This is a genomic window from Paracoccus sp. UBA5162 (assembly GCF_002413585.1).
In the GTDB taxonomy this organism is placed as follows: domain Bacteria; phylum Pseudomonadota; class Alphaproteobacteria; order Rhodobacterales; family Rhodobacteraceae; genus Paracoccus.
The window spans coordinates 39,496-83,177 of sequence record NZ_DHXG01000034.1 but is presented as its reverse complement, the minus strand read 5'-3'; the positions used below and the strand labels follow the sequence as shown (position 1 = coordinate 83,177).

Sequence of the window (43,682 nt, the reverse complement as noted above, 5' to 3'; positions counted from 1 at the left end):
CGACACCACGCCGCAATTCGACTGCGATCAGCTGATGACTGGCCTGCTGTCTTCCGAGGACGACGCATGAGCGGGCGGCAACGGGGCCATTGCCTGTGTGGCGCGGTCACGATCGAGGCCGTCCTGTCCGATGAGATCAGCGGCTGCCATTGCGACAATTGCACCCGCTGGTCGGGCGGCATCCAGTTCGGGATCGAGGCGACGGATCTGACCGTGACGGGACCGGTCAAGACGCATCGCTCGTCTCGGTTGGCAGAGCGGGCCTGGTGCGATATCTGCGGCTCGGCGCTGTGGTTCCGCTATGTCGAGGGGCACGATGCCGGCTATCACGAAGTCATGCCCGGATTGTTCCCCAATGCCGGCGGCGCGCGGCTGACGCGCATTGTCTATGCCGATCGCGCGCCCGACGGATATGCGCTGGCGGGCGATCATGCGCGGATCACGCGCGCCGAATACGAATCCGAAAATCCTCATCTGGAGGCTCCGCAATGACCGAGTTTTCGCCCGAGTGGCAAGCCGAGGAACAGGCCCGCCGCGACCGGATGGCCGCAAGCGGCCTCTATCGCGCCGAGGACGAACATTCGTCCTGCGGGGTGGGCTTCGTCGTCGATCTGGACGGCAAGCCCAGCCGCAAGGTCGTGCAGCACGGCATCGATGCGCTGAAGGCGATCTGGCATCGCGGCGCGGTCGATGCGGATGGCAAGACAGGCGATGGCGCCGGCATCCATGTCCAGATTCCGGTGCCCTTCTTCTATGACCAGGTTCGCCGCACCGGGCACGAGCCCGACAACGACAAGCTGATCGCGGTCGGTCAGGTGTTCCTGCCGCGGATCAATTTCGCCCAGCAGGAAACCTGCCGCACCATCGTGGAATCCGAGGTTCTGCGCATGGGCCATTATATCTATGGCTGGCGCCACGTGCCGGTGAACACCGCCGTTCTGGGCGAAAAGGCCAATGCCACCCGCCCCGAGATCGAACAGATCCTGATCCGCTGCGAGAAGGACATCGACCATGTCCAGTTCGAACGCGAATTGTATATCATCCGCCGCCGGATCGAGAAGGCCGCGATCGCGGCCCAGGTGACGCAGCTTTACTTCTGTTCGCTGTCCTGCCGGTCGATCATCTACAAGGGCATGATGCTGGCCGAACAGGTGGCGGAGTTCTATCCCGACCTGAAGGACGAACGCTTTGAATCGGCCTTCGCGATCTATCACCAGCGCTATTCCACCAATACGTTCCCCCAATGGTGGCTGGCCCAGCCCTTCCGGATGCTGGCCCATAACGGCGAAATCAACACCCTGAAAGGCAACCTCAACTGGTTGCGCAGCCACGAGATCCGCATGGCCAGCAACGCCTTCGGCGAGATGGCCGAGGATATCAAGCCGATCGTGCCGGGCGGGTCGTCGGATTCGGCGGCTCTGGATTCGGTGTTCGAGGTGATGGTCCGTTCGGGCCGTTCGGCGCCGATGACCAAGACCATGCTGGTGCCCGAAAGCTGGTCCAAGGCCACCACCGACATGCCGAAACCCTGGGCCGACATGTACGCCTATTGCAACGCCGTGATGGAGCCGTGGGACGGGCCCGCGGCGCTGGCCATGACCGATGGTCGCTGGGTCTGCGGCGGGCTGGATCGCAACGGCTTGCGGCCGATGCGCTATGTCGTCAATGGCGACAACCTGCTGATCGCCGGCTCCGAGGTCGGGATGGTCCCGGTCGACGAGGCCAAGGTCCGCGAAAAGGGCGCGCTTGGGCCGGGCCAGATGATCGCCGTCGACATGTGGGAGGGCAAGCTTTACCACGATGCCGAGATCAAGGACCGCCTGGCCGGAAGCCAGCCCTTTGGCGAATGGATCGAGAAGGTCGTCGATCTGAACGACATGATGCGCGAATTGCCCGAACGGGCGCGGTTCGGCGGCGAGGATCTGCGCCGCCGCCAGAAGGCCGCCGGTTATACGCTGGAAGAATTGGAACATGTCCTGGCGCCGATGGCCGAGGACGGCAAGGAATCGATCGCCTCGATGGGCGACGACACCCCGCCGGCGGTGCTGTCGAACCAGTACCGGCCGATGAGCCACTTCTTTCGCCAGAACTTTTCCCAGGTGACGAACCCGCCCATCGACAGCCTGCGCGAAACGCGGGTGATGAGCCTGAAGACCCGGTTCGGCAACCTCAAGAACGTGCTGGACGAAAGCAGCGCGCAGACCGAGATCCTGATCCTGGAAAGCCCGTTCATCGCCAATGGCGAGTTTTCCGAGATGGTGAAGATGTTCGGCGAGAACGTCACCCATATCGACTGCACCTTTCCCGATGACGCGGGGCAGGACGCGCTTGGCGAAGGGCTGGCCCGGATCCGGGCCGAGGCCGAGGATGCGGTGCGTTCGGGCGCGGGCCACCTGGTGCTGACGGATGAACATCAGGGCTCGGACCGGGTCGCGATGCCGATGATCCTGGCGACCAGCGCGGTCCATTCCTGGCTGACGCGCAAGGGGCTGCGGACCTTCTGTTCGGTCAATGTGCGCAGCGCCGAATGCATCGATCCGCATTATTTCGCGGTATTGATCGGATCGGGCGCGACCACGGTGAACCCCTATCTTGCACAGGATTCGATTCAGGACCGGATCGAACGCGGCCTGCTGGAGGGCAGCCTGATCGACAACATGCGCCGCTATCGCGACGCGGTGGACGCGGGTCTTCTGAAGATCATGGCCAAGATGGGCATCTCGGTCCTGTCTTCCTATCGCGGCGGCCTGAACTTCGAGGCCGTGGGCCTGTCGCGCGCGATGGTCGCGGAATATTTTCCCGGAATGCACTCTCGCATCAGCGGCATCGGCCTGCACGGGCTGCAAGCCAAGATCGAGGCGCTGCACCAGAAGGCGTTTCACGCCGAGAATGTCGAATTGCTGCCGGTGGGCGGCTTCTACAAGCTGCGGCGGTCGGGCGAAAAGCACGCCTGGGAAGCCAATACGATGAAGATGCTGCAACTGGCCTGCGAAAAGGCCAGCTATGACATCTGGAAGCAGTTCAGCGCCACGATGCGGGCCAATCCGCCGATCCATATCCGCGACCTGCTGGACATCAAGCCGCTGGGCAAGGCGGTGCCGCTGGAAGAGGTGGAAAGCATCACCTCGATCCGCAAGCGCTTCGTGACGCCGGGCATGTCGCTGGGGGCGCTGTCGCCCGAGGCGCACATGACATTGAACATCGCCATGAACCGGATCGGCGCAAAGTCGGATTCGGGCGAGGGCGGCGAGGATCCGGCCCACAGTCAGCCCCTGTCCAACGGCGACAATCCCTGCGCCAAGATCAAGCAGGTCGCCAGCGGCCGCTTCGGCGTGACGGCGGAATATCTGAACGCCTGCGAGGAACTGGAAATCAAGGTGGCCCAGGGCGCCAAGCCCGGCGAGGGCGGGCAGCTTCCGGGGATGAAGGTCACCAAGCTGATCGCGCGGCTGCGTCATTCGACGCCGGGCGTGACACTGATCTCGCCGCCACCGCATCACGATATCTACAGCATCGAGGATCTGGCGCAGCTGATCTATGACCTGAAGCAGATCAATCCGCGCGCCAAGATCACCGTGAAGCTGGTCGCCTCTTCCGGTGTCGGCACCATCGCGGCCGGCGTGGCCAAGGCCAAGGCGGACGTGATCCTGATCTCCGGCCATAATGGCGGCACCGGGGCCAGCCCTGCGACCTCGATCAAGTTCGCCGGCCTGCCCTGGGAAATGGGGCTGACCGAGGCGCATCAGGTTCTGGCCATGAACCGGCTGCGCGAACGGGTGACGCTGCGCACCGATGGCGGCCTGCGCACCGGTCGCGACATCGTCATGGCGGCGATGATGGGGGCCGAGGAATACGGCATCGGCACCGCGGCCCTGATCGCGATGGGCTGCATCATGGTCCGCCAGTGCCAATCCAACACCTGCCCCGTGGGTGTCTGCACGCAGGACGAGAAATTGCGCGCCATGTTCACCGGCAGCGCCGACAAGGTGGTCAACCTGATCACCTTCTACGCGCAGGAGGTGCGGGAAATCCTGGCCAGCATCGGCGCACGTTCGCTGGATGAGGTGATCGGCCGGGCCGATCTGCTGACCCAGGTCAGTCGGGGCGCAGCGAATCTTGACGATCTGGATCTGAACCCGCTTCTGATCACCGTCGATGGCGCGGACAAGATCGTCTATGACCGCACCAAGCCGCGCAACGCGGTTCTGGACACGCTGGATTCCGATATCGTCAAGGACGCCGCCCGCTTCTTCGAGGATGGCGAGAAGATGCAGTTGTCCTACGCGGTTCGCAACACGCTGCGCACCATCGGCACGCGCACGTCCAGCATGATCGTGCAGAAATTCGGGATGCGCAACAACCTGCAGCCCGACCACCTGACGGTGCGGCTGACCGGCAGCGCCGGGCAATCGCTGGGCGCGTTTGCCGCGCCGGGGCTGAAGCTGGAAGTGTCCGGCGATGCCAACGACTACGTCGGCAAGGGCCTGTCCGGGGGCATTATCACCGTGCGCCCGCCGATGGCCTCGCCGCTGATCGCGGCCGAGAACACGATCATCGGCAACACCGTGCTTTATGGCGCGACGGCAGGCTATCTGTTCGCGGCCGGCCGCGCGGGCGAGCGTTTCGCGGTGCGCAATTCCGGAGCCCATGTCGTGATCGAGGGCTGCGGCAGCAATGGCTGCGAATACATGACCGGTGGCGTCGCGGTGATCCTCGGCAGCATCGGCGCCAATTTCGGCGCCGGCATGACCGGCGGCATGGCCTATCTGTATGATCCGCAGGGCGTTGCGCGCGACTACATCAACACCGAGACGCTGGTTCTGTGCCCGCTGACGCAGGACCATTGGGAGACTGAACTGAGGGGCCTGATCGAGCGGCATCTGAAAGAGACCGGTTCGCGCCGCGCCGCCGACATCCTTCAGGACTGGGATCGCGAGAAGGCGCGTTTCCTGCAGGTCTGCCCCAGGGAAATGCTGGCCCATCTTCCGCATCCGATCGAGGCGGACGATGCCCCGCGCGCGGTGCCGGCGGAATAGCCGGCCCGCCGCCCGCCCGCGCCGCGCGACCGGTCGTGGCCGCCTTTCCGACCCTGGCGGGAACCCGCGCCAGGGCGGCGGGTTGCTGTTGCAGGCGGGCTTGCCAAAGCGGAGGATCTTTCGATGTCAGAACTGATCGCCATCGCGTTCGACGACGAGACAACCGGTTTCGAATTGCGGACCGAACTGGTCAAGATGCAGAAGGAATACCTGATCGAGCTTGAGGACGCGGTGGTCGTGACCCGCCCGTCCGAGGATGATATCCAGTTGCATCAGGCCGTGAACCTGACCGCCGCCGGCGCGGTCGGCGGCGGCTTCTGGGGCGCGCTGGTCGGACTTGTGTTCCTGAATCCGCTGCTGGGGGCGGCCGTGGGCGCGGGGGCGGGCGCTCTGGCCGGACGTTTCAGCGACATCGGCATCAACGACGATTTCATGCGCGATGTCGGTCATTCGCTGCAACCGGGCGGATCGGCGGTTTTCATCCTTCTGCGCAAGATGACCGCCGACAAGGTGCTGGCCCGTCTCGAGGGCTTTCACCATCGCGGCCGGATCCTGCAAACCTCGTTGTCCCAGGAGGATGAACAGAAGCTGCGGGATGCGCTGTCGGGCGGCGGCGTGCCGCCCGTCCCGCCGGCGTCGCCCGCCGGTTGATCCGCGCAACCCGCGCTTGACGGCCCGAGGCGCGGCGTGACAAAGCCGCCCTCATGATCCTGCGCGCCCTCATCAGACCGCCTGCCGCGGATCCGGCGGATCCCCGGCCGGGCGGGCGCCGCCGCTGGCGCCCGCTGCGGCGGCTGGCGGTGTGGATGCGGTGGTTCGCGCTGCGCGTGTTCGTGCTGATGGCGATGCTGGTGGGGATCTATGCCTTCATCAACCCGCCGACGACCCTGACCATCGTCGGCGAGGCGCGCAAGCGGCCGATCACGCCGCGTGTCTGGGTCGATCTGGGCGACGTATCGCCCCAGATGCGGCGGGCCGTGGTCGCCGCCGAGGATGCGAATTTCTGTCGCCACTGGGGTTTCGACATGGACGAGATCCGGCGCGTCGTGGCCTCGGGATCCAGCCGGGGGGCCTCGACGATCAGCCAGCAGACCGCGAAGAACGTCTTTCTGTGGCAGGGCCGAAGCTGGCCGCGCAAGGCCCTGGAGACAGTCTTCACACCGCTGATCGAAGCCTTCTGGTCCAAGCGGCGGATCCTCGAGGTCTATCTGAACCTGGCCGAATTCGGACCGGGCGTCTTTGGTATCGGGGCGGCGGCGCGCGAATTCTATGGCACCACGCCCGATCGACTGGACGCGGTTCAGGCGGCGCGGTTGGCGGCGGTCCTGCCCTCGCCCAAAACGCGCGATCCGCGGCAAGCCTCGGCCCGGTCGCGGTCCATCGCCGATGGTGCGGCCACGATTCGCCGCGATGGGCGGGCGGATTGCTTCTAGCCGGGACCGCCGTGGTTGAAACACCGGGTATCGGGGCGTATCAAGACGGCCGATCGTCACGAGGAATGCCGAGCAGCCGATGAACACCAACACGCAGACCACGCGGCTTTATCATTCGACCCTGTCGCCCTTTTGCCGGAAGGTCCGCCTGGTTCTGGCCGAAAAGAAGATCGAGGTCGAACTGGTCGAGGAGAAATACTGGGAGAATCCGCCCGATCTGAAGCGCCGCAATCCGGCCGGCAAGCTGCCGGTCCTTCGTTTCCGCGGTACCATGCTGGCCGAAAGTCAGGCCATCGTCGAATATATCGACGAGGTCGTGTCCGAATCGCCGCTGATGCCCAGGGGTGCGCTGGACCGGCACGAGGTGCGCCGGCTTTGCGCCTGGTTCGACGACAAGTTCAACAGCGAAGTCACCCAGCCCATCCTGAACGAGCGGGTCTGGAAGAAGATCCTGCGTTCGGGCTATCCGGACAGCCGGGCGGTCAAGGATGGCCTGCGCGCGATCAAGGAGCACATGGATTATCTGGCCGGACTGCTGGAAGACCGCCGCTGGCTGGCAGGGGGCGCGATGTCTCTGGCCGACTTCACAGCCGCGGCGCATTTTTCCTGCCTGGACTACATCTCGGACGTCGATTGGGATCGGTCCGAGGTCTTGCGGGACTGGTATGCAACGATCAAGTCGCGCCCGGCCTTCCGGGGCGTCCTGGCCGATCAGGTGCCCGGCATCCAGCCGGCCCCGCATTATGCCGAACTCGATTTCGGATAGGCAAGCCGATGCGGGATTGCGTCCCGCGACGGCCGGGGGGCCGGCCCCCCGGACCCCCCGGGGTATTTCGGCAACGCAGATGAAAGAGGCGCTGGCGGCCGAGGCGCTGGCCGCCGGGTTTGCCAAGATGCGGGTGGCGCGACCCGATGCCATTCCCGAGGCGGCGGGCCGTTTGCGTGCGTTCCTGCAGGCCGGGCGGCACGGCCAGATGGGCTGGATGGCCGAGCGCAGCCATTGGCGAGGCGATCCGGCCGCCCTGTGGCCCGAGGCGCGGTCGGTGGTCATGCTGGCCGATCTCTACACGCCGGATCACGATCCGCTGGCCGTGCTGGAGGCGCGCGACCGGGCGGCGATCAGCGTCTATGCGCAGGGGCGGGATTATCACGATCTGGTCAAGAAGCGTCTGAAGCGGCTGGGTCGCTGGATGCTGACGCGCCATCAGGACGAGGCGATCAAGGTTTTCGTCGATACCGCGCCGGTGATGGAAAAGCCGCTGGCGCAGGCTGCGGGGCTGGGCTGGCAGGGCAAACACACCAATCTTCTGGCCCGTGATCTGGGTAGCTGGTTTTTCCTGGGCGCGATCTTCACCACGCTGGATCTGCCGCCCGATCCGCCGGAGGACGAGCATTGCGGGTCCTGCCGGGCCTGTCTGGACATCTGTCCGACCGGGGCCTTCCCGGCGCCGTTCCAGCTGGATGCGCGGCGCTGCATCTCTTACCTGACCATCGAGCACAAGGGGCCGGTCGATCCCGAATTGCGGCCCCTGATGGGCAACCGCATCTATGGTTGCGACGATTGCCTGGCGGTCTGCCCGTGGAACAAGTTCGCGCGCGAGGGATCGGAGATGCGCTATCGCGGGATCGCGGGGGCACCGACGCTGGCGGAGCTGGCGGAGCTGGACGATGCCGGGTTCCGGGCGCGGTTCGCGGGCTCGGCGATCAAGCGGATCGGGCGCAACAGGTTCATCCGCAACGTCTTGTACGCCATCGGTAATTCCGCCGATCGCCGGCTTGCGCCCGTGGCACGGAATCTGCGCGGCGATGCCGATCCGGTGGTCGCGGATGCCGCCACATGGGCCGAGGCGCGGCTGACTGAGCGTTAGAGCAGGAAATCGTCGCTGTCGAGGCCAAGCTGGCCGTCCAGCCGGATATGCAGGTCGGCCCGCCCGTCACCGTCGAGATCTGCAAAGACATGGGTGTCGCCACCCGATTGCGTCCATCGAAGCTGGTTGTCACCGGAAAAGCCGCGCCTGCCGACAAATTGCAGTCGCAGGGCCGACAGATCCAGGAGGTCGATGCCGGGCCGGAAATCCTGGATGAAATCGGGCGATCCGATGCGGCTGTCGCTGACGGAATCAAAGCGGAAACGGTCGCGACCCGAGCCGCCTTCCAGTCGGTCCGCCCCTGCGCCCCCGATCAGCCAGTCGTCGCCCGCGCCGCCGATCAATCTGTCATTGCCAGCCCCGCCCCAGAGGCTGTCATCGCCGGTCTGCGCCGACAGAACATCGTTGCCGTCCGAACCGCCGATCCGGTCGTTGCCGCCCCCGCCCAGGATCGTGTCATCGCCCTGCTGCCCGGCCAGGTAATCGTTGCCATCATCGCCGTAGAGCCTGTCGTTCTGCGTGCCGCCATACAATCTGTCCGCCCCCGCGCCGCCGATCATCACATCGTCGCCGGATTCGCCGTAAAGCCGGTCATTGCCGCCGCGTCCCTCCAATCGGTCCCGGCCGCTGCCGCCACGGATGAAATCGTTGCCGGAATAGCCGTAGAGCCGGTCATCGCCGGCCTGCCCGTAAAGCCGGTTGTTGCCCCTGCCGCCACTGAGCCAGTCATCGCCGTCCCCGCCGACCAGGGTGTCGTCGCCATCCTCGCCGCGCAGTTGGTCATTGCCGCTGCCGCCCTCGAGCCAGTCGTTGCCGTTGCCGCCGAAGATCGTGTCCCGGCCCTCTTCTCCGAAAAGAAGATCGCGTCCCGAACCGCCGTCAAGCCGGTCTCTGTCCTCGCCGCCGCGCAGGAAATCGTTGCCGGAATATCCGAACAGCCGGTCGTTGCCCGATTGCCCGTAGAGCCGGTCGTTGCCGCCGCCACCGCTGATCCAGTCATTGCCATAGCCGCCGATGACGGTGTCGTTGCCGTCATCTCCGCGCAGTTCGTCGTTACCGTTTCCGCCTTCCAACCGGTCGTCATCCGCGCCGCCTTGCATCAGGTCGTCGCCATTGCCGCCGTTGAGATAGTCGTCGCCGTCCTCACCCTCCAGCACATCGTTCCCGGTGCCGCCGTACAGCCGGTCATTGCCCGCCCCGCCGCGCAGCGTATCCTGGTTGGCACCGCCATCCAGCCGATCGTCACCGTCATGGCCGCCCAGCAGGTCGTCGCCGCCGAAACCGTAAAGCTTGTCGTTGCCGGTTCCGCCCGATAACCGGTCGCGCCCGGACTGGCCGATCAGCGTGTCGCGGCCGGCGCCTCCGATCAGGTAGTCATTGCCCGATACCGCCTCCAACCGGTCATTCCCATCGCCGCCGATCACGGTATCGTCGTCACCGCCCCCATAAAGCAGATCATCGCCATTCCCCCCTGCCAGCCAATCTCGACCATCGCCGCCCTGCACGATGTCGTTGCCGTCATTCCCGCCCAGCCGGTCGTTGCCGTCTTCGCCCGCCAGCAGGTCATTGCCCTGCCCGCCATAGATCATGTCGTTGCCGGGGCCGCCATAAAGCCGGTCATCGCCCGCATCGCCATAAAGCCGGTCGTTCTGGTCCTCGCCCAGCAACGTGTCCTGTCCCGATCCGCCACGCAGCAGGTCCTGGTCGGCGCCGCCGCGCAGCATGTCGCGCCCGGCCCCGCCGATCAGGGTGTCCCGGCCGCCGCCGCCGCCAAGCAGGTTGTCGCCCGCCGTCGCCTCCAGCAAATCGTCGCCGTCATTGCCCCAAAGGGTGTCGTTGCCGTTCCCGCCTGTGATCACGTCATCGCCGGAATTGCCATAGACGCGGTCGTTTCCGTCGCCGCCTTCGATGCGGTCATTGCCGCTGCCGCCGTAGATGTAATCGCCGCCGGCTTCGCCATAAATCTGATCGTCCTGGTTGTCGCCGAAGATCGTGTCCCGGCCGGCACCGCCATAAAGCAGGTCAGCGCCGTCATGTCCGCGCAGAAGGTCTTCGCCGTCTCCGCCGAAGACCGTGTCCGCACCGCCGCCGGCCGCGACCGTATCATTGCCCGCCTTTGCCTCGATCCGGTCCGGGCCGGCCTGTCCCAACAGGCGGTCCGGAGCCTCGGAGCCAAAGATCCAGCGGCCGACGGTCGAGGGCACCTCGGACGGGTCGATGGTGGAGGGGTCCAGTTCGGGCACCCAGTAATGGGCGATCGGGAACATCTCGTTGCCGAAATCTGATGCAGCCAGCGTGGTGCCATCGGCGGAAAAGATGTCAATGACCGAATTGCCGTAGAAAATCTTGATGCCATAGCTTTGCGGCGCGAAGGTCAGTTGCCATGTGCTGCGGATCATGCCCAGCATCGACAGATCCAGCCGGTCGACGCCCTTTTCGTAGTCGAGGATCGCAATCCGGCCGTCAAAGCGTGTGGCGACGAAGATGTCGGCGCCGGCGCCGCCGGTCATCGACACGCTCTGGCTTTTCGAGACAAGGATATCGTCGCCGTCCCCGCCGAACAGGCGCGTCGTGCCGTCGCGGGCGACGATCAGGTCATCGCGGGCGGTGCCGCCGGCATTGCCGGTCGTGCCGCTGCCGGTCATGCCCAGCCGGCCCGGATCGAATTCAAGCTGTGTGATTCCGGTCTCGGTGCCGCTGGCGACGAACAGCGCGATCTTGCCGCCCATCACCTGCGCCTCGATATCGCTGACATCGGCAAGGGTCAGCGCGTCCGTATCCTCGATCGTGGCCAGATGCAGAAGCCGTCCATCCGGCAGGACCGTGAAGACGCTGATCCCGTCATCGGCGCCGCCGGCAAAGACATAGGCGCGCCCATCCACCACGGCCGTCGCCATCGCGGTCGCGGACTGAAAGCGCGTCGTCCTTTCATCGATGACGTGATCGACCGCCGTCACCTCGCCGGTCGAGGAAAGCTGGAAGACCGACAGCGAGGACGAGGTTCCGCCCGCGACGATCAGAAAGGATTTGCCGCCGAACTGGACCGCCTCGATGTCGGTCGGGATGTAATAGCCGGTTCCCTGCGCCGAGGCATGAACCTTGCCACCATCCAGAACGCCGTCCTCGCCCACCAGGTGGGTCGAGATGAAATTGCCCAGGCCCGAGATCGCGACCAGCATCCGCTGGCCCTGGACCGTCAGGCCGATGATCTTGTCCAGCGCCGCGTCCGGCGGGGCGCTGCTGATCGGGATGCTGGCCGATGACGTATCCAGAAGACTTCCGTCATCGCCGATGCGACGCGTTTCCAGCGTCAATGTCCGCGCATTGGCCGAATAGAGAAATCGCCCCGCCTCGGTCTCGAACGTGCCGATCGCGCCGATCGCGGCGCCCGGTCCGGACCCGCCCAGGATCGTGCGGAAACTGCCCAGATCGCCGTTCGCGGCGACGGCGATTCCCAGATCCGCGGCCCCGCCCAACTGCCCCAGATGCAGTTGTGGCCCCTGGGCCAGGGCGAGAACGCTGATTTCGGGATTGCCCTGATAGCTGAATTTGTCGCCGAACGCGATGCTGTCGATGCGTGTCAGCGGCGTGCCCGATCCGTCGGTCGCAAAACTGGCGATCCCGCCCTGGAACGTGTTGCTGCTGACAAGCACCAGCCGTCCGCCGAACCAGACAATCGCCAGATCGGTGAGGTTGGACAGAAAGGCGTTGTCCGCGGTCCCCGTCGTGACCACGTGGCTATAGGTGAGCATGGTTCAACCGGCTGAGTTGGGCCGTCGGAGAAGGCTAGGTCAGGCGATTTAACAGGGCCTTAAACCGCGCCGCCGCGCCATCCGGATCTGATTTGCATTTTATGCAACCCGATGCCGCGGGGTGAGCGGGTCAGGTTCGGGGTGACGGCGCATTCGCAGCAGGCCGACCGAACGCCAGCGGACCATAAAGGATCAGACCCGGCTGCGTCACCCGCGTCCGGGCCATGATCCGGGCCAGGCTGTCAATGTCGGTGCGCAGCAGCCGCTGTTCGGGATGGCCGACCGCCTCGGCGAACAGCGCCGGGGTGGTGCCGGGCAGGCCGTGCACGCGCAGACCTTTCGCCAGTTCCGGGAAACTGCGCTGACCCATGAAGACGACGGTGGTGACCTGCGGATCGGCCAGGGCTGCCCAGTTGATGTCCTGCGGCAGATGGCCGGTCACGTCGGCACCGGTCACGAATTGCAGGCGCCGGGCGGTCAGGCGGCGGGTCAGCGGAATCGACGCGGCGGCTGCGGCGGCCGCGGCCGAGGTCACGCCGGGCACGATCTCGAACGGGATACCGGCCTCGGTCAGGGCCACGATCTCTTCCTCGAGCCGCCCGAAAATTCCCGCATCCCCCGATTTCAACCGAACCACGCGGCGGTTCCGGCGCGCATGTTCGACCAGCAGCGCGTTCACGTGTTCCTGCCGCGCCGAAGGCCGCCCTGCCCGCTTGCCGACCGAGATCATCTGCGCCGCCGGATCGGCGTGGTCCAGCACCGGCCCCGAGGCGAGATCGTCGAACAGGACCACATCGGCCTCGGACAGTCGCCGCGCGGCCTTCAGCGTCAGCAGTTCGGGATCGCCCGGCCCGGCCGAGACGAGCGAGACGAAGCCGGGGCGAAGGGCGGATCGGATCACGGGCAGGACTTTCGGGGTGGCGGGTCTGATCCAGCTATATCACCGACGGCGGGGCTGACAATGGCGCGCCCGGCCGGCTCCTTGCGCTTTGCTTGAAACTTTCGGCCGTTTCATGCGTGTCTTTGCAGGCAACTAACAGGGTTGGACGATGACGGTAATCTGCTGGTTTCGACGTGTGCTGCGGCTGGACGATCATCCCGCCCTGGTCGCGGCAGCCGGTTCGGGACCGGTCATCCCGCTTGTGATCCTGGATCCGGCAGAGGCGCGCGATCATCCGGCCAGCGCCCAGCGTCAGGCGCTGTCGCTGCCCCGGCTTCAGGCCGCGCTGCATGGCCGCAACAGTCGCCTGATCCTGCGCCGGGGCGATCCGGCCGAGGTTCTGGAACGGATCGCGCGCGAGACCGGCGCCACGGCAATCCACACGACCGAGGGCTTCCCCTTTGCCAGCGATCACGGGTTGAAGGCGGCCGCCCTGCGCGGCGGGGCCGCGTTGCACCTGCATCCGCTGGCCGATCTGGTGCCGCGCGGCTCGGTCACGACGCAGCAGGGCGGCATCTACAAGGTCTTCACGCCATTCTGGCGGGCGCTGCGCACGACCCGGATCGAGGCGCCGCTGAACCCGCCCTCGCTGACCCTGCCCGAGACATGGCCCGACAGCGACGGCACCGACTGGCCCGAGGCGAGGGCGGTAATGGATCGCGGCTGGCCGGTCGTGGCCGATCATGTCCAGCCCGGCGAGGATGCCGCGCGCGACCGGCTGGACGATTTCCTGCACGGGCCGGTGCGCGACTACGCCGATCACCGCGACCAGCCCTGGCGGGACGGCACCTCGAACCTGTCCGACGCGCTTGCCGTGGGCGAGATCAGCGCCCGGCGTATCTGGCATGTCGGGCAGGCGGCGCGCGAGGCGGGGCGGCAGGGGGTCGAGGGTTTTCTTCGCGAGGTGGCCTGGCGGGAATTCGCGCGGGAACTGTTCCACGAGATGCCGCAGATGGACCAGACCTGCTGGCGCGAGGAATGGAATGATTTTCCGTGGAAGCGCGACAACAACGACGCCGAGAACTGGCGACGCGGCCTGACCGGCGTCGCGATGGTCGATGCCGGGATGCGCGAGCTGTTCGTGACCGGACGGATGCATAATCGCGTCCGCATGATCGCCGGCAGCTATCTGACCAAGCATCTGCTGACCGATTGGCGCGTGGGCCTGGACTGGTTCGCCCGCACGCTGATCGACTGGGACGCGGCCTCGAACGCGATGAACTGGCAATGGGTGGCGGGATGCGGGCCGGATTCCGCCCCCTATTTCCGTGTTTTCAACCCCGACACCCAGGCCGGAAAATTCGATGCCGCCGCGCGCTATCGCGACCACTGGCTGAAGCCTGATGCCAGGGGCGCGCAGGCTTTCGCCAGGGCGGCCCCGCGGTCGTGGCAGATCGATCTGGACCGGACGCCGATGCCTGCGATCTCTCTGTCGCAGGGCCGATCACGGGCGTTGACGGCTTACGAGGATTTCAAGGATTAGCATGATGAAGATGATCATCCTCTATTTCTCGACACTGATCGTGTTTCTTGCCGTGGATGTGGTGGGGATCAGATTTCTGATCCGGCCGATCTTCGAGCGTTCCATCGGCGATCTGCTGGCCGATCCGTTCCGGCTGGGCCCGGCTGCGGCCTTCTATGCCTTCTATGTGGTGGGGCTTTTGTATTTCGTTTCGGTCCCGGCCTTGCGGGACGGAGCGCCGGTGCAGGCTTTGCTGGCCGGCGCGCTGCTGGGGCTGATGTGCTATGGCACTTATGAATTCACCAGCCTTGCCATCATGCGCGACTGGTCATGGGCGCAGGTTGTCGCGGACACCGCCTGGGGCGGTTTTCTGACCGGGCTCTCGGCCTGGGCTGGTGTGACGATCGTCCGCATGGTCGGCTGATGCGGGCGCTGGTTCTGGGCGCTTCGGGCGGGATCGGCGCGGCGGTCTGCGATCGCCTGGCCCGGGACGGCGCCAGGGTGACGCGCCTGTCGCGCCGCGATGACGGGTTGGATCTGACAGACCCGACGACACCGGGCCCGCTGGCGGCCCGGCTGGAGCGGCCGTTCGATCTGATCTTCAACGCAACGGGCGCGCTGGTGATCGGCGGCCATGAACCGGAAAAAAGCTTCGCGGCAATCGACGCGCAGGCGATGGCGCGGCAATTCGCCCTGAACGCGACCGGCGTGGCGCTGGCGATCCGCCATTTTGCGCCGCTTCTGCGCGACAAGGGGCGGGCCGTCTTTGCCTCTCTGTCGGCGCGGGTCGGCTCGATCGGCGATAACGGGTTGGGCGGCTGGGTGTCCTATCGCGCAGCAAAGGCCGCGCAGAACCAGATCATCCGCACCGCCGCGATCGAATGGCAGCGGCGCAATCCCGACAGCATCTTCGTCGCGCTGCATCCGGGCACGGTCGAGACACCCCTGACCGCAAAATATGCCGCCCGCTATCGGACCATCACGCCCGACCGCAGCGCCCGCGCGCTGCTGGACGTGATCGCCGGGCTGACGGCGCGGGACAGCGGCGGGTTTCGCGACTGGAAGGGCGAGGTGGTGCCGTGGTGATCGGCCTGGCCGTCGCAAGGGACGTGACAGCCTGACGGGCGCCCGCCGCCCGCGCCGGCGCTGCGAACGGCCTAGTCGCCGTCGCGGCTGAGCCTTCGGGTCAGGCGCAGCGAGGCGGCATAGGGCAGGGCGCGGATCAGCTTCAACGTCCGGGTCAGGCGATGCGGAAAATGGATCTCGAACTGCTTGCCGGCGAGCCCTTTCATGATCGCGGCGGCGGCCTTGTCGGCCGGCATGATGGCCGGCATCCGGAACCGGTTCCTGCGCGTCATCCGGGTGTCGACGAAGCCGGGGCAGATCAGCCGGACATCCACATCCGGTCGTTCGGCGCGCAGGCTTTCGGCCAGATTGATCACCCCGGCCTTGGTCGCGGAATAGATCTGGCCCTGCGGCAGCCCGACATAGCCTGCGACCGATCCGCACAATGCCAGCTGACCGTGCTTGCGCAGCAGCCTCGGTCCGACCTGTGCGATGTGAAAGCTGCCGGTCAGGTTCACGGTGACAAGCTGCGCGGCCTTCTCCGGATCCAGATCGGCGATCCGTCCGGGATCGTAAAGCGCCGCCAGATGCACGATCCGGTCCAGCTTGCCGCCCGCGGCGATCGCCGCCGCCGCGGCCTCGATCGAGGCGCGGTCGGCCACGTCGAGCGGCAGGATTTCGGCCTCGCCGGCTTCGGCCGCGACCTCTGCCAGCTTGTCCCTGCCGCGTGCCGACAGGATCAGATCCGCCCCTTCGCGGGCATAGGCCAGCGCCAGTTCGCGGCCGATCCCGTCGCTGGCGCCGATGATCCAGATCCGTTCAGCCATGGGACATGCGATATTGAATGACATCGGTGCGCCCGACGCTGAACGACGCGGCGCAGGCGGCAAGATAGAAACGCCAGACGCGGATGAATCCCTCGTCAAATCCCATCTCGCGGATCCGGGGCAGGCTTTCGTCGAAGCGGGCCAGCCAGTCGCGCAGGGTACGCGCATAATCCAGCCCGAAGTTGAACGTCTCCTCGATACGCAGCCCGACCGCCCGCGCCTCGGCCTCGAACCGGGTGGGCGAGGGCAGCATTCCACCGGGAAAGATGAAGCTGCGGATCATGTCGGGTCCGGCGCGATAACGGTCGAAATAGCGGTCGGCCACGGTGATCGTCTGCACCATCGCCCGGCCCTTCTGCGACAGGACCTGCGCCAGCTTGCCGAAATAATCGCGCCAGTAGCGTTCGCCGACCGCCTCGAACATCTCGATCGAGACGACATGATCGAAACGGCCGCTTTCGTCGCGGTAATCCTGCAACGCGATCTCGGCATTGCCGTCCAGCCTGCGCCGCGCGTATTCGGCCTGCTCGACCGACAGGGTCAGGCCCTTGGGCGCGAAATCGCCCCGCGACAGGGCGCGCTCGGCAAAGCCGCCCCAGCCGCAGCCGATTTCCAGCAGCCGCCCCGATTCGCCGGCCAGATTGTCGATGATGCGATCGTATTTTCGCTGCTGCGCGGCGCCCAGATCATCGCCATCGCTGAACAGCGCCGAGGAATAGGTCATGCTGGGATCCAGCCACAGCGAATAGAAATCGTTGCCCAGATCGTAATGCGCCGAGATATTGCGCCGCGCCCCGGTTCGGGTGTTGCGGTTCAGCACATATAATGCCCGCAGCGCCAGCATCCGCAGGCGGTTGCCATAGATATACCGCTCCAGCGCGTCCTCGTTCAGCAATGCCAGCGTCAGCAATGCCTCGAGGTCGGGGGTGTCGCACCAGCCGTCGCGATAGGCCTCGGTCATGCCGATGTCGCCCTTGGCGGCCAGCGCCGGAATGGTGCGCCAATCATGCACGATCAGCGCGGCCTCCGGCCCCGGAGCGGTGCCGCCGAAATGATGGACCTCGCCCTCGGGCGTGACGACGCGCAAGGTGCCGAGCCGCACCTTGCGGGCGGTGTCAAGAAATTCTCGTGTCAACCGGCGCTGAAACAACATGAACGACCCCCCAGTTCTTTCATTCTTCCCCGTCGCGATCCAGACCGGTCGCCTCTGACCTGCGGCCGGGACGCTGCGGCGGTTTTGGCAGATAACGAAGTCCACGGGCACGAAGTTTCACGGCCTGCCAGTGGATCAGGCCTATCACCTTCTGCGCCTGGAAAGGATGGCTCAGGGCGGCCCGGCGCAGTGCCGCCCGGTCCAGGGATTGCGCCGGCCCGACCATCGAGGTTCCCAATTGCCGGCTGCCCTCCGCGCTGGTCCAATCCACCCAGGCGCCGAAGCGGCCCGGCCCGCTGTCGAAGCGAAACAGATAGCGACCTTCGCGCGGCAGGAACGGCGAGACGTGGAAAATCTTTTCGCCCCCAAGCCGGTCCTCGCGGCGGATCGGCCCCCGGTCGGGCCGGTGGCACAGATAGAAATGCCGCTCGCCGAAGGTATTGGATACCTCGGCCAGCACCGCGCGCAGGTCCTGCCGGTCATCGCGGCACAGCCAGAAGCTGACCGGGTTGAAGCCATAGCCCGACGTGCGCGGTGCGGTGATCAGTGTCACCTCGCGCGCCTCGGCCAGTCCCGCATCCGACAGCACCCCCAGGATGAAATCGCGCAGGGATGTGCCGTCGCGATCACCGTAATCCCGGCGCCGCAGCGACCACAATCCGGGCCGGTCGATGGCCAGCGGCAGATCGCCTGCATCGATCCGGTCCACGGGCAGCGCCAGAAACGTGGTGCGATAGCGGAATTCGCGCGCCACGTCGCCGCGCCTGCCGTGCCAGATCCGGGCGGGTATCAGCGCGCCGTCCCACAGATCCGTCATGCGGCCTGCGCCTCGTCGGCCCAGGGGTCCTGTCCCAGAGGCCAGGCGATTCCCATCGCCTGCGCCACCCGCAGCGCCGACAGCAGTCCGTCCTCGTGAAAGCCGTATCGCGTCCATGCCCCGGCATAATAGACCCCGCCGCGCCCCTGAATCGAGGGCAAACGAACCTGCGCCGCCATCGTGGCCGTATCGAATTGCGGATGCGCCATGAGCGCCTCGTCATGGATGCCGCGCGGCTCGGTTTCCGGATTCAGGGTCACGATCAGAGGGCTTTCCGTTTTCAGGTTCTGAAGCCGGTTCATCCAGTAGGACAGGCTGACCGGCTGGTGCGGGTCAGGCCGTCGCCGCGCCGTGATATAGTTCCAGGCGGCCCAGGCGGCGCGGCGTCGCGGCATGAAGGCCGGATCGCTGTGCAGCACCATCCGGTTGGGCTGCGTGCGAAACACCGACAGGACGGCCCGCTCCTCGGCGTCGGGATGATCCAGCATCTCCAGCGCCTGCGGGGCGTGGCAGGCAAAGACCGCGCGGTCGAAACGCTGGGGCCCGTGGGGGCTGACGACGGTGACGCCCTCCTTGTCCCGGATCACGCGGAAAACCGGCGCGGCCAGCGCGACGCGCGCCTTCAGCCGTGTCAGGATCGCATCGACATAGGCCCGCGCGCCGCCGGTCACGGTCAGCCAGTTCGGCTGCCCCGATGGCGACAGCAGACCGTGATTGTCGAAGAACCGCACGAAGCTGGCGGCCGGGAAATCCAGCATGGCGCGCGAGGGGGTGGACCAGATCGCCCCCGAGATTGGCAGCAGGAACATGTCGCGGAAATCCGCGCCCAGCCGCAATTCATCCAGCATCGCGCCCAGCGAATGACCGCTGGCGCCAAAGCGCGTCGCGTGGCGGAAGAAACGCAGGATGTCGCGCAGCATCAGCAGGTGGCGCGGATCGACGGCCCGCCGCCTCTGCGCGAACAGGGCCGCGGTGTTGCCGGTGCCGTATTCGTAGCGGCCATTCCCGAAACTGGCCGAGAAGGTCATGTCCGACGGCTCCAGCGCCACCCCCAGATGTTCCAGCAAAGGCACGAACAGCGGATAGGTGCGGCGGTTGCAGACGATGAAGCCGGTATCGACGCGGGCGCCCATCGCCTCGACCGTGCGGGTATGGCCGCCGGCACGAGGCTCGGCCTCGAAAAGGGTCACGTCATGATGCGAATCCAGAAGCCACGCGGTGCCAAGCCCGGATATGCCGCTGCCGATCACGGCGATACGGCGGCGGGGGCCCGGCAGGGCCGGCCGGGCTTCGCGGGGATGGGCAAGTCTGGTCACGAGGCTTCTCCTGCTGTCGGAACCAGACACGGCTGCCGGTGCGAAAATGGTGCAAGGCGCGCAGATTTTGCGATCCGTCGCAAAGCGGCCCTGCGCGCGACGATCCGGATTTTCCGCCCTCAGTCCAGCGGCTTCAGGCCGGCCTCGATCTGTGACCGGCGATCTTCCAGGAACGGCGGCAGCGACAGCGTCGTGCCCATCGTGTCGCGCGGCTCGTCGGCATCGAAGCCCGGTCCGTCGGTGGCAAGTTCGAACAGGTTGCCCGCCGGCTCGCGGAAATAGAGCGAACGGAAATAGAAGCGGTCGATCTCGCCCGACGTGGCGACGCGGGCGGCGCCGAGACGTTCGGCCCAGCCGCTTAGCGCAGCCTTGTCGGGCACGCGGAAGGCCACGTGATGCACGCCGCCCGCGCCAAGCCGTGCCCGGGGCAGGCCGGGCTGGACGGCGACATGCAGTTCCGCCGCCGCCCCGCCCGCCCCCATCTCGAAGACATGGACCTGCCCCGCGCCGTCGGGGGCGGGATAGTCGCGGACGCGGCGCATCTTCATCACTGTTCTCAGCAGGGCTTCGGTCGGGGCCAGTTCGGCCACCGAGATCGTGACCGGCCCCAGGCCGTGGATGCGGTGCTCGGCCGGAACCGGGCTGTCGGGCCAGGGCGTGCCCTCGGGGTCGGGCGCGGCGATCAGTCGCAGGCGCTGGCCTTCGTGATCTTCCAGATCCATCCCTGCGCGGCCGTCGATCAGGGTGACGCCACCATGCGGGACACCGCTGTCGCGCAGCCGCGAGGCCCAGTAATCCAGACCCGATTCGGCCACGCGCAGGCCGGTCAGGCTGATCGAATTGGTGCCGCGCCGGTCTTTTGCGGCCGGTAGATCGAAAAAGGTGATGTCGGTTCCCGGATTGCCCGCGCCGTCGGCGTAAAACAGATGATAGGCCGAGACATTGTCCTGATTGACCGTCTTCTTGACCCGGCGCAGGCCCAGGATCCGGGTGTAGAAGCGGTTGTTGCCGGGCGCGTCGGCGGTGATTGCCGTCAGATGGTGAAGTCCGGTCAGTTGCATGGGCTATTCCTCGGGTTTTCTCTCTGGCGCCCTGTCTGGCGGCCGGGGGCTTGTCCGCGCCGGGCGAAGGGCACAGGATGGTCCGGCCGCGATGAAACAGCGTCGGGCAAGGGGGTGATCATGCTGGTGGATCCGAATGCGCCGTTCTTCCGGCCGCTCTGGGTGCGTGTCCTCTGTGTCATTCTGCCGCTGATCTGGGCGGTGGTCGAGCTGCGGTCGGGCGCAGTGTTCTGGGCGATCCTGTTCGGCGCGGCGGGGTTGTATCTTGGGTTCGAATTGTTCCTGCGCCGCAAGGGCGATTAGCGGGATAACCCCGGGGCGCCCTCGATCCAGGCAAAACCGTTGGCGGGCAGCGACAGGATCCCCTCGCCCAGCATGGCCGAGGATGGACCGGTCAGGGCCGTGGCGTCGGTTTTCAGCCGAACCGGCCTTGCCGACAGGTTGAAGACACATGTCACGGCCTGTCCCTCGTGATCGCGGCGGAAGGCAAGGATCGGCTCGGCCAGCTCCAGAAACTCGGTCCTGCCCCATCGCAGCGCCGGCGTGGCCTTGCGAAACGCGATGATCGCGCGATAGGCGGCCAGCACGCTGTCATTGTCGGCCTGCTGGCCCGCGACTGCGCGCGCGGCCTGCGGTTCCTTGACCGGCAGCCAGGGGATCCCGGTCGAGAAGCCCGCATTGGCCTGCGTCCTGTCCCAGACCATCGGCGTGCGGCAGCCGTCGCGTCCCCTGACCTCGGGCCAGAAACGCAGCGCCGGGGGGTCGGTCAGTTCGGCATAGACCAGATCGGTTTCGGTCTGGCCCAGTTCCTCGCCCTGATAAAGGCTGATCGCGCCGGGAAACGACAGCAGCATCGCCGCCGATTGCCGGGCCAGCGCGTCGGGGTCGGTGGCATGGCCGGCCCAGCGGGTGACGTGGCGAACCACGTCATGGTTCGAGAAGGACCAGCAGGAATGACCGTCGGGGGCGCCTTTGCGGACGCCCTCGATCGTCTTGCGGAAATGCGCCGCGGTGAAGTCGGGGCTGAGCATCTCGAAGCTGTAGCACATGTGCAGCCGGTCGTTTCCGGCGGTGTATTCGGCCATGATGTCGATGGCGGTCTGGCCGCCATCGCCGACCTCGCCCACCATCATGCGGCCGTCATATTCGTCGGTCAGCGCCCGCATCCGTTTCAGGAAGGCGATGTTGTCGGGCCGGTTCTTGGAATAGATGTGGCGTTGATAGCCATAGGTTTCGGGCCCGTCATGGTCGGGATTGGGCGGGTTGTCGCGCAACCTGTCGTCGTGGAAATAATAGTTCACCGTATCCAGCCGAAATCCGTCCACGCCTCGTTCCAGCCAGAAACGCATCGTGTCCAGCAGCGCGTCCTGCACCGGCCTGTGGTGGAAATTCAGATCCGGCTGCTGGATCAGGAAATTGTGCAGGTAATACTGGCGCCGTCGCGGCTCCCATTCCCAGGCCGGGCCGCCGAAGACCGAGGGCCAGTTGCTGGGCGGCGTGCCGTCCGGGTTTGGTTCCGCCCAGACATACCAGTCGGCCCTGGGGTTCCCGCGGTCCTGGCGCGACTGCTCGAACCAGGGATGCTTGTCGCTGGTATGGCTGAGAACCTGGTCGATGATCACCTTCAGCCCCAGGTCATGAGCGCGGGCAACCAGCGCGTCGAAATCCGCGATCGTGCCGAACAGCGGGTCGATGCCGGTATAGTCGGACACGTCATAGCCCATGTCCTTCATCGGCGAGGTGAAGATCGGCGACAGCCAGATCGCGTCGGCGCCCAGATCGGCCACATGGCCCAGCCGCCGCGCGATCCCCTTCAGATCGCCGATCCCGTCGCCGTCGTCGTCCTGAAAGCTGCGCGGATAGATCTGGTAGATCACGGCGTCGCGCCACCATTCTTTCATTGGAAACCCCGGCCATGACCTGTGTGTTGGGGTCAAGTCATGCATGAGAGTAGCCGGAAGGCCAACCGGAGTTTAGCGTCAAGCCAGACATTGCCCGAATCTTCGCGGCGGTTAGAGTGGGGACCATGGGAAAGACCGACCAGCCTTGCCCGCTGAACAGGCACGATCTGGATCTGCTGAGCGCGGGTCGTCACGATCGACCCTTCGACATCCTCGGCCCGCACGCCCAGGGGCGGCAGAATCGGATCGTGGCGTTCATGCCCGATGTCTCCGCGCTAGGCGTCGTCACGCAGGCCGGCGGCGAGATCGCAATGGAACGTGTCGAGGGCGACGTGTTCGCGGCGGTGGTTCCCGCCGGCCCATACCGGCTGAAGGCCAGATCGGGCGGCGGCGTGGAATGGGAATTCGACGATCCGTATCGCTTCGGCCCGGTTCTGGGCGATGTGGACCGCTATCTGATCGGCGAGGGAACGCATCGTCAATTGTGGCAGGCCCTCGGCGCGCATGTGATGGCGCATGAGGGCGCGCAGGGCACGCATTTCGCGGTCTGGGCGCCCAATGCCCGGCGCGTCTCGGTCATCGGGCAGTTCAATCACTGGGACGGTCGCCGCCATCCGATGCGGCGGGTGGGCGACAGCGGCGTCTGGGAAATCTTTCTTCCGGGCATCGCCGAAGGCGCGCTTTACAAATACGAACTGGTCGGCGCCGATGGCGGCGTCCTGCAGAAGGCCGATCCGGTCGGCTTCGGCAGCCAGCATCCGCCCGAAAAGGCCAGCGTCGTGCGCGACATTTCCGGATATGGCTGGGGCGACGCGGCCTGGATGGCTGGCCGCGCCGAGGCCCAGGACCGGACCGCCCCGATCAGCGTCTACGAGGTGCATCTGGGATCCTGGCGGCGGCGGTGGGACGATCATGGCCGGCCCCTGTCCTACAAGGAGCTTGCCCGCGATCTGATTGCCTATGTCAGCGATATGGGTTTCACCCATCTGGAACTGCTGCCGATCAGCGAATTCCCCTTCGACGGCTCATGGGGCTATCAGCCGGTGGGGCTTTATGCGCCGACGATCCGGTTCGGGCCGCCGCATGAATTCCGCGATCTGGTCGAGGCCGCGCACGAGGCCGGGATCGGCGTGTTGCTGGACTGGGTGCCGGGCCATTTCCCCACCGACGGGCACGGGCTGGCCCGCTTCGACGGCACGCCGCTTTACGAACATGCCGACCCGCGCGAAGGGTTCCATCAGGACTGGAACACGCTGATCTTCAATTACGGCCGAACCGAGGTCCGGAACTACCTGATCGCCAACGCCCTGTATTGGCTGAAGGAATATCATCTCGACGGGCTGCGCGTGGATGCGGTGGCCTCGATGCTGTATCGCGATTATTCACGCAAGGCCGGCGAATGGGTGCCCAACAGGCATGGCGGGCGGGAAAACCTGGAGGCCATCGCCTTCATCCAGGCCATGAACGTCGTCACCTATGGCGAGGTGCCCGGCATCATGAACGTGGCCGAGGAAAGCACGTCTTTCCCCAAGGTCTCGGCCCCGGTCGATGCGGGGGGGCTGGGCTTCGGCTTCAAGTGGAACATGGGCTGGATGAACGACACGCTGCGCTACATGCAGCAGGATCCGGTCCATCGCAAATATCACCACGATCAGATGACCTTCGGCCTGATGTATGCGTTTTCCGAGAATTTCGTCCTGCCGATCAGCCATGACGAGGTGGTCCATGGCAAGGGCAGCATGTTGCGCAAGATGCCCGGCGACGAATGGCAGCAATTCGCCAACCTGCGCGCCTATTACGGCTTCATGTGGGGTCATCCGGGCAAGAAGCTGTTGTTCATGGGCTGCGAATGGGGTCAGCCCGAGGAATGGAACCACAATGGCGAACTGAACTGGCACGCCGCCGGGCAGCCGCTGCACAAGGGTGTGCAATCGCTGGTCCGCGATCTGAACCGGCTTTATCGCGAAACGCCTGCGCTGCATGTCAAGGATTGCGATGCCGAGGGGTTTCAGTGGATCGCCACCGACCCGGCGCAATCGACCTATGCCTGGGTCCGGCGCGGCGGGGATGGCGACAGGCCGGTCGTGGTCCTGTGCAACTTTACCCCGGTCCCGCGCGATGGGTTCAGGATCGGCGTCCCGCAGAAGGGCCGCTGGCGCGAGGCGATCAACACCGACGCCGAAATCTACGGCGGCAGCGGCACCGGCAATCTGGGCGGGATCCAGGCGGACGGTCCGCCGCAGGACGGCCAGCCGGCTTCGGCCGAGGTCGTCCTGCCGCCGCTGTCGGTGGTCATTCTCGTGGCCGAGTGAGTTTTCAGGAGGGGAGTTTCGAAGATGGCAGAGACGAAAAGACTGAACCGCCGCGCGATGGCCTTCGTGCTGGCCGGGGGGCGTGGAAGCCGGCTTAAGGAACTGACCGACCGGCGCGTGAAGCCCGCCGTCTATTTCGGCGGCAAGACCCGGATCATCGATTTCGCGCTGTCGAACGCGATGAATTCCGGCATTCGCAAGATCGCCGTGGCCACGCAATACAAGGCCCACAGCCTGATCCGCCACGTCCAGCGCGGCTGGAACTTCTTTCGCGCCGAACGCAACGAATTCATGGACATCCTGCCCGCCAGCCAGCGCCTGTCCGAGGAACATTGGTATCGCGGCACCGCCGATGCGGTCACGCAGAACATCGACATCGTGGACAGTTATGATGTCGACTACATCGTCATCCTGGCCGGCGATCACATCTACAAGATGGATTACGAGGTCATGCTGCGCGAACATGTCGAAAGCGGTGCGGACGTCACCATCGGCTGCCTGACCGTTCCGCGGATGGAGGCCACGGCCTTCGGCGTGATGGCGGTGGACACGGCCGGGCGCATCACCTCGTTTCTCGAAAAGCCCGCCGACCCGCCGGGCACGCCCGACGATCCCGACAAGGCGCTGGCCTCGATGGGGATTTACGTCTTCAGATGGGATTTCCTGCGCGACCTGCTGACAAAGGATGCCGAGGATCCGGATTCCAGCCATGATTTCGGCAATGATCTGATCCCCGACATCGTGAAGAACGGCAAGGCGATGGCGCATCGGTTCGACGATTCCTGTGTGCGCGCGCCGGGCGCGCCGGCCTACTGGAAGGATGTGGGCACCGTCGACGCCTTCTGGCAGGCCAATATCGACCTGACGAATTTCACCCCCGAGCTGAACCTCTGGGACACCGAATGGCCGATCTGGACCTATTCCGAAAGCGTGCCGCCCGCCAAGTTCATCCATGACGAAAAGGATCGGCGCGGGATCGCGGTGTCGTCGATGGTATCGGGCGGATGCGTCATCTCGGGCACCGAGATCCGCAATTCGCTGCTGTTCACCCAGGTCCATACCAATTCCTATGCCTCGCTGGATCACGTCGTGGCGCTGCCCTATGTGACCGTCCATCGCCGCGCGCGGCTGACCAAGGCGGTGGTGGATGCCGGCGTGGTCATCCCCGAGGGCCTTGTCGTGGGCGAGGATTCGCGCGAGGACGCGAAATGGTTTCGCGTCAGCGAGGGCGGCGTCACGCTGATCACGCAGGACATGCTGGACAGGCGGGCGGCCTCTCTTTGATGCGGGTGCTGTCGGTCGCCTCGGAATGCGCGCCGCTGGTCAAGACCGGCGGGCTGGCGGATGTGGCGGGCGCGCTGCCCGCCGCGCTGGCCGCCCGGGACGTGCGGATGCGGACGCTGCTGCCGGGTTATCCGGCGGTGATCGGGGCGCTGAAGGATGGCGCGGCCGTCCAGACCTTCGACGACCTTTTCGGCGGCCCCGCCACGCTGCTGGCCGGTCGCGCTGCGGGGCTGGATCTGCTGGTCATCGACGCGCCCCATCTTTATGCGCGGCCGGGCAATCCCTATCTGGGCCCGGACGGGCGCGACTGGCCCGACAATCCCGAACGCTTTGCCGCGCTGTCGTGGGTTGGCGCGCGGATCGCGGCCGATGGCGCGGCGGAATGGCGGCCGCAGATCGTCCATGGCCACGACTGGCAGGCCGGGTTCGTGACCGAATATCTGCGGCAGATGCCGGCTTCGGACGTGCGCAGCGTGCTGACCATCCACAACATCGCCTTCACCGGCAATGCCGATCCCGGCCGGCTTCACGCGCTGCGGCTGGATCCGGCGCGGTTTCACAGCGATGGCTATGAATATTGGGGGATGATTTCGGCGCTGAAGGCCGGGCTGGTCGGGGCGGATGCGCTGACGACCGTATCACCCACCTATGCCCAGGAATTGATGACCCCGGAATTCGGCATGGGACTGGACGGCGTGATGCGCCACCGGCGCGCGGCACTGACCGGTATCCTGAACGGCATCGACGAATCGGCCTGGGATCCGGCCACCGATCCCGCGATCACCAATTACAGGCGTCCGCGTGGCAAGGCCGCCAACAAGGCCGCCCTGCGGGCCGAGTTCGGCCTGCCCGATGCCGATGGCCCGCTTTGCGTCATCATCTCGCGCATGACCCAGCAGAAGGGGCTGGATCTGCTGCTGGAGGCGCTGCCTGCGCTGATAGACGAGGGCGGGCAACTGGCGGTGCTGGGTTCGGGCGATCCGCAGCTTGAAAACGCCTTCCGCGCGGCCGCCCTGGCCGATCACATCGCCGTCCGCATCGGCTATGACGAGGCACTGTCCCACCGGATGATCGCGGGGGGCGATGCGATCCTGGTCCCGTCGCGCTTCGAGCCTTGCGGCCTGACCCAGCTTTACGGGCTGCGCTACGGCACCGTGCCACTGGTCGCGCTGACCGGCGGGCTGGCCGATACCGTCATCAACGCCTCGCCCGCCGCACTGGCACGTGGTGTGGCAACAGGCATCCAGTTCAGCCCGGTCGATGCCGCAACGCTGCGGAACGCGCTGTCGCGCCTGTGCACCCTTTACAAGACCCCGCAAACATGGTCCCGAATCCAGGCGAATGCGATGGCGCAACCTGTCGGCTGGGATCAATCCGCGCAGGCCTATGCCGACCTCTATGCCGGGCTGACGACGACCAGATGAAAAATCCGATTGCGATGAAGGCCGGCCGCCCGACGCCGCTGGGGGCCACGTTCGACGGCGCGGGCGTGAATTTCGCCCTGTTCTCGCAGCATGGCGCGCGCGTGACATTGTGCCTGTTCGACGAGCGCAACCGCGAGACCGGGCGGATCGACCTGCCCGAACGCGATGGCCATGTCTGGCACGGCTATGTGGCCGGGCTGCGGCCGGGGCAACGCTATGGCTTTCGTGTCCATGGCCCCTATGACCCGCATCAGGGCCACCGGTTCAATCCCAACAAGCTGCTGATCGACCCCTATGCCAAGCGCCTGACCGGCAGCCCGCGCAATCATGACGCGCTGTTCGGCTATCGCGCCGGCCACGCCGACGAGGATCTCAGCTTCGATCGCCGCGACAGCGCCCAGTACATGCCCAAATGCGTCGTCGTCGATCCCAGCTTTTCGTGGGGCAAGGACCGTCCGCTGCGGACGCCCTGGACCGAGACCGTGATCTACGAGGCGCATGTGAAGGGTCTGACCGCCGGACGCAAGGACATTCCGGCCCGCGGGACGTTCCTGGCCATGGCCTCGGATCCGATTCTCGATCACCTGAACGCGCTTGGCGTCACCGCGATCGAATTGCTGCCGGTCCACGCCTTTGCCGATGACCGTTTCCTGACCGACAAGGGGCTGACGAATTACTGGGGCTACATGTCCTATGGCTTCTTCGCGCCCGAGCCGCGCTACATGTCGGGCGGCGACATCGCCGAATTTCAGCAGATGGTCGCGCGGTTCCACAAGGCCGGCATCGAGGTGATCCTGGACGTGGTCTACAACCACACCGCCGAGGGCAACCGGATGGGGCCGACCTTGTCCTTTCGCGGGCTCGACAACGCCTCTTACTACCGGCTGGGCGAGGATCGGCGCTATTACGTCAACGATGCTGGCACCGGAAACGTGCTGGATCTGGACAATCCCTTCGTGCTGCGACTGGTGATGGATTCGCTGCGCTACTGGGTCGAGACGATGCATGTCGACGGATTCCGTTTCGATCTGTGTTCGGTTCTGGGGCGCACGCAGGGCGTCTTCGACCGCGACGGACCATTCTTTCGCGCGGTGCGTCAGGATCCGGTGCTGAATCGCGTCAAGCTGATCGCCGAGCCCTGGGATATCGGGCCCGGCGGCTATCAACTGGGCGCCTATCCCGAGCCCTTCGCGGAATGGAACGACCGGTTTCGCGACCAGGTGCGCGGCTTCTGGCGCGGCGATGCGGGTCTGGTGGGAAAGCTGGCCAAGCGCGTGGCCGGATCAGCCGCGCGGTTCGACCATGACGGCCGGCCCGCAACCTCGACCGTCAACTTCGTCGCCGCCCATGACGGCTTCACGCTGATGGATACGGTCAGCTACGAGCACAAGCACAACGAAGCCAATGGCGAGGAAAACCGCGACGGCCACGACCACAACCTGTCGGGCAATTGCGGGGTCGAGGGGCCCTCGGATGATCCCGCCGTGGCCGAATGCCGCGCAAGGCGGCGGCGCAACCTGATGGCGACGCTGCTTTTGTCGCAGGGCACACCGATGATCCTGGCGGGCGACGAGCTGGGAAATTCGCAGGGCGGAAACAACAACGCCTATTGCCAGGACAACGAGATCGGCTGGGTGGACTGGTCCCGATCGGACCCGGATTTTCTGGATTTCTGCCGCCGCGCCATCGCCTTCCGCAAGGCCCAGCCGATCCTGCGGCAGCGGCGCTTCCTGCACAGCCAGCCGCGCGAACAGGACGGCCTGCCCGACCTGTTCTGGCACCGCGCCGACGGCCAGCCGATGACCAGTGAAGACTGGGCCGACCCTGAATTGCGCCTGCTGGCGGCCGAGATGCGGATGGCCTCGGGGACACCGGATTACGCGGCCTTGCCGGGGGCGGTCTTCGTGGTCTTCAATGCCGGTCCCCAGACAAGTGTGCGCCTGCCCGACACCAATGGCGACGGGCCCTGGCGGCGGCGGCTGGACAGCGCCCGCGACGACGAGCCGGACGAACAGGCCGGCGGCGTGGAAACCATCGCCGAAAACAGTGTCGCGGCCTTCGTTCTGGCGCCGCCCCGGACCGCGGCGGGCTGATCATGGCTGGCCTGCGGCGGGTCGCGCGCTCTTTTCAAGGCCATCGAAAGCTGGCAACACGTTCTCGCGGTCCGGTTGCGGGAATCGCCGCCTGACCCGATCGCCCGCCGCTGCCGCAACCGCGCGGCACGCGGACCCGTGATCCGCGCCTACCCAGGATGAGGCCCGACGTGACCCAGCTTCCCTCTGCGCAAGACCTTCGTGACCGGATCCTGCATCACCTGACCCATACCCAGGGCCGGGGCGAGGAGTTCGCCTCGACCTTCGACTGGCGCCTTGCCGTCAGCTATACCATCCGCGACCTGATCGTGACGCCGTGGATGGCGGCGCTGCGCGGGGCGCGCGACCAGGGCGCCAAGCGGGTCTATTACCTGTCGATGGAATTCCTGATCGGCCGGATCCTGGGCGATGCGATCGTCAATCTGGGTCTCGACCAGCGGATGGACGAGGCACTGACGATGCTGAACCTCGACAAGCAGGAAATCCTTGACGACGAACCCGACGCGGCCCTTGGCAATGGCGGTCTGGGACGGCTTGCGGCCTGTTTCATGGAATCGCTGTCCTCGCTGTCGGTGCCGGCTTTCGGCTATGGCATCCGCTACGAACACGGCCTGTTCCGCCAGCGGTTCGAGGCGGGGCAACAGGTCGAGACGCCCGAGGATTGGCTGAACCAGCCCCATCCGTGGGAATTCGTGCGCCTCGATTACAGCTTCACGATCGGCTTCAAGGGCCATGTCGAGGATCTGGATGGCCGCGCGGTCTGGCATCCGGGCGAAAGCGTGATCGCGCGGGCCTATGACATGCCGGTGGTCGGCTGGCAGGGCGGCTGGGCCAACACGCTGCGGCTGTGGGGGGCGCATCCGACCACGCTGCTGGACCTGCGCCGCTTCAACGCCGGCGATCACACCGCGGCGGCCGAACCCGAGGCCCTGGCCCGCACGATCAGCCGCGTGCTCTATCCCGATGACGGCACGGAATCGGGCAAGGAATTGAGGCTGAAACAGGAATATTTCCTGACCTCGGCCGCGCTTCAGGACATCCTGCGCCGCTTTCTGGCCGAACATGACGATCTGTCGCAACTGCCCGACAAGGTGGCGATCCAGCTGAACGATACCCATCCCGCCATTGCCGGACCGGAACTGATGCGGCTGCTGATGGACGATCACGGGATGGATTTCACCACCGCCCGCGATCTGGCGCGCGGGGTGCTGAACTATACCAACCACACCCTGCTGCCCGAGGCGCTGGAACGCTGGTCCACCTGGCTGATGGGCCGGGTCCTGCCGCGTCACATGCAGATCATCCAGATGATCGACGACGATCACCGCACATCCAGCGGCCGGCCCGACCGGGTGGCCATCGTCGATCACGACGAGGTGCGGATGGGCGAACTGGCCTTCATCATGGCCGGCAAGGTGAACGGCGTCTCGGCCCTGCATACCGACCTGGTCAAGGACACTGTCTTCGCCGATCTGAACAAGCTGCATCCGGGGCGGATCGTGAACCAGACGAACGGCGTCACCCCCCGCCGCTGGCTGCGCATGGCCAACCCGGCCCTGGCGCGGCTGCTGGACGACACGATCGGCGAGGGCTGGACCGGCGATCTGGACCAGCTGGCCGGGCTGGAACCCCATGCCGGCGATCCGGCTGTCCTGGAACGCCTGCGCAAGGCCAAGCGCGCCAACAAGGTCTGGCTGGCCCAAGGGCTGCTGGCCGATCTGGGCGTGAAGGCCGACGCGGACGCGATCTTCGACGTGCAGATCAAGCGGATGCACGAATACAAGCGGCAATTGCTGAACATCCTGGAAGCGATCGCGCTGTGGCGGCGCATCCATGACAACCCCAACGGCGACTGGACGCCGCGCGTCAAGATCTTCGGCGGCAAGGCCGCTCCGGGCTATTGGCTGGCCAAGACGATCATTCACCTGATCAACGACGTGGCCTCCACGATCAATGACGACCCGGTCACGCGCGATCTGTTGCAGATCGCCTATCCGCCGAATTACAACGTCTCGATGGCCGAGGACCTGATCCCAGCCGCCGACCTGTCCGAACAGATCTCGACCGCGGGCAAGGAGGCCTCGGGGACCGGCAACATGAAATTCACCATGAACGGGGCGCTGACCATCGGCACGCTGGACGGTGCGAATGTCGAGATCCGCGAAAAGGTCGGGGCCGAGAATTTCTTCCTGTTCGGCCTGACCGCCGAGGAAGCGGCGGCCGAGGTCGCTCGCCCCGGCCATGCCCGCCGCGCCATCGAGGCCAGCGAGGATCTGAAAGCTGCCCTGCAGTTGGTGGCCGAGGGCCGGTTCTCGGGCGGGCGGGCGGATTCCTATTTCGCGCTGCTGGACCGGACCTGGAACGACGATCCCTTCCTCGTGGCATCCGATTTCGAGGAATATTTCGCGGCGCAGCGCCGGGTGGACGCGGCCTATCGCGACCAGGCGGAATGGGATCGCATGGCCTGTCTGAACATCGCCCGGTCGGGCTTTTTCTCGTCAGACCGGACCATCCGTGGCTACATGGCCGATATCTGGAACGTGAAACCGGTCACGATGTGAACCGGCGCAACGGGGGCGGCGCCCTGCCGTTCCGACAGTGTGCCGGCGCCGGCGCCGGGGCGCTGCCGGACGCGGATTGGGCGCAGGCGCACGCCTGGCTGAACCGCAAGGCTTGCCGTTCGCAAGGATCATGGCTCTGGTCACAGAGGCGCGGGGTCTGGTAAGCGGGGCCGGTGGATCGGCGGGGGTGGCATGGCGGATCAGGATACGGGTTCGGTCGCGATCGTGCGGCGCAAGGCGGCGACCGCGCCGCGCCACCTGCGGCAGGTTCTGTCGCTGCATGATTTCGAACCGCTGGCAAGGCGTCGCCTGCCGCGCTCGGTCTTCGGCTATGTCAGCGGCGGGGTCGAGGCCGAGGTGACGCTGCGCGCGAACCGCGCCGCCTTCGACCGGATCGCCCTGCAGCCGCGCATCCTGCGCGACGTGTCGGTCCGGTCGCAGCGGCTGGCCCTGTTCGGTCAGGATCATGCCGTGCCCTTTGCCGTCGCGCCGATGGGATTCAGTTCGCTGGCCGCCTATGATGGCGACGTGGCCCTGGCCAGGGCGGCGCGGCAGGCGGGCAGCTTCGCGATCTGTTCGGCCGCCACGCTGACGCCGCTGGAACGGGTCGCGACCGAGGGCGGCAGCGGCTGGTTTCAGTGCTACATTCCCGGCGACCGGGCCCGGATCGAGGGATTGCTGGCCCGCGTCGCGCAGGCCGGCTTTCACACCCTGGTCGTGACCGGCGACGTTCCCGTCGCGGCAAACCGCGAAAACAATGCCCGAAACGGATTCGACGCGCCGTTTCGCATCACGCCGCAACTGATCTGGCAGGGCCTGACCCATCCGCGCTGGACCATCGGCACGCTGGGCCGCGAGATGACCGCGCGCGGAATGCCGCATTTCGAGAACATGGAGGCGGTGCAGGGTCCGCCGCTGTTCTCGCGCGATCTGGTCCGTTCGACCATCGCGCGGGACCGGCTGAATTGGGACGACCTGCGCTTTATCCGCGACCGCTGGCAGGGGCGCCTGCTGGTCAAGGGCGTGCTGCATCCGGCCGATGCGCAGACGGCCGCCGAGGCCGGGTGCGACGGCATCATCGTGTCGAACCATGGCGGACGTCAGCTTGACGGCTCTGTCGCGACGCTGGAGGTGTTGCCCGCGATCCGCGCGGCGGTGCCCGACATGGCGGTGATCTTCGACAGTGGCATAAGGCGCGGCACCGACGTGCTGAAGGCGTTGATGCTGGGCGCCGATTTCACGCTGGTCGGGCGGCCGTTCCTGTATGCGGCGGCGAGCCACGGGGTCGAGGGCGTGCACCACGCGATGCGGCTGCTGGCCGATGAGGTCGATCGCGACATGGCGCTGCTGGGCGTGTGCAGCATCGCCGAGTTGCGCGATCAGATGCCGCTGCTGCTGCCGGCGGACTGGCGCGGCTGAGAACCGGCCCCGGCTTAGTACATGGCGATGCCGGGGAACAGGATCAGCATCGCCACGGCCAGCACCTGCAACAGGATGAAGGGCATCAGGCTGCGAAAGATCTCGCCCAGCGATATGTCGGGCGGGACGACCGATTTCAGGTAGAAGGCGGCCGGCCCGAAGGGCGGCGACAGGAAGCTGACCTGCATGTTCATCGCGAACAGCACCCCGAACCAGACCGGATCGAAGCCCAGCGTCTTGATGATCGGCACGAAGATCGGCATCGTCAGCAGCGCGATCCCCACCCAGTCCAGGAACATGCCCAGCACGAACAGGATCGCCATCATGAACAGGATGATGATCGTCGGGTTCTCGCTGATGCCGGTGATCAGTTCGGACACGAACTTGATCCCGCCCATCAGGTTGAAGACGCCAACCAGGGCCGAGGCGCCGATACCGATCCAGACGATCATGCCCACGGTCTGCAACGTCTGCATGGCGGCGCCACGCAGCAGCGACCAGGTGAATTCGCCGCGCAGCATCGTGGACAGCATGACCCCGGCGACGCCGACCGCGCTGGCCTCGGTGACCGAGGCGATGCCGCCATAGATCGAGCCCAGCACCATGATCACCACCACGATGGGCAGGAACAGCCCCTTCAGAAGCCGCAGCTTTTCGGCCAGCGGGACAGGTTCGCGGACCGGATCGGGAACGGCGCCCGGCGTCAGGTAGGCGCGGGCCAGCACATAGGACACATAGAACAGCGCCAGCATGAAGCCGGGGATGAAAGCCGCGGTGAACAATTCCCCGATCGAAACATTCGCGGTCAGCCCGTAGATGATCAGCACGATCGAGGGCGGAACCATGGTGCCCAGGCTGCCGCCGGCGCAGACCACGCCGATGGCCAGGCGGCGGTCATAGCCCTGTCGCAGCATCTGGGGCAGGGCGATCAGGCCCAGAAGCACGATCTCGCCGCCGATGATGCCGGACATGGCGGCCAGGATGACGGCCACGAAGATCGTCTGCACCGCGACGCCGCCCCGGATACGGCCCCCGATCAGGCGCATCGCGTCGAACAGATCGCGCGCGATGCCGCTGCGGTCCAGGATCGCGGCCATCAGCACGAACATCGGCACCGACACGAAGACGAAGCTGGAGACGAAGGAATAGACCCGGCTGGTGATCAGCGGCACGACGTTCGGGCCGAACCAGCCAAGCGCGAAGATCAGCGTGACCAGCAGCGTCACGAAGGCCAGCGGAATACCCGTCACCAGAAGCGCCAGCAGCATCACGAACAGCAGGCCCGTCCCGGCCTCGATGCCCATCGATTGCAGCGAACCGAAAATCTCCATCAGCGGCGCGCCCTTGCGTAATTCACGGCGAGGATCACGAATTGCACGGCCATCACGGCCAGCGCGATCATCAGCAGGATCTTCAGGATGCCCGGATAGGGCGGGTTCCACGCGCTGCCCGAGGTTTCCAGGCGAAAGCTGCCATCTGGCCGCCATGCCGCGCGCTTGACCATCTGCCAGGCCGCCCATGCAAAGGCACCCGCCGACAGCGCGCAGACGGTCGAGATGACGATGTCGAACAGCCGCCGGATGCGCGGCGGCAGGATGTCGTAGATTAGAACGACGCGGATATGGCGGTCGCGAGAGGCGCAGAGGATGCCGCCGAAGACGAAGGCCGTGGCGCAGAGGAACACCGTCGTCTCATGTGCCCAGATGGTCGGCGAATTGAAGACATAGCGCAGGATCACCTCCTGGATCAGGATCAGCATCGAGGCGACCAGACCAAGCGCGGGCAGGATCGCCACGCGGTCGATCCAGCGGCCGAAGGCGCCTGCTTCGGGAATCGCGTGATGGTCCTCTCGGACGATCTCTTCCGGCTCGGTCATCTTCGCCCTCCGCTGCTGCGGGACCGGGCGACGCATGGCCGCCCGCTCCCTGGCGCTTATTGCTGAACCAGACCCTTCTCGTTCAGATAGGCGGTCAGCGTGTCATAGACCTTCTGCGCGGCGGGCGATTGCGAGGCCACCTTTTCCCACTCGCCCATCGCGATCTTGCGGAACTTGGCGCGTTCTTCGTCGGACCAGTCGTGAATCATGATCTTCCCGCCTTCCTTGGCGGCGGCGACGGCCTTTTCGTCCGCCTCGGCCAGCGCCTTGATCTGGCGCTGCGCAAAATCCGCGACAGATTGCGTCATCACCTGCTGAAGATCCTCGGGCAGTTCGTCCCACTTGGCCTTGTTCATCGAAATTTCGACCAGGGGCAGCGAATGGAAGCCCGGATAGACCGGATGCGGCGCCACGTCGTTCAGCCCCTGCGCCTGATTGGTCGAAAAGACCGAATAATCGGCGGCGTCGATCACATTCTTGTCCAGCGAGGTAAAGACCTCGGAGCCCGGCAGGTTCACCGGGGCCGCCCCGGCCGCGGCAAAGACCTCTTGCACCAGCCCTTCGGGCGCGCGCATCTTCAGGCCCTTCAGGTCGTCCACGCCGTCCAGCGGCTTGGCGCTGACAAAGGCTTCAAGGCCGGGCGTGGTGGCGCCGATGAATTGCAGGCCATAGGGGTTTTCGATCTCGTTCAGCAACTCCTTGCCGCCGCCATTGGCGACGAAATCCAGCATCTGCTGCGGATCGGACCATGCGCCGACCGGGTTGCCCATCAGCCCGAAGGCCGGGTCCTTGCCGGCGAAATAGCTGAGGTCGGTGACGTGGCCGTCGATGATCCCGGTCGCGATGGCGTCCTGGGTTTCGTTATAGGCGACGATCGAATCGACCGGCAGCAGGTCGATCGCGATCCTGCCATCCGATTTCTGGGCCACATCCTCGACCCAGGTCTTCTGCAACTCGAAATTCGGGTTGCCGGCCGGGTCCGAGGACTGGAACTTGAATTCGTATTCGGCGGCAAGGGCGGGCGCGGCCAGGGCCATGACGGCGGTGGCGGCCAGAAGCGTCCGGCGGGTCAGGTTGGTCATTCTTTCTCTCCTCCTGTGGCAGTCGTCACGGCCGCCAGCGCGGCGACCGCGATTTCGGTGATCCGGTCGGGCGGATTGGCCACGTCGATCCAGATCGCGTTTTCGGTCGTGGTATCAGGTGGCTGCAAGGCGGCCAACTGGCTGTCGATCAGGCTTGCCGGCATGTAATGGTCGCGCCGCGCCTGCATCCGGGCGGCGATGATGTCGCGGTCGCCGTGCAGGAACACGATGTCCAGCGGTCCGGTCCTTGCCCGCAGCCGGTCGCGATGCGCACGCCCAAGGGCCGAACAGGCCAGCACGGCCCGCTTCTGCGCCGCAACCACGGCGTCTCCCAGCCGGTCCAGCCAGCCCCATCGCATCTCGTCGGTCAGCGGCAGTCCGGCCCGCATCCGCGCGACGCTGGCGGAATCGTGGTAGCTGTCGGCCTCGATGAACCGGCCGTCCAGGGATTCGGCGATGGCCGCGGCAATGGTGGATTTGCCCACGCCGCAGATGCCCATGACCAGAACCGGACGCTGTTGCATGACCGATGCCCTCCCCTCTTCGCGGCCATCGTGCATGACAGCGCTGTCATCCGTCAAGACGCTTTTCTTCGCCACGGAACCGCGTAATCTGCCAAATGATGGAGAAATCGCGAAAAACGACCCTTTCGGAAGTGGCGATGGCGGCGAATGTCAGCCCTATCACCGTCTCGCGCGCATTGCGCAGTCCCGAAAAGGTCTCGGCCGAGGCGAGAGAGCGAATCACGCGCGCCATCGCCGATCTGGGCTATGTTCCGGACCCGGCCGCCCGCGCGCTGGCCTCGGGACGGACCGATGTGGTGGGGGTGCTCATCCCCTCGGTGTCCAACAACGTGTTTTCCGATGTTCTGCATGGCATCTATGACGGAATCGCGGACAGCACGCTGTCGGTGCAGCTGGGCACGACCGGCTATTCGCCGCTGGCGGAAGAACGGCTGATCCGGGTCTTTCTGTCGCAGCGGCCCTCGGGGCTGATCGTTGCCGGGCACGAGCAATCGCCCGCCGCGCGGCGGCTGCTGGCCGAGGCCAATTGCCCGGTCGTGCAGATCATGGAGATCGGACCCCAGCCCATCGACCTGGCCGTGGGCCTTTCGCATTTCGACGGCGCGCGCGCTGCCACGGCGCATCTGCTGGATCGCGGTTACCGCGCGCCGGCCTTTCTGGGCGCGCAGATGGATCCGCGCAGCCAGCGTCGGCTGGCGGGGTTCCGCGAGGGTATTCGCCTGGCCGGTCGGGACGGGCCGGACCGCGTGGTGACGACGCCCGAACCGTCTTCGGTCAGCCTCGGCTGTCGGCTTCTGGCCGATTTGCTGGCCCGCCACCCCGAGGCTGACGCGGTTCTTTGCAACAATGACGATCTTGCCCTTGGCGTGCTGTTCGAGGCGATGCGGCGCAATTTGCCGGTTCCCGACAGGCTGGGCATCTGCGGTTTCAACGATCTGGAGATGATGGCTGCCGCCCAGCCGCCGCTGAGTTCGATCGCCACCGACCGGCATGGCATGGGCCGCATGGCGGTGCACCTGATCCGCCAGCGCCATGGCGGCACCGGCCCGGCCCGCGGTCACGCCCTGGATTTGGGTTTTGCCTTGCGCGCACGGGAAAGCACCGCGGGGCGCCGCGGCTGACCGCGCCGCGGCGGATCGCCGGCGCGGGCGCTTGGTCAGTCGCGGCCTTTTTCTAGATCGCGGTCCTTCCGGACGCCGGGCGGGGGTTGTGGAAATCGCCGTCGCGCCAGATCGCGCGAAGGGCCAGCGCCGCGTCAAGCCGGACCAGATCGGCGGCGCGCCCGGCGGCGATGCGGCCCAGCCTGTCGCCCGCGCGGATCAGATCGGCGGGGATCGAGGTGGCCATGGCCAGCGCGCGTTCGGGCGCCGCGCCCGCCTGTCCGACCAGCGTCGCGATGGCGCGGTCCATGCTGAGATCGGCGCCGGCCAGGGTGCCGTCTTCCAGCGTCAGCCGGCCGTCCCGGCGCAGGATCCGCCGTCCGCCCAGCCGCATTTCGGCAGCGTCGGTGCCCGCGAAGGCCATGCAGTCGGTGACCAGGAACAGACCCTCGGCGCGCGCGGCCAGCGCCACCCGCATCGCGGCGGGGTGGACATGGATGCCATCGGCGATCAGACCGGCATGGGCATCGCCCGCCAGCACCGCCCCGACCAGGCCGGGGCTTCGGTGGCCAAGCTGGCTCATCGCGTTGAAAAGATGCGTGGCGCACGCCGCGCCCGCGGCAAAGGCGGCACCGGCCGCGTCAAGATCGCAATCGCTGTGGCCAAGGCTGACGATGGCTCCGGCGCCCGAAAGCGCCGCAACCTGTTGCGGGCTGACGCTTTCGGGCGCCAGCGTGACCATCAGCGCGGGCAGGGCGCGCGCAGCCCCGCACAACCGCGCCAGATCGTCGTCCTGCATCGGCCGGATCAGCGCGGCGTCATGGGCGCCCTTGCGGCGCGGGTCCAGATGCGGACCTTCCAGATGCAGACCCAGAAAGCCGGGAACCCCGGCGCGCGCGGCCTCGATCCCGGCGGCGATGACGGCGGCGGTGGCCTCGGGGCGGTCGGTTATCAGCGTCGGCAGGATACCCGCGCAGCCCAGGTCGCGGTGGCTGGCGCAGATCGCGCGCAGGGCGGCAAGATCCGTGCCGCCATCCACCATCAGTCCGCCCCCGCCATTGACCTGAAGATCGACGAATCCGGGCGCGAGGATGCCGCCGATGCGATGGGTGACCGCGCCGGCCTTGGCCTCGGGCAGGATCGCGGCAATGCGGCCGTCCTCGATCACCAGCGCCCGGCCGTCCAGAAACCCTGCGCCGTCGAAGATGCGAGCGCCCGCGATGACCTGCCGCATCAGACCGTCTCCGTCACCTTGCGCAGGTGCGGGGGCTGGTCGGGATCGAAGCCGCGCCGCCATGCCAGCGCCTCGATGAAGGCATAGAAACTGGCGATCAGCGCCAGCGGCGCGATCAGCGGGTGAAGGCCGGGTTCCGAGGGCAGGCGCACAGCGCCCGCCACATCGGCGCCGGTCAGAAAGACCTCGGCCCCCTGCGCGGTCAGCCGTTCGGCGGTGGCGGCCAGCCGCGGCAGGGCGGCATCCTCGATCCCCAGGGCGAGGATCGGAAACGGCGGCTGGACGATGGCAGCGGGTCCGTGCAGCACCTCGGCTGCGCTGTAGCCTTCGGCGTGGATGCCCGCGACCTCCTTGAACTTCAGCGCGGCCTCGTTGGCGATGGCGATGGCCGGGCCGCGGCCCAGAACGAAGCACCGGCTGGCCCCGGTCAGCCGGTCGACCAGTGGCGACCAGTCCAGCGCCACCGCCCGCGCCAGAGCCTGGGGCGATGCCGCGATGGCGTCTTGCAGGGCGCGGTCCCGCTGCCATTCCGCCAAGAGCGACAGGCCCGCCAGCACCGAATTGACGAAGGTCTTGGTGGCGGCGACGCTTTTTTCCTCGCCCGCTGCCAGCGGCAGGCAATGGGCCGATGCGGCGGCCATCGGGCTGTCAGCGTGATTGGTGATCGCGATCGACAGCGCGCCGCCCGCCGTGGCCGTCTGCACCATCTCGACGATGTCGGGGCTGCGGCCCGATTGCGAGATGCCGATACAGGCGCCGCGGGGCAGGCGCAGCGGCCGGCCATAGATCGAGGCGATCGAGGGTCCGACAGAGGCCACGGGTATCCCCGCCACCAGCTCGACCGCGTATTTCAGATAGGTCGCCGCGTGATCCGACGATCCGCGCGCGATGGTCGCGATCACCGCCGGATCGCGGGCGCGCAAGACATCGGCGGCGGCGACCACGGCCTCGTGCGATTGCGCCAGAAAGCGGGCGGCCGCATCGGGGATTTCGGCCACTTCGCGGGCCATGTTGCTTTGGCTCATCTGCTGGTCCTCTCGGCTCTGTCGCTATCGGGATGCATCTTCAGCTCCACCGCGAAATCATAGGCGTCGCCGCGATAGAGCGAGCGGGTGAATTCGACCACCGCGCCCGAGGCCAGATAGGCCACGCGTTCGATCCGCAGGCCGGCGACGCCGGGGGCGACGCCCAGCAGGTCGGCGTCGCGGCGGCCGAGATTGGCGGCCGAGATGCGCTGGACCGCGCGCAGCGGGCGCTGCCCGCGCGATTCCAGCAAGGCGTAAAGCGAGGTCTGGACCGATTCGGGGTCGGGCAGGATCGTGGCCGGCAACGAGGCCATTTCCACCGCCAGCGGCACGCCGTCCGAAACCCGCACCCGTTCCAGCCGCGCGACGCGGTCGCCCGTGGCAAGGCCAAGCGCCATCACCTCTTCGGGGCTGGGCGAATGCAGCCCGCGCGCCAGCCAGCGGCTGTCGATCTGCCGGCCGCGCCGGGCCATGTCCTCGGTGAACGAGGTCAGCAGCGACAGCGCCTGTTCCAGCCGTTCGACGCGGGGCGCGACGATGGTGCCCGATCCGCGCCGCTGGATCAGTTGGCCCGAGCCGACCAGCGCCTCGATCCCCTTGCGGATGGTGACGCGCGAGAGGCCGGTCATCGCCGCCATCTCGCGTTCGGGCGGCAGGCTGTCGCCGGGTTGCAGGCGGCCCGAGGCGATGGCCTCGGCGATGCGCCGGTGCAGTTGCAGATAGCGCGGGCCGGCCGCGCCGTCATCGAACTGGCCGGGCTGGAAAAGATCGCTCATGCCGCGCCCGCCATCTGCCGCGCCATCAGCACCGCGCCGTCAAGACTGTTGCCGATGGCTGCCTTGACCGGCCAGGGGTCGCCGAGGCGCGCGGCGTAATGCGGCCCCAGCCCGCCCAGGAAGACGACGGGCAGGCTGTCGCCGGCTTGCAGGGTGGTCAGGATTTCGCGGATCCGGGCGATGGCCGCGCCGAAGATGCGGCTGGCGGCGGGGTCGTCGGATGTGACGATGCGCGGCGCCAGCGCACCGAAATCGGCTGGACGCGCGGTGTTGCCGAAGGCGATGATGCCCTCGATGCCGCCGAACTGGTCCAGCATGTCGCGCAGCAGCGGCGTCATCGGCAGCAAGCCGTCGGCGGCGCGCATCGCATCGGCCAGCAGGCAGCGGCCCAGCACCGCGCCGCTGCCCTCGTCGCCCATCAGAAAGCCGCGGCCGCCGACCTGCCGGATGGTGCCGCCGCGCTGGATCGCGAAAACCGATCCGGTGCCAAGCGCGGCAAGGATGCCGTCCTGCGATCCAAGGGCGCCGCGCGCGGCGGTGATGCCGTCGTTGACGATCTGCATCCGGGCGAAGGGCAGAAGGCCCGCCAGTCGGTCACCCGCCGTCCGCATCGCGCCGCCCGCCAGGCCCAGGGCCGCGATCAGGTCCGAGGCCCGCGCGCCGCTGCCCTCCAGCGCCTGGGCCGTGGCTGACAGGATGTTGGCCGCCGCGCCCTGAACATCGGTATTGATATTGGCAGGCCCGCCGGTTCCACGCCCGATAACGGTGCCGTCCGCATCGGCCAGCGCCGCGCGGCAGCCGGTTCCACCGCCATCGATTCCCAGAAACAGCGCCATTCGGGCCTCCTCGCTGCGCAGAATACCAAAGCAATACCAAATGAAAAGACGAAACTGAATCGGGCTGTTTCCGCCCATTTCAAAGCCGGATTGATTCAGGGGGTTTACAATTGGTATTGCTTTGGCATCATGCAACACCAGAAGCCGGATTCGACCGGACATGCCGCGTCGCGACCGCACGCGGCCTTCAACCAGGGAGATTTTTCATGACGAGAATGCTTCGCCTCGGGCTGCTGACCAGCGCCCTGCTGGCCGGCGCCGCCTCGGCGCAGGACGCGACGCTGACCATCGAAAGCTGGCGCAACGACGACCTGCAGATCTGGCAGGACACCATCATTCCGGCCTTCGAGGAGGCCAATCCGGGCATCAAGGTCAATTTTGCGCCGAGCGCGCCGGCGGAATACAACGCGGTGCTGAATTCCAAGCTGGATGCGGGTTCGGCCGGCGATCTGATCACCTGCCGCCCCTTCGACGCCTCGCTGGAATTGTTCAAGAAGGGGCAGTTGGCGGATCTGAGCGATCTGGCCTCGATGGCGAATTTCTCGGACGTGGCGAAATCGGCCTGGCAGACGGATGACGGCGCCTCGACCTTCTGCGTGCCGATGGCCTCGGTCATTCACGGTTTCATCTACAACAAGACCGCTTTCGAGGAACTGGACCTGACGCCGCCGGAGACGGTGGATGAATTCTATGCCGTTCTGGACAAGATCAAGGAAGACGGCAGCTATATCCCGATGGCGATGGGCACCGCCGATCAGTGGGAAGCCGCGACCATGGGCTATCAGAATATCGGTCCCAGCTACTGGAAGGGCGAAGAGGGCCGCAAGGCGCTGATCGAGGGCGGCCAGAAGCTGACCGACGAGGGCTGGGTCGAGCCGTTCCGGCAATTGGCCAGGTGGAAGGATTATCTGGGCGACGGGTTCGAGGCGCAGACCTATCCCGACAGCCAGAACCTGTTCACGCTGGGCCGCGCCGCGATCTATCCTGCGGGAAGCTGGGAGATCGGCGTCTTCACCCCGCAAATCGGAGGCGCGTTCGAGATGGGGGCCTTTCCGCCGCCGGTGCCGGCCGCGGGCGATGGCTGTTATATCAGCGATCACACCGACATCGCCATGGGCATGAACACCAAGACCAGGTATCCCGAGGCGGCCAAAACCTTTCTCGAATGGGTCGGTTCGCCTGAATTCGCCACGCTCTATGCCAATGCGCTGCCGGGCTTCTTCTCGCTGAATGCGACGCCGGTCGAGATGCAGGATCCGCTGGCCCGGGAATTCGTCGGCTGGCGCGAGAATTGCCAATCCACGATCCGGTCGACCTATCAGATCCTGTCTCGCGGCACGCCGAACCTGGAAAACGAGACCTGGAACGCCAGCGCCAACGTCATCAACGGGACCGAAACGCCCGAAGATGCGGCGGCACGGCTGCAGGAGGGGCTGGCCTCGTGGTACGAGCCGCAGCAGAAATGATCCGCTGCCGGTCGTGACGACCCGCCAATGGCCGGGGGG

Annotated in this window: 34 protein-coding genes; 18 read left to right on the top strand and 16 right to left on the bottom strand. The window is 66.4% G+C overall.

The annotated features are described in order from the left end of the window. Positions 1–66 precede the first annotated feature (66 nt). The 6 genes from B4A72_RS04820 (at position 67) to queG (ending at position 8,337) form a co-directional block, all read left to right on the top strand. Positions 67–492 (top strand): GFA family protein, encoded by a 426-nt coding sequence (locus tag B4A72_RS04820; RefSeq protein WP_292978170.1) that lies wholly within the window; start codon positions 67–69, stop codon positions 490–492. Beyond that, positions 489–5,036, top strand: coding sequence for a glutamate synthase large subunit (gltB, locus tag B4A72_RS04815; protein ID WP_292978169.1), 4,548 nt, complete (start codon positions 489–491; stop codon positions 5,034–5,036). Before B4A72_RS04820 ends, gltB begins: the two co-directional genes overlap by 4 nt. Positions 5,037–5,159: 123 nt before the next feature. After that, positions 5,160–5,687 (top strand): DUF1269 domain-containing protein, encoded by a 528-nt coding sequence (locus tag B4A72_RS04810; protein ID WP_292952674.1) that lies wholly within the window; start codon positions 5,160–5,162, stop codon positions 5,685–5,687. A 53-nt stretch (positions 5,688–5,740) separates the two neighbouring features. Beyond that, on the top strand, positions 5,741–6,469 hold the full coding sequence (mtgA, locus tag B4A72_RS04805; RefSeq protein ID WP_414692488.1) for a monofunctional biosynthetic peptidoglycan transglycosylase: 729 nt from the start codon (positions 5,741–5,743) through the stop codon (positions 6,467–6,469). A 79-nt stretch (positions 6,470–6,548) separates the two neighbouring features. Then, a complete protein-coding gene (locus B4A72_RS04800) occupies positions 6,549–7,235 on the top strand; it encodes a glutathione S-transferase family protein (protein WP_292978168.1) in 687 nt (228 codons plus the stop codon). A gap of 79 nt (positions 7,236–7,314) precedes the next feature. Then, complete coding sequence (queG, locus tag B4A72_RS04795; protein ID WP_292952665.1) at positions 7,315–8,337, top strand: tRNA epoxyqueuosine(34) reductase QueG; 1,023 nt, start codon at positions 7,315–7,317, stop codon at positions 8,335–8,337. Here queG and B4A72_RS04790 read toward each other — a convergent pair. Continuing rightward, a complete protein-coding gene (locus B4A72_RS04790) occupies positions 8,334–12,089 on the bottom strand; it encodes a calcium-binding protein (protein ID WP_292952662.1) in 3,756 nt (1,251 codons plus the stop codon). The genes queG and B4A72_RS04790 overlap by 4 nt on opposite strands. Positions 12,090–12,219: 130 nt before the next feature. Continuing rightward, entirely contained in the window at positions 12,220–12,990 is a 771-nt protein-coding gene (gene cobA / locus B4A72_RS04785; RefSeq protein ID WP_292952659.1) for a uroporphyrinogen-III C-methyltransferase, read from the bottom strand. A gap of 148 nt (positions 12,991–13,138) precedes the next feature. On the opposite strand from cobA, the gene B4A72_RS04780 reads away from it, so the two are divergent. The 3 genes from B4A72_RS04780 to B4A72_RS04770 are packed head-to-tail and all read left to right on the top strand — an operon-like array spanning position 13,139 to position 15,577. Then, a complete protein-coding gene (locus tag B4A72_RS04780) occupies positions 13,139–14,512 on the top strand; it encodes a cryptochrome/photolyase family protein (protein ID WP_292952656.1) in 1,374 nt (457 codons plus the stop codon). Between the two features lie 4 nt (positions 14,513–14,516). Continuing rightward, positions 14,517–14,915 carry a DUF2177 family protein gene (locus B4A72_RS04775; RefSeq protein ID WP_292952653.1) on the top strand — a complete coding sequence of 133 codons (399 nt, stop codon included), beginning with the start codon at positions 14,517–14,519 and terminating at the stop codon, positions 14,913–14,915. Beyond that, the gene (locus tag B4A72_RS04770; protein WP_348670649.1) at positions 14,915–15,577 is read left to right on the top strand and encodes an SDR family NAD(P)-dependent oxidoreductase; all 663 of its coding nucleotides are present in this window, start codon (positions 14,915–14,917) and stop codon (positions 15,575–15,577) included. The genes B4A72_RS04775 and B4A72_RS04770 overlap by 1 nt, the downstream gene beginning before the upstream one ends. A gap of 71 nt (positions 15,578–15,648) precedes the next feature. On the opposite strand, the gene B4A72_RS04765 is transcribed toward B4A72_RS04770, so the two are convergent. From B4A72_RS04765 to B4A72_RS04745, 5 genes are all read right to left on the bottom strand, one after another. Further along, positions 15,649–16,383: an SDR family NAD(P)-dependent oxidoreductase gene (locus tag B4A72_RS04765; RefSeq protein ID WP_292952650.1), complete on the bottom strand. Its 735-nt coding sequence runs from the start codon at positions 16,381–16,383 to the stop codon at positions 15,649–15,651. Beyond that, positions 16,376–17,536 (bottom strand): SAM-dependent methyltransferase, encoded by a 1,161-nt coding sequence (locus B4A72_RS04760; protein ID WP_292978167.1) that lies wholly within the window; start codon positions 17,534–17,536, stop codon positions 16,376–16,378. Before B4A72_RS04760 ends, B4A72_RS04765 begins: the two co-directional genes overlap by 8 nt. Positions 17,537–17,555: 19 nt before the next feature. After that, positions 17,556–18,353 carry a DUF1365 domain-containing protein gene (locus B4A72_RS04755; protein WP_292952643.1) on the bottom strand — a complete coding sequence of 266 codons (798 nt, stop codon included), beginning with the start codon at positions 18,351–18,353 and terminating at the stop codon, positions 17,556–17,558. After that, positions 18,350–19,669, bottom strand: coding sequence for an NAD(P)/FAD-dependent oxidoreductase (locus B4A72_RS04750; RefSeq protein WP_292978166.1), 1,320 nt, complete (start codon positions 19,667–19,669; stop codon positions 18,350–18,352). The genes B4A72_RS04755 and B4A72_RS04750 overlap by 4 nt, the downstream gene beginning before the upstream one ends. A gap of 119 nt (positions 19,670–19,788) precedes the next feature. Continuing rightward, on the bottom strand, positions 19,789–20,730 hold the full coding sequence (locus tag B4A72_RS04745) for a ring-cleaving dioxygenase (protein ID WP_292952637.1): 942 nt from the start codon (positions 20,728–20,730) through the stop codon (positions 19,789–19,791). A gap of 120 nt (positions 20,731–20,850) precedes the next feature. On the opposite strand from B4A72_RS04745, the gene B4A72_RS04740 reads away from it, so the two are divergent. After that, entirely contained in the window at positions 20,851–21,033 is a 183-nt protein-coding gene (locus B4A72_RS04740; RefSeq protein WP_292952634.1) for a hypothetical protein, read from the top strand. On the opposite strand, the gene B4A72_RS04735 is transcribed toward B4A72_RS04740, so the two are convergent. Further along, a complete protein-coding gene (locus tag B4A72_RS04735) occupies positions 21,030–22,631 on the bottom strand; it encodes an alpha-glucosidase (RefSeq protein WP_292978165.1) in 1,602 nt (533 codons plus the stop codon). The two genes, B4A72_RS04740 and B4A72_RS04735, sit on opposite strands and share 4 nt — an antisense overlap. Before the next feature lie 125 nt (positions 22,632–22,756). Here B4A72_RS04735 and glgB point away from each other — a divergent pair, with 125 nt between their 5' ends. From glgB to B4A72_RS04705, 6 genes are all read left to right on the top strand, one after another. Further along, complete coding sequence (gene glgB / locus B4A72_RS04730) at positions 22,757–24,943, top strand: 1,4-alpha-glucan branching protein GlgB (RefSeq protein ID WP_292953879.1); 2,187 nt, start codon at positions 22,757–22,759, stop codon at positions 24,941–24,943. A 24-nt stretch (positions 24,944–24,967) separates the two neighbouring features. Continuing rightward, a complete protein-coding gene (glgC, locus tag B4A72_RS04725; RefSeq protein ID WP_292953882.1) occupies positions 24,968–26,227 on the top strand; it encodes a glucose-1-phosphate adenylyltransferase in 1,260 nt (419 codons plus the stop codon). Further along, on the top strand, positions 26,224–27,651 hold the full coding sequence (gene glgA, locus B4A72_RS04720) for a glycogen synthase GlgA (RefSeq protein ID WP_292953885.1): 1,428 nt from the start codon (positions 26,224–26,226) through the stop codon (positions 27,649–27,651). Before glgC ends, glgA begins: the two co-directional genes overlap by 4 nt. Beyond that, a complete protein-coding gene (gene glgX / locus B4A72_RS04715; protein ID WP_292953888.1) occupies positions 27,648–29,744 on the top strand; it encodes a glycogen debranching protein GlgX in 2,097 nt (698 codons plus the stop codon). Before glgA ends, glgX begins: the two co-directional genes overlap by 4 nt. A 158-nt stretch (positions 29,745–29,902) precedes the next feature. Further along, positions 29,903–32,305, top strand: coding sequence for a glycogen/starch/alpha-glucan phosphorylase (locus B4A72_RS04710; protein ID WP_292953891.1), 2,403 nt, complete (start codon positions 29,903–29,905; stop codon positions 32,303–32,305). A 192-nt stretch (positions 32,306–32,497) separates the two neighbouring features. Then, complete coding sequence (locus tag B4A72_RS04705; protein ID WP_292978164.1) at positions 32,498–33,724, top strand: alpha-hydroxy acid oxidase; 1,227 nt, start codon at positions 32,498–32,500, stop codon at positions 33,722–33,724. 14 nt (positions 33,725–33,738) lie between these two features. Here B4A72_RS04705 and B4A72_RS04700 read toward each other — a convergent pair whose 3' ends face one another. Genes B4A72_RS04700 through B4A72_RS04685 form a run of 4 tightly spaced genes read right to left on the bottom strand, consistent with a single transcriptional unit; the run spans position 33,739 to position 37,206 of the window. Next, positions 33,739–35,055, bottom strand: coding sequence for a TRAP transporter large permease (locus B4A72_RS04700; protein ID WP_292953897.1), 1,317 nt, complete (start codon positions 35,053–35,055; stop codon positions 33,739–33,741). Continuing rightward, positions 35,055–35,600, bottom strand: a complete 546-nt coding sequence (locus B4A72_RS04695) for a TRAP transporter small permease subunit (protein ID WP_292953900.1) — start codon at positions 35,598–35,600, stop codon at positions 35,055–35,057. The genes B4A72_RS04700 and B4A72_RS04695 overlap by 1 nt, the downstream gene beginning before the upstream one ends. 56 nt (positions 35,601–35,656) lie before the next feature. Then, positions 35,657–36,682 (bottom strand): TRAP transporter substrate-binding protein, encoded by a 1,026-nt coding sequence (locus B4A72_RS04690; protein WP_292953903.1) that lies wholly within the window; start codon positions 36,680–36,682, stop codon positions 35,657–35,659. Continuing rightward, positions 36,679–37,206 carry a gluconokinase gene (locus tag B4A72_RS04685; protein WP_292953906.1) on the bottom strand — a complete coding sequence of 176 codons (528 nt, stop codon included), beginning with the start codon at positions 37,204–37,206 and terminating at the stop codon, positions 36,679–36,681. The genes B4A72_RS04690 and B4A72_RS04685 overlap by 4 nt, the downstream gene beginning before the upstream one ends. 98 nt (positions 37,207–37,304) lie before the next feature. Between B4A72_RS04685 and B4A72_RS04680 the strand changes: the two genes are divergently transcribed. Next, positions 37,305–38,327 (top strand): LacI family DNA-binding transcriptional regulator, encoded by a 1,023-nt coding sequence (locus tag B4A72_RS04680; RefSeq protein ID WP_292978163.1) that lies wholly within the window; start codon positions 37,305–37,307, stop codon positions 38,325–38,327. A 52-nt stretch (positions 38,328–38,379) separates the two neighbouring features. Here B4A72_RS04680 and nagA read toward each other — a convergent pair whose 3' ends face one another. From nagA to B4A72_RS04660, 4 genes are read right to left on the bottom strand one after another with little or no spacing between them, the layout of a single operon-like run. Next, on the bottom strand, positions 38,380–39,540 hold the full coding sequence (gene nagA, locus B4A72_RS04675; protein ID WP_292953911.1) for an N-acetylglucosamine-6-phosphate deacetylase: 1,161 nt from the start codon (positions 39,538–39,540) through the stop codon (positions 38,380–38,382). Beyond that, the gene (locus B4A72_RS04670) at positions 39,540–40,565 is read right to left on the bottom strand and encodes an SIS domain-containing protein (RefSeq protein ID WP_292953914.1); all 1,026 of its coding nucleotides are present in this window, start codon (positions 40,563–40,565) and stop codon (positions 39,540–39,542) included. Before B4A72_RS04670 ends, nagA begins: the two co-directional genes overlap by 1 nt. Beyond that, positions 40,562–41,341, bottom strand: a complete 780-nt coding sequence (locus tag B4A72_RS04665; RefSeq protein ID WP_292953917.1) for a GntR family transcriptional regulator — start codon at positions 41,339–41,341, stop codon at positions 40,562–40,564. Before B4A72_RS04665 ends, B4A72_RS04670 begins: the two co-directional genes overlap by 4 nt. After that, the gene (locus B4A72_RS04660) at positions 41,338–42,177 is read right to left on the bottom strand and encodes a BadF/BadG/BcrA/BcrD ATPase family protein (RefSeq protein WP_292953920.1); all 840 of its coding nucleotides are present in this window, start codon (positions 42,175–42,177) and stop codon (positions 41,338–41,340) included. The genes B4A72_RS04665 and B4A72_RS04660 overlap by 4 nt, the downstream gene beginning before the upstream one ends. Positions 42,178–42,383: 206 nt before the next feature. Between B4A72_RS04660 and B4A72_RS04655 the strand changes: the two genes are divergently transcribed. Further along, positions 42,384–43,643 (top strand): ABC transporter substrate-binding protein, encoded by a 1,260-nt coding sequence (locus tag B4A72_RS04655; RefSeq protein WP_292953923.1) that lies wholly within the window; start codon positions 42,384–42,386, stop codon positions 43,641–43,643. Positions 43,644–43,682 lie beyond the last annotated feature (39 nt).

Coding starts and splice junctions, on each gene's coding strand:
- B4A72_RS04820 (WP_292978170.1), top strand. CDS start 67: ATGAGCGGGCGGCAACGGGGCCATTGCCTGTGTGGCGCGGTCACGATC.
- gltB (WP_292978169.1), top strand. CDS start 489: ATGACCGAGTTTTCGCCCGAGTGGCAAGCCGAGGAACAGGCCCGCCGC.
- B4A72_RS04810 (WP_292952674.1), top strand. CDS start 5,160: ATGTCAGAACTGATCGCCATCGCGTTCGACGACGAGACAACCGGTTTC.
- mtgA (WP_414692488.1), top strand. CDS start 5,741: ATGATCCTGCGCGCCCTCATCAGACCGCCTGCCGCGGATCCGGCGGAT.
- B4A72_RS04800 (WP_292978168.1), top strand. CDS start 6,549: ATGAACACCAACACGCAGACCACGCGGCTTTATCATTCGACCCTGTCG.
- queG (WP_292952665.1), top strand. CDS start 7,315: ATGAAAGAGGCGCTGGCGGCCGAGGCGCTGGCCGCCGGGTTTGCCAAG.
- B4A72_RS04790 (WP_292952662.1), bottom strand. CDS start 12,089: ATGCTCACCTATAGCCACGTGGTCACGACGGGGACCGCGGACAACGCC.
- B4A72_RS04780 (WP_292952656.1), top strand. CDS start 13,139: ATGACGGTAATCTGCTGGTTTCGACGTGTGCTGCGGCTGGACGATCAT.
- B4A72_RS04775 (WP_292952653.1), top strand. CDS start 14,517: ATGAAGATGATCATCCTCTATTTCTCGACACTGATCGTGTTTCTTGCC.
- B4A72_RS04770 (WP_348670649.1), top strand. CDS start 14,915: ATGCGGGCGCTGGTTCTGGGCGCTTCGGGCGGGATCGGCGCGGCGGTC.
- B4A72_RS04765 (WP_292952650.1), bottom strand. CDS start 16,383: ATGGCTGAACGGATCTGGATCATCGGCGCCAGCGACGGGATCGGCCGC.
- B4A72_RS04760 (WP_292978167.1), bottom strand. CDS start 17,536: ATGTTGTTTCAGCGCCGGTTGACACGAGAATTTCTTGACACCGCCCGC.
- B4A72_RS04755 (WP_292952643.1), bottom strand. CDS start 18,353: ATGACGGATCTGTGGGACGGCGCGCTGATACCCGCCCGGATCTGGCAC.
- B4A72_RS04745 (WP_292952637.1), bottom strand. CDS start 20,730: ATGCAACTGACCGGACTTCACCATCTGACGGCAATCACCGCCGACGCG.
- B4A72_RS04740 (WP_292952634.1), top strand. CDS start 20,851: ATGCTGGTGGATCCGAATGCGCCGTTCTTCCGGCCGCTCTGGGTGCGT.
- B4A72_RS04735 (WP_292978165.1), bottom strand. CDS start 22,631: ATGAAAGAATGGTGGCGCGACGCCGTGATCTACCAGATCTATCCGCGC.
- glgB (WP_292953879.1), top strand. CDS start 22,757: ATGGGAAAGACCGACCAGCCTTGCCCGCTGAACAGGCACGATCTGGAT.
- glgC (WP_292953882.1), top strand. CDS start 24,968: ATGGCAGAGACGAAAAGACTGAACCGCCGCGCGATGGCCTTCGTGCTG.
- glgX (WP_292953888.1), top strand. CDS start 27,648: ATGAAAAATCCGATTGCGATGAAGGCCGGCCGCCCGACGCCGCTGGGG.
- B4A72_RS04710 (WP_292953891.1), top strand. CDS start 29,903: ATGAGGCCCGACGTGACCCAGCTTCCCTCTGCGCAAGACCTTCGTGAC.
- B4A72_RS04705 (WP_292978164.1), top strand. CDS start 32,498: ATGGCGGATCAGGATACGGGTTCGGTCGCGATCGTGCGGCGCAAGGCG.
- B4A72_RS04700 (WP_292953897.1), bottom strand. CDS start 35,055: ATGGAGATTTTCGGTTCGCTGCAATCGATGGGCATCGAGGCCGGGACG.
- B4A72_RS04695 (WP_292953900.1), bottom strand. CDS start 35,600: ATGACCGAGCCGGAAGAGATCGTCCGAGAGGACCATCACGCGATTCCC.
- B4A72_RS04690 (WP_292953903.1), bottom strand. CDS start 36,682: ATGACCAACCTGACCCGCCGGACGCTTCTGGCCGCCACCGCCGTCATG.
- B4A72_RS04685 (WP_292953906.1), bottom strand. CDS start 37,206: ATGCAACAGCGTCCGGTTCTGGTCATGGGCATCTGCGGCGTGGGCAAA.
- B4A72_RS04680 (WP_292978163.1), top strand. CDS start 37,305: ATGGAGAAATCGCGAAAAACGACCCTTTCGGAAGTGGCGATGGCGGCG.
- nagA (WP_292953911.1), bottom strand. CDS start 39,540: ATGCGGCAGGTCATCGCGGGCGCTCGCATCTTCGACGGCGCAGGGTTT.
- B4A72_RS04670 (WP_292953914.1), bottom strand. CDS start 40,565: ATGAGCCAAAGCAACATGGCCCGCGAAGTGGCCGAAATCCCCGATGCG.
- B4A72_RS04665 (WP_292953917.1), bottom strand. CDS start 41,341: ATGAGCGATCTTTTCCAGCCCGGCCAGTTCGATGACGGCGCGGCCGGC.
- B4A72_RS04660 (WP_292953920.1), bottom strand. CDS start 42,177: ATGGCGCTGTTTCTGGGAATCGATGGCGGTGGAACCGGCTGCCGCGCG.
- B4A72_RS04655 (WP_292953923.1), top strand. CDS start 42,384: ATGACGAGAATGCTTCGCCTCGGGCTGCTGACCAGCGCCCTGCTGGCC.